Origin of the sequence: Curtobacterium sp. VKM Ac-1395, from assembly GCF_015350975.1 — a bacterium.
In the GTDB taxonomy this organism is placed as follows: domain Bacteria; phylum Actinomycetota; class Actinomycetes; order Actinomycetales; family Microbacteriaceae; genus Curtobacterium.
Window position 1 is genome coordinate 332263 of record NZ_JADKRX010000001.1, and the last position, 54345, is coordinate 386607.

Below are 54345 nucleotides of genomic sequence, written 5' to 3' on the forward strand. Positions count from 1 at the left end.
TCGTCGAACCCGAGGTCGGCGAACTCGTCACGAGCTTCGACATGGCCGGGGTCTCCCTCACGCTCTTCTGGCCGGACGCGGAACTCGAAGCCCTGTGGGCCGCACCGACGGACACCCCCGCCTACCGCAAGGGCGGCGCGGTCCCGCAGGAGCGCCTGCCCGAGGACGTCCTCACCGCAAACGTCGCCCCGCCGATCGGACCCGCCTCCGACGCCTCCCGCACCGCCGCCCAGCGCCTGGTCGAGGTCGTCGCCGCCGTGCGTCGGGTGGTCGACGAGCACGCCGACGAGCTCGGCCGCATCGACGCGGTCGCCGGTGACGGGGACCACGGCATCGGCATGCAGCGTGGCTCCACGGCCGCGGACGCGGCCGCCCGGGACGCCGCAACGCGTGGTGCCGGGGCCGGCAGCGTCCTCGCGATCGCGGGGGACGCCTGGTCGGACAAGGCCGGTGGCACCTCCGGCGCGATCTGGGGCGCCGCCCTGGAGGCCCTGGGTCGCGTCCTCGGCGACACCGACCGGCCCGACCCGGCCACCGTCCAGACCGCGGTGCACGCCGCCACCGACGCCGTCCTCGCCTTCGGCGCGGTCGTCGGCGACAAGACCATGGTCGACGCCCTCGTCCCCTTCGACGCGGTGCTCTCCGAGCGCATCGACGCCGGGGTCCCGCTCCGCGAGGCCTGGCGGGCCGCCGCGGACGCCGCGCAGGAGGCTGCCGACGGCACCGCCGCGCTGCTGCCGCGGATGGGACGGGCCCGGACGCACGCCGAGCACGCCGTGGGCACACCGGACCCCGGTGCCGTGTCGTTCGCGCTCATCGTCGACGCGGTCGCTGCGTGCTGACGATCGGCGTCTCGCTGAAGATGTACCTCGGCCACGCCCGCACGGTCGCGTGGGCCGAGGCGGTCGCCGACGTCGCCCGGACGCACCCGGCGCTGACCGATGGCGTTGCCGAGCTCTTCGTCGCGCCGACCTTCCCGGCACTCGTGCCCGTCCGGCAGGCGCTCGCGGGGTCGGGCGTCCTGCTCGCGGCACAGGACCTCGCGACCGCCGACGAGGGTGCCTTCACCGGCGAGGTCTCGGGGCGCGAGCTCGCGGAGATCGGCGTCGACCTCGTCGAGATCGGCCACGCGGAACGGCGCGCGCTGTTCCACGAGGACGACGCGACGGTCGCGGCGAAGGTGCGCGCCGCGTTCCGCAACCACCTGCGACCGCTGGTGTGCGTCGGGGAGCCGAGCCGAGCCTCCGTCCCGGAGACCATCGCCATGGTGACCGACCAGCTCGACCGTGCCCTCGCGCCCGCCGTGGCGGAGGGTGCCGTGGCTCCGGTCGTCGTCGCCTACGAACCGGTCTGGGCCATCGGGGCTGCGCAGCCGGCACCGGTCGACCACGTCGTCGAGGTGCTCGGCGGCGTCGAGGCAGCACTGGCAGCCCGTCCGGCGCTCGCGGGGAGCGTCGTGGTCTACGGCGGCAGTGCCGGACCAGGGCTGCTGACCCGTGGGCGTGGGAGGATCGGCGGACTGTTCCTCGGCCGGTCCGCCCACGACCCGGAGGCGGTGCGGAGCGTCCTCGACGAGGCGCTGGCCCTGCGCCGCTGAGGTCGTCGACGGGCCTAGCTGGCGGGTGAGTCCTCGGAGTCGTCCGTGCGGCTCGTCTCGGCGTCGGCCTTGTCGTCCGCGTTGCTCGAACCGATGCCCTTGAGGTCCGAGCGGGTGTTGGCGTGGATCGGCTCGCTGTGCCCGAAGGTGCGTGCGGCCGCACGGAGGCGTTCGACGAAGTCGCCGTCCTCGTCCTCGAGCTGGTCGTCGTCGGCGTCCTCGACCACGACCTCGCTGGTCGGGCCGATCAGGATCTTCGTGGTGGTGCGCGTGCCGTCCGGTGCGATGGCCGGCACCGCGACGGTGTCGGCACGGTCGCCGCCGGCGAGGGCGGCCGCGTACTCGATCACCGCGTCGGCGATGTCGTCGCCGGTCAGGATCGTGGTGTTGTCGTAGTGGATGTGCTTCATCGTTCCCTCCCTGTGTCCATCTTGGCGCGCGATCAGGGCGCCGTCATCCAGTGACCGCGCGATCCGCACAGGACTTCTCGCGGCGGCGTCACTCCCGGGCGCCGGCGAGCCCGTGGTCGTTCGCGTAGACGACGAGCTGCACCCGGTCGCGCAGCCCGAGCTTGCCGAGCACGCTGCTGAGCTGCGTCTTCACGGTGGACTCGGTGACGAACTCGCGCGCCGAGATCTCGCTGTTCGACAGGCCCCGCGCGGCCCACCCGAAGACGATCCGCTCCCGCTCGGTCAGGGTGCCGAACTCGGCGGGCTGCGGGGTCGGAGCCCGTTCGACGTCCTGCCCGAACAGCTGCGCGAGGTCGTTCGGTGCGATCACCGAGCTGCCCTCGTGCACGGCCCGGACCGCGGCGAACAGGAACGACGGCGTCGCGTCCTTGAGCAGGAACCCGCTCGCGCCCAGCCGGATGGCGGTGGCGGCGGCGGGGTCGAGGCCGAACGTGGTGAGGACGATGACCCGGGGCAGGGGTTCCGGGAAGGCGCCGTCGAAGAGTCGGCGGACGGTCTCGAGGCCGTCGGTCCGGGGCATCCGCATGTCGAGCAGCACGATGTCCGGGTGCAGCTCGGTGACGAGCGTCAGGGCCTCGGCGCCGTCGGAGGCCTCGCCGACCACCTCCATGTCCTCCTGCGCGTCGAGGACCACGCGCAGGCCGGCACGGAACAGCGCCTGGTCGTCCGTCAACAGGATCCGGATGGGCGTGGTCACGGGGTGACTCCTTCGTCGAGGTCGAGCGGGATGCGGGCACGGGCGGCGAAGACGTCCTCGACGACGGCCGCGTCGAAGGAGCCGTCGAGGGCGGCGAGGCGGGACCGCATGCCGGCGATGCCCCGGCCCGAACCGCCGGTCGCGCCGGTGCCGACGACGTTCTCGACCTCGAGCACGACGTCGCCCGAGCGCCAGGTCTCGCGGACTGCGACCGGGCGGCCCGGGGCCCCGTGGCGGAGGGCGTTCGTGAGCATCTCCTGCAGCACCCGGCGGATCGCGGTGCCGGTGTCCGAGCGCATGGGCCGCGGGGTGCCGCGGACGGTGCGGTCGACCTCGACGCCGGCGTCCCGGATGCCCTGCACGATCTCCTCGAGCGAGCCCGGGTCCACGCGGTCGCCGGTGCCGTCGATGTGGCCGAGGACCTGGCGGACCTCGAGCAGGGAGCTGCGGGCGGTGCTGGCGATGGTGGCGCTGACCTCGCGGATGCGGGCCTCGTCGTGCAGGAACGGCACCGAGTCGGCCTGCGCGATGATGACGGCGAGGGAGTGACCGACGACGTCGTGGACGTCCCGGGCGATGGCACCGCGGATGCGTTCCGACTCGGCCTCGTCGACGGCGCGCGTCGCGACCTCCTCGGCCTGCACACGGAGTTCGGACTCGCGGACCCGGAGCGCGGACTCGCGGTTCCGTGACGTCAGCGACCGGACGGCCAGACCCGTCGCCCACACGACGAGCAGGGACGCGACCGGGGCAGCGAGGGCGATCAGTGCCTGGTCGAGGGGCCCGCTGATGAGCAGCGCGAACCGGTAGCCGGTGGTCGCGAGGTACACGGTCGCACCGACACCCGCGACGACGGCGATGACGCCCGACAGCACGACCTCGACCTTGTTGCCGACGATGACCGTCGTGCCGATGACGACGTAGAGCGCGATGTCGACCAGCGACGGCCGCTCGGACCCGATGACCTGCACGGCGCCGAGCACGACGACGGCGAACATCGAGCCGGAGGGGGAGATCCGACGAACGGCGATGGCGACGACGGCGAGCACGACCGCCCAGGTGCTCGCCTGTTCCAGCTCGACGTCCACCGGGGCGATGAACACCAGGCCGGCGACGAGCCCGAGTGCCAGGTCGATGACGACGGAACCGGGCGCGAGTGCCCTGATGAACCCCCGCCGATCGGTCACCACGCGATCATCGCACGGGCGCGTCCGCTCGTAGCGAGCAGGGCAGCCGTGGCACTGCTCGCCAGCCCTGCCGCGGACATCAGCCGACCGGGCCGGCCGGGGTGCCGACGGTGACGGTGACGACCCCGCGGGGGAGCGCAGAGCCGGACGACGACGACAGCGACGACGACGGTGACGACGACAGCGACGACGACGTGGCGGCCGTCGGGTGGCTGCCGTCGATCGCCCAGCACGCCGTCCCGATGACGACGACGATGGCGACGAGGGTGGCGGCGGTGCTCCTGGTGGTCCTGCTGGTCATGGGACAAGCGTCCGGCAGGGCACCCCACCCGGTCATCGTCCTGGCGGCCGAAGCCCCTCAGCCGCGCGGGTGAGATCGACTCAGGAGCCGGCCCCTGACGACCTCGACTCAGATGACGACCGACCCCAGCACGCGGTGCGCGATCGAGATCGACTCGCCCGACACCGCCGACAGCGGCGAGGACAGGAACGCGACCAGGTCGGCGATCTGCGTCGGGCTCGACTCCCCGCCGGCACCGCGCTGCACCTCGGCGCTGGGCTCGTCGGTGACCGTCCCCGGGTTGACGACGTTCACCGTCACGCCCGACCCGGCGACCTCGTCGGCCAGGTTCTTCGCGATGACGGTGACGGCCGTGTTCCGGAGCGAGGCCGTGATGTTGCCGGACAGGTAAGCGTTCTGGCCGCTCACCACGACCACCCGGCCGAAGCCCGCGTCCCGCTGGGCCGGCAGCACGGCGTTCGCGACCCGCAGGAACCCGAGGGCCTTGCCGTCGACCGCCTGCGCGACCTGCTCCGGGTCGGACCGCTTCGCCGGGTCCAGCGTGCGGGCGCTCGGGGCTGCCGTCACGACCAGCACGTCGATGCGTCCGTGCTCGGCGAGCACCCGCGCGACCCCGGCGTCGACCGAGGCCTGGTCCGCGGTGTCCATCGCCACCGCGGAGGTCGCCGCCCCGGACGTGGCTGCCCCGGACGGCCCGGCACCCTCGTCGTCCGATGCGCTCCGCGATGCCACGACGACGGTCGCCCCCTCGGCCCGCAGGCGGTCCACCACGGCGGCACCGATGTAGCCCTTCCCACCGACGACGAGGGCGACACGGTCACTGAGCTGCAGGTCCATGCCTGCGACGCTAGCCCCCGGTGTCTCGACCGTCCGAGCGGTACAGTGCGTGAAACGTACAGATGCCGAACCGTTCGTTGCGTGAACCGTTCACTTCCTGAAACACTTCCTTCGTCCAACACGGACGGCAGGACGACGAGGAAGGCGGAACCAGGCATGCGCAGCACGTACCACGGGGCTCAGCGGAGCACCTCGCTCTCCGGCACCCACACCCGGGTCGGCCTCACCGCCCCCGCCGTGATCGCGGCCTACGTGAACGCCCGCATCGAGGACCCCTCGCTGCTCTCGGCACGACGCGAGCTGTCGTACGCCGACTTCTTCGCCGCCCACCAGGGCTGAGCGCCCACCAGGCCTGAACACCCGGAGTCCATGACCCCATGCCGTTGACCGTCGTCCGCCGCGAGCACCACCACCTCTACACCCGCGAGCCCCGATCCACCGCCGCCCGCAGCGCCGTCGAGGCCATCCTCCGGCTGCAGCACGCCGAGGAGCAGCAGATCGAGCACGCCCGCACCGAGAGCGGTCTGTCGAAGAACGAGTTCCTCGCCGTCCGGTACCTGCTCCAGGCGCACCGCGACCACCGGTCCATGGGACCGAAGGACCTCGCCGTGATGCTCGCCGTGTCGAACGCGTCGGTCACGAAGCTCGTCGACACGCTCGTCGAGAAGGGCGACCTCGTCCGCAGCGCCCACCCCACGGACCGCCGAGCACAGGTGCTCGAGCCGACCGAGCAGGCGGCCGCCAAGATCGACGCCTCGTACGCACGCTTCCACGAGGTGGTCGTCGAGGTCCTCGACCGGCTGCCCGCCGCTGAGAACGAGGTCGTCACGCGGGCGCTCGGCCAGGTGGTCGAGGCGCTCGCCGAGACGGTGCCGGAACCCGAGGACGAGTACACGGTCGCGGACAGCGCTCGCTGACGCGACCACGATCCGAGCCTGGAGGCTCCCCACGGGCCCGGTGGGAGCCTCCCGTCTTCTTCCCCACCGGAAACCTTCCAGCGGTAAGTTGTCTGCATGACCGCCGCCGAGGACGCCGACGCCGCCCCGCGACGCGGGTACCGCAAGGGTGCCGAGCGGCGGGTGCAGATCCTCGACGAGATGATCCGGATGGTCGCCGAGCAGGGCGTCGATGCCTCGTCGCTGCGGTCCGTGGCCGAGGCCCTCGGCATCACCCACGCCGCACTGCGGCACTACTTCCCCTCGCGCGACGACCTGCTGCTCGCGGTCTACCGGGAGCACGAGGTGCGCGAGCAGAACTCGCCGGACCGGTTGGCGTCGGCGATCGGCGACATGCGGGACAGCGCCAGGCGCAACCGCGAGGTGCCCGGGCTCGTGCAGCTCTACACGACGCTCGCCGCGGACGCCGTCGGCGAAGGACACCCGGCGACGAGTGACTTCATGCGCGAGCGCTTCGCGCGGCTGCGGTCGGAGCTCGCCGTGCTGATCCAGCGGGACCAGGACCTCGGGCGCATCCGGGGCGACCTCGAGGCGACGGACCTGGCGTCCCTGAGCATCGCGGCGTCCGACGGGCTGCAGGTGCAGTGGCTGCTCGACCCGGACGCGGTCGACGGGGAGCGCGTGCTGCGGCTGCTCGAGCAGCTCGTGCCGCCGCCCGCGTCCTGACGCCCGCGTGCTCTGACGTCCCCGCACGTGCGTCGAGGGAGCAGGCGACGTCGGGTGCCCTGGGGCGACTCGACGTCGTCTGCTCCCTCGATGGGGGCGTGCCTGCGTCCTAGGCGGTCAGCACCGCGGCCGCGGGGTCGAAGTCCTCGGGCAGGGGCGGGATCGACGCCACGGTCGAGGTGATGTCGACGGCCGTGTGCGACTCGGCGGCGTCGCGGATGCCGAGCAGCACGTCGAGGACGTGCAGCGCGGTGGCACCCGAGGCGCGCTCGGGGCGGTCCTCGGCGATCGCGCGGGCGAGGTCGACGACCCCGGTGCCGCGGCCCCAGGTCGACCCGACGGCGGTGATCGTCTCGGGCTCGTCCTGGCCGTACCGCCACAGGGTGGAGTCACCCTCGAACGTGTTCGGGTCCGGGAGCGAGATCGTGCCGAGCGTGCCGTTGATCTCCACGAAGCCCTGGCGCGGCATCGCGTGCTGGAACGAGAACGTCGACTGTGCCGACTGCCCACCGGCGAACTCGATGAGGGCCGCGTGGTGCGTGGGGACCTCGACCGGGAACGTCTCGCCCGCCCGGTCGCCGGACGCGATGGTCCGACGCTCGAGCGACTTCGACGACACGGCCTGCACGCGGGTGGCGGCACCGAGGGCGTGGACGAGCGTCGTCACGTAGTACGGACCCATGTCGAACAGCGGACCGGCACCCGTGGCGAACAGGAAGTCCGGGTTCGGGTGCCATGCCTCGGGACCGGGCACGTGGAACATCGTCGTCGCGGAGAGCGGCTCGCCGATGTCACCGCGGGCGATGGCCCGGAGCGCGGTCTGGATGCCGGCGCCGAGCACGGTGTCCGGCGCCGTCGCGACCCGGAGGCCCTTGGCCTTCGCGGACTCGAGCACCGCTGCTGCGGAGTCGTGGTCCGTGGCGATCGGCTTCTCGCTCCAGACGTGCTTGCCGGCGTCGATGATCTGCTGGTCGACCTCCGCGTGTGCGGCCGGGATCGTCAGGTTGATGACGATCTGGACGTCGTCGCGGGCCAGGAGCTCCTCGACCGACCCGGACGCCCCGACGCCGTACTCCGCTGCCTGGGCGGCGGCACGGTCGAGCAGGACGTCGGCGACGAAGCGGACCTCGACGTCGGCGAACTGCGTCAGGTTCGTCAGGTACTGCGTGGAGATGTTGCCGGCACCGATGATGCCGATCCCGACGCGGCTCACTTGTCGTTGTCCCCGAGCCAGGTGAGGGACTCGGCGATGCCCTCGAAGACGTCGCCCTTGTACGCGTCGAACTCGACGACGCGGATGGCCTGGGGCGCTGCGGCGAGGATCGACACCACGTCGACGTCGCCCTGGCCGGCGGGGGTCTGGTTCTCGAAGGCGCGCTGCAGGGCCTCGGGGACGATGAGGGCGCTCTCGGACGAGGGCAGGGCGTCGCGGATGTCGCCGTCGACCTGGCCGTCCTTCACGTGGATCGCGACGACGCGGTCGCCGAGGGAGCGGAGCACGGCGGGGGCGTCCGCGCCACCGACGGTCGCCCAGAAGGTGTCGACCTCGAGGACGGTCTCCGGGGCGAGCTGCTCGACGAAGAGCTCGTAGACCGTGCGGCCCTCGACCTTGTTCGTGAACTCCCACTGGTGGTTGTGGTACCCGAACTGCAGGCCACGGGCTGCGGCCTCGGCGGTGAGCTCGTTGACGCGGTCGGCGATCGCCTTGACGTCGTCGGCAGTCTGCCAGCGGTCGGTCGGGATGAAGGGGTCGATGACGGTGCGGATGCCGAGGCGCTCGGCGGCGTCCCAGATCGGGGCGGTGTCAGCGGCGTCGATCACGGCGACGTGGCCGGACGGGGCCTTCAGGCCGGTGGCGGCGAAGGCACGCTCGAGGTCGGCGGCACGTTCGACGAACGCGTAGGGCTCGACGTTCTCGTACCCGATCTCGCGCACGCGGGCGATGGCCGCATCGAGGTCGTCGGCGATGGCGTCTCGCAGCGAGTACAGCTGCACGGAGGTGATGGGCATTGCGCGGGGCTCCTTCGGTCCTGACTGGGCTGTGCTGACCCGTCGAGGACGCGATGCTCCGCGGCGAGATCGAGGACGACGCTACACCGAAAACCACCCGGTGTGTAGTTTTGTGTCACTCGTGTCCGCGACGCGGGGCACCGGCGTCCGCACCCCGCGACGATGGGCCGGCGTACCGGGCGCGCGCCGAGCCTCCCGGGCTAGCGTGGACCGGTGCTCCACGACGCGACCCTGACCTTCGACAGCCCCGCCGGACGCATCCGCGGCCAGCGCGACGACGGGGTGGTGCGGGTCCTCGGGATCCCGTACGCGCAGGCCGACCGCTTCCAGCCGCCGCAGCCCGTGCCGCCGTTCCCCGGCGTGTTCGACGCGGACACCCCGGCGCCCCTCGCGCCGCAGTCGGCCTCCCCGGTCGTCGACCAGCTCCTGCACGTGGTCGAGGCCGAGGTCGACGAACACTGCCAGCGGCTCTCGATCACCCTGCCGGCCGACGTCGGCGACGACGAACGACTGCCGGTGATGGTCTGGGTGCACGGCGGCTCGTACGTCATCGGCGGCGGCGACCTGCCCATGAACGACCCGGTCGACCTGGTCACCGAGCAGCGGGTGGTCGTCGTGACCGTCACCTTCCGGCTCGGGGTGCTCGGCTTCCTCGGCGACGGCGAGCGGGTGCCGGCGAACCTCGGCCTGCTCGACCTCGTCGCGTCGCTCGGGTGGGTGCACGAGAACATCGCCGCGTTCGGCGGTGACCCCGAGAACGTCACCGTGTTCGGGCAGTCCGCCGGCGGTGACGCCGTCGCGCACCTGATGATCAGCGACGGCACCGAGGGGCTGTTCCACCGGGCGATCGTGCAGAGCGCGCCGCTCGGGCTGTCGCGAGGACGCTCCCGGATGAACCGCGCGATGGTGCGGACCATCGGCGCGGTCGGCCCGGACACGGCGCTCGAGGACCTGCTCGACCGACAGACCCGTGCGGAGCGGATCGCGATGCCGTTCGGCCTGCGCGGCGGGATGCCCTACGGAACGCAGTACGGCTTCGCGCCGCTGCCCGCGGAGCGCGACCTGGCGGATGCCTGGCGCCGGGTCGCTCCGCGCATCGACCTGATGATCGGTTCGGCCGCGGACGAGACCGCGATGTACGTCCCCGTGCTGCCGGTCGTGCGCCGGGTCGCCCGCAACCGGGTGGGTCGTGCGCTCGTGCGGTGGTGGCTCGTCCGCCCGCTGACCGAGGTGATCTACGGCCGTGATGCCCGTCGGTTCGCCGACCGGCACCGCGCCGGCGGCGGGACGGCGGTCCGCTACCGGTTGCTCCGCGGTGCGACGCGGCGGCCGACCGGCGCGGCGCACATGGGTGAGCTGCCGATGCTGCTCGGCCGGCGTGAGGCCTGGGCCGGCAGCACGTTCGTGTCCGAGCGCGACTGGCCCGAGGCCGAACGCCGCGGCCCAGGCATCCGAGCGATCTGGGCCGAGTTCGCGCGGACCGGGCGGGTCACGGCGCCGAGCGACGAGACGCTGACGTTCGACCGCGGGTGACGCTGCCGGGCAGCCGGAGTCGGCGCTGGTCGGCAGGTCCTCGCGGCACCCCCTGAACTGGCGGTATCCACGGTCGTTCCACCCCCGGAGAATCAGGGCATGCCCGTGTCCGCCGATCCCGACCTCCGTGCCCGCATCGTGGCCGCGGGGATCTTCGCGTACCGCGCCGCCGACTTCCACCAGGTCGGACCCGACGAGGTCGCCATCCACGCCGACATCTCCATCGAGGAGTTCCGCCGCGTCTACCCGGTGTGGGAGCTCTTCATCGTGGCCGTCATCGACCGCTGGAACACCGCCACGCAGCAGGCCCTGCGCTCGATCGGCGAGCGTGAGGGCGCTGTCGCCTACATCCGGGCCCGCCTGGAGACCGGCGAGGGCGACCCCGCGCTGGTCCGCCTGCACCTGGCGCTGTTGAGTGCCGCGTCGACGCCGGGTCACGCCGCTGCCGGGTGGTTCCGCAAGCAGTACACGCTGGCGTTCGAGGACCTCACCGTCATGCTCGCCCGCGACGTCGTGATGGGGCGCGAGGCCCGTGGCACCGCCCCGAGGCACAGCGCCGAGCAGCTGCTCGCGTTGTACGAGGGGCTGCAGCTGCAGTCGTTGCTCCGTGACCAGGCAGACCTGCTCGCCGGGTACGACCGCGCCGTCGCGCGGATGCGGGTCGGGTGGGCGAACGGCCCGGTCGCGCAGCCGGCTCGCTAGCTGTCCTCGCGCTGGCTGCCGTCGCGCTGGTCGTCGTCGCGCTGGAATGCCAACCGCATCACCGACCGCCGGGTGGTCGGGTGCGTCACCTCGTGGAACCCCGCCGCGTCGAAGGCCGACCGCGGGCCGACGAACAGCTCACCCCAGATGTCCTCGACCCCGGGCGCCAGCTCCATCGGGTAGCCCTCGACCGCCCGGGCCCCGTGCCGCCGGGCGTGCTCGACCGCACCCACGACCAGCGCATGGCTGACGCCCTGACGCCGGAAGCCCTTCCGCACCACGAAGCACGCGATCGCCCAGACACCCTCGTCCGCGCGGTCCTCCTGCCGCCCCGCCCACTGCACCCGCGTCTTCCGGAAGCGGACGAACGCCGGCCGCGGTTCGACCGCCGCCCAGCCGACCGGTTCACCGTCGCGGTAGGCCACGATCCCGGTCGTCTCCCGCGCCTCCGGGTCGTCGCACCCCGTCTCTGCCCGGAACCGCCGCGTCCGCTCCTCCACCGGCATGTCCGTGAAGGTCCGGTCGGAGGTCTTCAGCCACTGGCAGTGGCACCGCGCCGGGTCGCCGCGCTCGCCGAACACGCGGTCGAGGTCCTCCCACGGCACCTCGTTCGCCGGTCGGAACGTCGTCGCACCGCCGCTGGTCGTCTCGCTCGTCGCCATCGGTGGGCCCTCCCGTCGCCCGATGGCGCTCAGGGTAGTCCCGCACCAGCGGTGGACGACAGCGCCGGACAGGAGGCTCGGCGCGGCACGCGTGCGCTCGTGCGGCTTCCTGGGATGGTCGGGTCATGGAGTACACGGACTACGACACCCGGCTGGCGGCGTACGGCGTGGTCACGCACGAGGGCCGGGTGCTGCTGGCGATGCAGCGCTTCCCCGAGGCCGGGACCTGGGCGCTGCCCGGCGGCGGCGTCGAGTACGACGAAGGGGTCGAGCAGGCCGTCGTCCGCGAGTTCATGGAGGAGACCGGGTACGAGGTCGCCGTCGGGGGACTGCTCGGCGTGCGGCACCACCTGGTGCCCGCGGAGCGACGGATGCACGAGAACGGCCGACCGATGAAGGCCGTGCAGGTCGTGTTCCGCGTCCGGATCACCGGCGGCGCCCTGCGGGACGAGGCCGACGGCTCCACCGAGCGGGCGGACTGGATCCCGATCGCGGAGCTCCCGCACCACCGCCACGGTCTGGTCGTGCCGATCGCGCTCGGGTGGGCGGGCGCGCTCAGCTGAGTCACTCCGCGATGACGCTGAAGACGTTGCCGGAGGGGTCGGTGAACCACGCGATGAGCGGGCCGCCCTTGCGGTTGACGCCCTTGGCGTCGGTCATGCCCTCGTACTGCAGGAACGTCACGCCCTTCGCGGTGAGCTCGTCGACCGCGGCGTCGACGTCGGGCACCGGGAAGTTGAGCACCGTGAAGGCCGCGGGCTCGTGCGCCGGACCCTTCGGGTAGGCCAACACCCACCTCCCGCCGCCGAGCTGGAGCGCGAGCATGCCGTGGTCCTCGGTGACCTCGAGCCCGAGGACGTCCTCGTAGAACGCCCTCGCCTCGGCCGGGTCCCGCACGGAGAACCCGCTGAACGCCTTCGTCGCGTCGATCGTCATGCCGACAGTGAACTCCTCTGGGAGGATGAGGGCGTGCGTACGGAGGGAACGGTCGACGACGCCGTCCGCCGCGCGGTCGAGCTTGCCGCGTCCGGGGAGCGCGTCGTGCTCGGGATCGCCGGAGCCCCCGGCGCGGGCAAGTCGACCCTCGCCCGCCGCGTGGTCGTCGCCGTCGACGAGCACCTCGGCAGCGGCACCGCCGTGCAGGTGCCCATGGACGGCTTCCACCTGTCGAACGCCGCACTCGACCGCCTCGGCCGGCACGACCGCAAGGGCGCGATCGACACCTTCGACGCCGACGGGTACGTCGCCCTCGTCCGCCGACTGGTGCGTGCGGACGAACCCGTCGTGTGGGCCCCGGACTTCGACCGACGCGTCGACGAGCCCGTCGCTGGCAGCATCGCCGTCCCGCAGGCAGCCCGGCTCGTGGTCTCCGAGGGCAACTACCTGCTCGACGACTCCGCACCCTGGGACGCCCTGGAAGACCTGTTCACCGAGACCTGGTTCTGCGCGGTCGACGACGGGGTCCGCGTCGACCGCCTCGTCGGTCGGCACATGCGGCACGGGCGCGACCACGAGGCCGCGCGCACCTGGGCGGTGGAGGTCGACGGCGTGAACGCCGCACGGGTCGCTGCCACGGTGAGCCGAGCCTCCCGGACCGTCCGGACCTGACCACCTGCGGGCCGCGACCCGCGCCACCTCGAGGAGCCACCATGACCATCGCCATCACCGGAGCGACCGGCAACATCGGCGGCGCCGTCGCCCGCGCGCTCGCCGCGGACGGCGTGCCGTTCCGGATGGTCGTGCGCGACCCCGCCCGTGCTCCGGAGCTGCCCGGGACCGAGGTGCGGACGGCGACGTTCGCGGATGCCGCAGCGTCGCGGGCGGCGCTCGAGGGCGTCGACCTGCTGCTCATGGTCTCGGGCGCGGAGGCCCAGGACCGGCTGGAGCAGCACCGGACCTTCGTGACGGCGGCTGCGGACGCGGGTGTCCGGCACGTCGTCTACACGTCGTTCATGGGCGCGGCGGAGGACGCCACCTTCACACTCGGACGCGACCACTGGGCGACCGAGCAGGCGATCCGCGCGACCGACATGGCGCACACGTTCCTGCGGGACAGCTTCTACCTGGACTTCGTCGAGGACCTGGTCGGGGAGGACGGCGTGATCCGGGGTCCGGCGGGTGACGGCGCGATGGCGGCGGTCGCGCGCGCGGACGTCGCGCGGGTGGCGACGTCCGTCCTCCGGGACCCGGCGGCGCACCTCGACCGGACGTACGACCTGACCGGGCCGGCGGCGATCACGCTCGCCGAGGCGGCGTCGATCGTGAGTGCCGAGCGCGGTCGTGCCGTGCGGTACCAGCCGGAGACGATGGAGGAGGCCTACGCCTCGCGGGCGCGGTGGAACCCGGAGCGGTGGCAGGCGGACGCGTGGGTCAGCACGTACACGGCGATCGCGGAGGGGGCGCTCGCGCGGGTCACGGGAGACGTCGAGCGGGTGACGGGTCGGGCGCCGATGTCGTTGCGGGACGTCTTGCGCGCGGGGTGACGCTGCGCGCGGCTCAGGGCACCCGGCGCGCCGCCAGGGTGCCCACGACGCCGAGCACGAGCACCGCGACGAGCACGACGAGCAGCGGCGCCGTCCAGTCCCCGGTCGCACCGTGGAGCGCGCCGGCGACGATCGGGCCCGCGGACCCGAGCAGGTACCCGCCGCCCTGCACGAACGCCGACATCCGGCGGGCGTCGTCGTCGTTCGAGACGAGCCGGACGATGATGATGAAGATCACCGTGATGCCGCCGCCCTGGGCCGCACCGCCGAGGATCGACCACAGCAGCCACAGCTGCGGTGCGAACAGCAGCCCGAGGGGCATCGCGAGCCACAGGGTCCCGACGAGGGACAGGATCGCCCGGGGGCGCCAGCGCGCGGCGAGCACCGGCACACCGAGCGCTCCGACGACCGCGAGGATCTGGAACACCGAGGAGCTCGCACCGGAGGACGCCTTCGAGAAGCCGATCTCGTCGTGCAGCAGCGTCGGGATCCAGGCGGTCAGGGCGTAGTACGAGAAGGCCTGTCCACCGAAGGCGAACGTCAGACCGATCGTCACCCAGCGGGTCGGGCGGACGACGGAGACCCGGGTCGGCGCGGTCGTGGTGCGGACGGCACCGGTGTCGAGCACCTGGTCGATGGGCCCGGTGACCGGCAGCGGCTCGGCAGGTGCACCCGAGCGCGGGCCGAGCCAGGCGGCACGTGCACCCACCGTGTACGTCCACGCGAGGCCGGCGATCAGCGCGAACACACCCCACAGGGCGATGGCGACCGGCCAGCCCCACAGGTCGGCGATCGGGGCGGTGCCGAGCGAGGTCGTCATCGACCCCACGTTGAGCGCGGACGTGTAGACGCCGGTGACGATCCCGACGCGTTCCGGCGAGGTGTCGCGGCGGATGACCACCGGGACGACGACGTTGCCGATCGTGATGCCGATGCCGATCACCGCGGTGCCGATGAGCAGCGCGGCGGCACTCGGCAGCGACCGGATCACCGTGCCGACGAGCACGACGACGAGCGACAGCGACACCGCCCGCTCCGGGGTGGCCTTCGCGATCACCCAGCTCGCGAGCGGCGTCGCGAGGGCGAAGCAGAGCACGGGGATCGTCGTGAGCAACCCCGCGACGGTCGTGGTGAGCCCGAGGTCCATCCGGGCGTCCCCGATGACGGGTGCCGGCGCGACGATCGGCCCGCGGAAGTTCAGCGCGACCAGGACGATCGCGACCGGCAGGACCCAGCCCGCGCGGCGGACCAGCTCCCCCCTGGTGCTCACGCCCGGCCGGCGAGGTCGGCGGCGGACGTCCCGGCAGCGCCCGAGCCGGCAGCGCCCGAGCCGGCGGCGTCCGACTCCGGCAGCAGGATCGGCAGCAGGTCGAGCGGGGTGGCGGCGGTCGCGATGGTGCCGACGGCCTCGGCGGGGGAGCCGTAGCCCCACTCGGCGAAGACGACGGGCACCCCGTGCACCGCTGCGCCCTCGACGTCGTGCAGCCGGTCGCCGACGAGCACCGGTCGGCTGATGTCGAACCCGCGGGCGTCGAGGCGCTTGAGCGCTTCCTCGACCACGTCGGCCTTCGACGACCGGACCTCGTCGTCGCTCGCACCGGTGATCACGTCGATGTCCCCGACGAGTCCGTAGTGGTCGAGGATGTACGTCGCCGGGGTCTCGGGCTTGCTCGTCGCGGTCGAGATCGGCAGGCCGGCCTGGTGCAGGGTGCGGAGCACGACGTCGATGCCGTCGAACATGCGGGAGTCGAGCGCCCCGTGCGAGAAGTAGTGCTCGCGGTACACGGCCAGGGTGCGGTCGGCGAGCTCGTCGTCCATGCCCATCGCGATGTGGAAGGTGTCGAGGATCGGCGGGCCGACGAACGACATCATCGTCGCGTGGTCGGGGACGGGCACCCCGACCTGGCGGAACGTGTACGTCAGGCTCTCGAGGATGCCCGGCGCCGAGTCGCTGATGGTGCCGTCGAGGTCGAAGAGGATGGCGCTGAACGGGCTGGTCATGTCAGGACCAGCCTAACCGGGGCAGTGGAGGCGACCGTCAGCGGGGCGGGACGTGCGCTGTGGAGCCGGGCCGAGCCTCCTGGCCGGAGGCTGTTCCTTCCCGTCACGGCCGCGCTGGCAGGCGGGATCGCGCGTTGCGGGTCCGAAGGAACGACTCGCCACGCGCGGTTCCACTCGCCACGCGCGGAAGGACCCGCGGCGCGCAAGACGACCCGCCACGCGCGCCGGGAACCCTCAGAACAAGCGGGTGTGCCCGCCCTCGATGCCGCGCATCGCGTCGTAGTCGAGCACCAGCACGCGGATGCCGCGGTCCTCGGCGAGGGTGCGGGCCTGCGGTGCCACGGTCTGCGCCGCGAGGACACCCTGCACCGGACGCAGCATCGGGTCGCGGTTCATCAGCTCGAGGTAGCGCGTGAGCTGCTCGACCGCGTCGATGTTGGCGTTCCGCTTCATCTCCACGGCGACGCTCGCACCGGCGTCGTCCCGCGCCAGGATGTCGACCGGCCCGATGGCGGTCATGTACTCGCGACGGACGAGCGTGTGCCCGTCGCCGAGGAGCTCGATCTGCTCGGACAGGAGCTGTTGCAGGTGGGCCTCGACCCCGTCCTTGACCAGCCCCGGGTCGACGCCGAGGTCGTGGGTCTGGTCGGCGATGACCTCGTGGATGCTGACCACGAGCTTGTCCTGGGTCTTCTTCTGCGTGACCGTCCAGACCTGCTCGATGCCGGCGGAGGCCTGGTCCTCGGAGGGCTCACCGATCTCGATCGAGCACGGCGGGCTCATCCAGTTCAGCGGCTTGTAGCTGCCGCCGTCCGAGTGGACGAGCAGCGAGCCGTCCGCCTTGAGCATGAGGAGCCGGGTCGCGAGGGGCAGGTGAGCCGCGAGGCGACCGGCGTAGTCGACGGAGCAACGGGCGATGACGAGACGCACCCGGGAAGCCTAACGGGCGTCGCGTCGCGCTCCGGTCGCGCTGGTCGCGTCGGCCTGGCTCGTCGCGTCCGTCTCGTGGGTCGCGTCCGTCTCGTCGTTCCGGGCCGGGAGGCTCGGGCCGGCCCCGGTAGTCCCGGTCGCCTCCGGCGTCCGCTCGCGGGCCGCACCGGATGCCAGACCCGCCGCGATGATGAACACGAACACGATGAGCAGGCCGTGGAGCAGGCCGAAGTGCTCGCCGACGAGACCGATGATCGGCGGGCCGGCGAGGAACGCGACGTAGCCGATGGTGGCCACGGCGCTGACGCGGGCGGCCGCGGTGCGGGGGTCGTCCGCGGCGGCGGACATGCCCATCGGGAAGCCGAGCGACGCCCCGAGGCCCCACAGCACCACGCCGACGATCGCCAGCGGCACGCTCGGCACGAAGATCAGCATGCCGAGGCCCACGACGGCCACGGCGGCGCTCGCGCGGAGGACGGGGACGCGGCCGAACCGGTCGATGAGCGGGCTGCCGGCGACGCGACCAGCGGTCATCGCGGCGAGGAACACGGTGAGCACGGCCGAGCCGCCGTCGTTCTCCAGCCCGTGGCCGTCGATCATGGCGAGGGGCAGCCAGTCGTTCGCGGAGCCCTCGGCCAGGGCCATGCCGAGCACGATCACGCCGATGAGCAGCGTCGACGGCTGGCGCCAGACGGCCCAGCGCGAGACGGGGAGCGGCACGGGGCTGGTGTCGGTGGCCTCGGCCTCGATGACCCGCTCGTCGCCGAACCAGCGCACGACGGTCACCATCGCCAGGCTCGTGAGGATGCCGAGGACGATGAAGTGCAGGGCGACCGGGACCTCGAGCCGCTCGGCCAGGGCACCGAGCCCGGCGCCGGCGAGCGTGCCGAGGCTGAACGCGGCGTGGAACAGCGGCATGATCGTGCGTCCGCCGAGCCGTTCGGCCGTGGCGCCCGTCACGTTCATCGACACGTCGCACAGCCCGTTGCCGAACCCGAACGCGATGAGGCTGATCCAGATCGCCGCGAAGCCCCAGCCCAGGCTGACCGAGATGCCGGCCATCACGAGCCCGAGCGCCAGGCAGACGGCGGCGATCTGCACGCCGCGCTTGGCTCCGAGCTTCCCGACGATGTGCCCCGCGAAGGTCAGGCCGGCGATGGACCCGACGCTCATCCCGACGACGAGCAGCCCCATCGTCAGGGTGCTGGCGCTGAGCTCGTCGCGCACGCTGGGGATGCGTCCGAGCCAGGTGGCGATGTCGAGCCCCGAGAGCGTGAACACGACGAACACGGCGTTGCGCCACGCTCGGGTGCTCCGTGCGGTCGTGGTGGCGGACGCCGTCGTCATGGTGCTTCCGATCGAATCGATTCGAGTGTGGTTCTCCGATACGCTAACCGGCGATGGACGACACGGCAACACACGGCGGCGCGTCGGGGACTCCCCGCGTGGCCGGCACCGTCCCCGCCACCGCGCGGACCGCTCGGCCGACGCTCGTCGCCGTCGCCCGTGCCGCCGGGGTGGCACCGTCCACCGCGTCCCTGGCGTTCAGCGGCACCGGTCCGGTGTCCGAGGAGACCCGCGCCCGGGTCCTCGCCGCCGCGGCGGAGCTCGGCTACGACGGACCCGACCCGCGCGCCCGGTCGCTGCGCCGCGGCCGGTCCGGCGTCATCGGCGTCGTGATGGACGAACGTCTCAGCGATGCCTTCCGCGACCCGGTCAACGTCCTGACGCTCGACGGCATCGCCGAGGTCGCGGGGGAGGCCGGCGCCTCCCTGTTGCTCGTCCGCAGCCCGCTCGACGACGAGCGCGGTGCCGGACCCCTGGTCGACGCCCCGATGGACGCCGTCGTGCTCGTCGGCTGCAACGTGCGGGTCGACCCCGCGGTCGCCGTGCTCCGGCGCCGCGGGATCCCCGTCGTCGCGATCGAGGCCGACGACATCGAGGGCGCTGTCCCGATCAAGCTCGACAACCGCGAGGGCTCGGGTCGTGCGGCCGAGTACCTCCGCGACCTCGGCCACACCGCCGTGACGGTCGTCGCGCTGCCCCTCGACGCCTCGCACCACCGCGGGCCGATCAGCGCCGAGCGCTTCGCCGCCGGCGCTGCCTTCACCACCACGGAACGGCTCCGCGGGGTGTGGGACGTGTTCCCGGACGCCGTCGCGATCGAGGCCGGCGGCAGCTCGGTGGAGGAGGGCCGCATCGCCGGCGCCGCGCTCTTCGCGGTCGACGGCAGCCGTCCGACCGCGGTGGTGGCGCAGAGCGACCTGCTCGCCGTCGGGGTGATCTCGGCGGCGCTCGAGGCCGGGCTCCGCGTGCCGGAGGACGTCAGCGTCGTCGGCTTCGACGGCATCCAGGTCGACGACAGCCTGTTCCACCGCTCCCCGATCCGGCAGCTGACCACGCTCGTGCAGCCCTTCGTGCAGAAGGGCCAGGCGGCGGCCCGGGCTGCCCTGGCGATGCTCGAGGGCGAGTCACCCGAGGGTGCCGCGTTCCGCTCCGAGCTCCGCGTCGGCGACACGACGGCGCCCCCGCGGGGCTGAGCCGCCCCTACCGCGCCATCGCGACGGCGATCCACCCCGGCCGGTGCGCCCGCACGCCGAGCGTCACCGCGCGCACCCCGATGTACCCGAACGAGAACACCGCCCACAGCGACGCGAGCCCGTCCCCGACCACCCACAGCAGCGGCAGGTACACGACGAGGTTCACCGCCCCCGCGATCGCCAGGTAGCGGGCGTCCCCGGCGCCGATGAGCACCCCGTCGAGCACGAACACGTACCCGGCGACCGGCATCCCCGCCGCGATGAGCACGAGCACGAGTGGCAGTGATCCCCGAACCGCGGCCGAGTCCGAGAACACCGGGCCGAGCACCCCGCTGACGGCGAGCGTGAGGAGTCCGAGCAGCACCCCGCCGCCGATCCCGAGCACGACGAGCCGGGTCGTGACGAGCCGGACCCGGTCTGCGTCCCGCGCACCGAGCGCGTGCCCGACCAGCGCCTGCCCCGCGATGGCCAGCGCGTCGAGTGCGAACGCCAGGGTGCTGAACACCGTCAGGCCGACCTGCATCGTCGCGAGCCCGACCGTGCCGAGGCCCGCGGCCACCCCGACGGTCGCGAGCATCGCCACGCGCAGCGACGCCGTGCGGAGGAACAGCCAGGCGCCCGACCGCAGCGCCCGCACCACGCCGGACGCCCCGGGACGCAGGGGAGCGCCCACGCGACGGGCTGCCCGCACGGCGATCACCACGTACACCGCGGCCATCGCCCACTGCACGAGCACGGTGCCGGCCGCCGAGCCCTCCACGCCCCAGCCGAACCCGTAGATGAGCAGTGCGTTGAGCAGCCCGTTCGCGACGAACCCGACCGTCGCGACGACGAGCGGCGTCCTGGTGTCCTGCAGTCCGCGGAGCAGGCCGGTCGAGGCCGTCACGACGAGGATCCCGGGCAGCCCGATGAGCGACACGAGGAGGTACGCGGTGGCCGCGGCGGACACCTCGGCCGATGCCCCGAACACCGACACGAGCGGTCCGGCGAGCGGCCAGCCGACCAGGGCGAGCACGACGCCGAGCACGAGCGCGAGCCACATCCCGTCGATGCCCGCGTGCACCGCGCCCCGACGGTCGCCACCACCGAGCGCCCGGGCCACCGCCGGTGTCGTCGAGTAGGCCAGGAACACCAGCAGCCCCGTCACGGTCTGCAGCACGGCACTCGCGAGCCCGACGGCCGCGAGCGGGGTCGCCCCGAGGTGCCCGACGAGCGCGGTGTCCGTCAGCAGGAACAGCGGTTCGACGACCAGCGCACCGAGCGCGGGCAGCGCCAGCCGGACGATGTCGCGGTCGACGGCACGGCGGGACGAGGGCATCAGGACATCATGCCGCCGACTACCCTCGCCCGTGTGGACGTGGTCGCGCTCGTGCCGGGTGCCGTCGGTCTGGCCCTCAGTCCGCTCACCGTCGCCTCGGTGGTCTTCCTGCTCGGACACCGCCGCGGGTACGGCTCCGCGGTGGCCTGCGCGACGGGCTGGATCACCACGATCGCCGTCGCGCTCGTGGTCGCGGTGCTCGTCGGCGAACGGCTGCCGGCCCGGACCGGTGCGGGTGGGACGCCCGTCGAGGCCCTCGTCGCCCTCGGCGCGGGCGTCGTGCTGCTCGCGCTCGCCGTCTGGCAGTGGTCGGTCCGACGGCTCCCCGACGGGTCGCCCGCCAGCTCCCGGTGGTCCGCGGCGATGGAGTCGATCGGTCCGCGCCGCGCGTTCGGCGTCGGCGTGCTGTGGTTCGTGTCGAGCCCGAAGGCGCTCGTCCTGGCGCTCGGCGCCGGCCTGGCCTTCGGTGACGCCGACCCGGCTGCCGCCGAGACGGTCGTCGCCGGTGCGCTCTTCGTGCTCGTCGGGGGATCGACGGCGTTCCTGCCGATCGTCCTCGCCGTCACCCTCGGTGCCCGGGCCAGGCGCGCGCTCGCCGCGATGCGCGGGTGGATCGCCCGCTGGGGCTCGGTGTTCCTGGTGGTCGTGCTGGTGCTGCTCGCGGTCGTCCAGCTCGTGACGGGTGTGGTCGGTCTGCTCGCCTGAGCGGGTGGTCGCGTCGGTCCGGACGGGAGGCCGTGGTGCCGCCGTGCGCGCAGCCCGCGCCGGCGGGGCGGTCGCGACCAGGCCCTCCCGTCCGTCAGCGACTCAGCGTCGGTCGACCCGCGGCTCCGCCGTGACCGCTCCGGTGGCGGCGTGCGCCGACTCCGTGGCAACGGGCTCCGCCGGGTCGGTGCCCCGCGCGCGACCGATGAGGTCCATCAGGTGGTAGACCACGATCGCCGCGACGGTGCCGACGATGATGCCGCCGAAGCTGGCCTGCCCGAACGAGAACGTGAAGTCCGCGATGCCGATGATGAGCGCGATGCCTGCGGTGAGCTGGTTCTTCGGCTTGGCGAAGTCGACGCGGTTCTCCACCCAGATGCGGATGCCGATGACCCCGATCAGGCCGTAGAGCGCGGTCGTCGCCCCACCGAGCACGCCGGCGGGGACCGAGGAGATGACCGCGCCGATCTTCGGGGACAGCCCGAGCAGGACGGCGGCGATCGCGGCGACCCAGTAGGCGGCCGTGGAGAAGACGCGGGTGGCGGCCATCACCCCGATGTTCTCGCCGTAGGTCGTCGTCGCGGAGCCGCCGCCGATGCCGGCCAGGACCGTCGAGACGCCGTCGGCGAAGAGTGCCCGTCCGGTCAGCGGGGTGAGGTCACGGCCGGTGAGCTGGCCGACGCCCTTGACGTGCCCGACGTTCTCGGCGACCAGCGCCAGGACCACCGGCACGAAGGCCAGGTAGATCGGCAGCTGCGCGGGGTCGAACGCAGGGGCCGTGAAGGTCGGCAGGCCGACCCAGGGGACGTCGGCGACGGCGGAGAAGTCGACCTGCCCGCCGATCAGGGCGGCCACGTAGCCGACCACGACGCCGATGACGATGGACAGGCGCCCGATGAGCCCCTTGAACAGGACGGTCACCAGGATGATCGCGAGCAGGGTGATGACCGCGATGACGGGCGACTTCGTGAAGTTGTCGCGGGCGGCGGGCGCCAGGTTGAAGCCGATGAGCGCGACGATCGCGCCGGAGACGATCGGCGGCATCAGGCGGTCGATCCACCCGGCGCCGGCCAGGTGCACGACGAGGCCGACGACCGCGAGCAGGGCGCCGACGACGATGATGCCGGACAGCGCGAGCGGGATGCCACCGATCTTCGTCGCGGCGCCGATCGGGGCGATGAACGCGAACGAGGACCCGAGGTAGCTCGGCAGGCGGTTGCCGGTGACGAGCAGGAACAGGATCGTGCCGATGCCGCTGAAGAGCAGTGTCGTGGACGGCGGGAACCCCGTCAGCAGGGGCACCAGGAAGGTCGCGCCGAACATCGCCACGACGTGCTGCACGCCCAGGCCGATCGTCCGCGGCCAGGTGAGGCGCTCGTCCGGCGCCACGATCGTCGTCGCGGAGACGGTCGCACCGTCACCGTGCAGCTTCCACGGAAGTCCCATGCGATGACCGTACCGGCCAGCGACCAGCCGATGGACGTCCTGTGGAGGACTCGCCGGGGGGACCTGCGGGGGCCCGGTGACTATCGTGGAGCGCATGACCGACGTCGCAGGCACCACCGGAATCCGAACCGACGAACTCGACCCTGACGTGTCCCCGAAGGACGACCTCTACCGGCACGTCAACGGGAAGTGGATCGCGGCGACGCCGATCCCCGACGACAAGGCGCGCTACGGCTCGTTCACGGTGCTGGCCGAAGCGGCAGAGGCCGCCGTCCGCACCATCGTCGAGCGCTCGCAGCTGGCTCCGGAGGGCACCGAGGAGCGCAAGGTCGGCGACCTCTACACGGCGTTCACCGACGAGGTCGCGCTCGAGGCCCTGGGCACGGGCCCGATCGAACCGCTCCTCGCTGAGATCGCCGCGATCGAGACCACCGCCGACGTCGTGCGGATGGTCGGTCGCTTCGAGCGCCTCGGCCTGCCGAGCTTCATCCAGCTCTTCGTCGACAACGACCCGGGTGACCCCGACTCGTACGTCGTGTTCCTCGAGCAGTCCGGACTCGGCCTGCCCGACGAGTCGTACTACCGCGAGGAGCGCTTCGCCGACATCCGCGAGAAGTACCGCGAGTTCGTCGCCGCGATCTTCCCGCTCGCCGGGTTCGAGGCCGGCGCCGAGCGCACCGAGCACGTGGTGGCGCTCGAGACGGCGCTCGCCGCGGAGCACTGGGACAACGTCGCCACCCGCGACAGCCAGAAGACCTACAACAAGCTGCCGTGGGCCGAGGTCGCCGCACTGGCACCCGGCGTCGACCTGCAGCTCTGGTGGCAGGCCATCGGCGCCCCCGTCGGCGCCTTCGACACCGTGGTCGTCCGGGAGCCGTCGTTCCTCACCGGCCTGTCCGAGCTGCTCCGCGACCAGCCGCTCACCGTCTGGAAGGACTGGCTCGCCTGGCAGGTGATCCGGGGATCGGCGCCGTACCTGACGAGCGCGTTCTCGGCGACGAGCTTCTCGTTCTACGGCACCGCGCTCACCGGTGCGCCCAAGCAGCGCGAGCGCTGGAAGCGCGGCGTCTCGCTCGTCGAGGGCGCGATGGGCGAGGCCGTCGGTCGGATCTACGTCGCCGAGCACTTCGACGAGACCTCGAAGGTCACGATGGACGACCTCGTGGCGAACCTGGTCGAGGCCTACCGCCAGAGCATCACCGCGCTCGACTGGATGACCGACGAGACCCGGACACGTGCGCTCGAGAAGCTCGACAAGTTCACGCCGAAGATCGGCTACCCGGTGAAGTGGCGCGACTACTCCGCGCTGCCCGTCGCCGCGGACGACCTGCTCGGCAACGTCCGCGCCGTGGCCTCGTTCCAGGTCGACCGCGAGCTCGGCAAGATCGGCACCCCGATCGACCGCGACGAGTGGTTCATGACGCCGCAGACGATCAACGCGTACTACAACCCGGGCTTCAACGAGATCGTGTTCCCGGCCGCGATCCTGCAGTTCCCGTTCTTCGACGCCTCGCGTGACGCCGCCGCCAACTACGGCGCGATCGGTGCCGTCATCGGGCACGAGATCGGCCACGGCTTCGACGACCAGGGCTCGCAGTACGACGGTGACGGACGCCTGCAGAACTGGTGGACCGAGGCCGACCGCCAGGCCTTCGAGGAGCGCACCAAGGCCCTCATCGCCCAGTACGACGCCCTCGTCCCGACCGAGGTGCCGGACGGACACGTCAACGGCGCGCTCACGATCGGCGAGAACATCGGTGACCTCGGCGGCCTCTCCATCGCGTGGAAGGCGTACCTGATCTCCCTCGACGGCCAGGAGCCCCCCGTGGTCGACGGCCTGACCGGTGCCGAGCGGTTCTTCCTCAGCTGGGCCCAGGCCTGGCAGATGGCGATCCGCCCGGAGGAGGCCGCACGGCTCCTGACGATCGACCCGCACTCGCCGACCGAGTTCCGCTGCAACCAGGTGGTCAAGAACATCGACGTGTTCTACGACACCTTCGGCGTCACGGAGCAGGACGCGATGTACCTCGACCCCGCCGAGCGCGTCGCCATCTGGTGATGGTCGAGCCCGACGCGGCTCCGTCCTCGCGGCGGCGTCGCCAGGACGGTCGCTCCGGCGCGGGCACCCGTGCTCGGGGACGGCACCGCGGCGGGGCGGAGGAGCGCTTCGTCGCGACCGTGGACGCGCTCGGGTCGCTGGCGCACGACGGCGCCGCGGTCAGTGCGTCGGTCATCGACACGTCGACCGGTCGGGCGTTGCTGGCCGTGGACGACCGACTCGTGCAGCCCGTCGGCAGCCTCGGTCGGGTGTTGCTCCTGACCGAGGTCGCGGCACGGCTCGAGGACGGCCGCCTGCACGGTGACCGGCTGCAGCGGATGGCCCGGGACACCGCGGCCGGGCCGGGCCTCTGGCAGTTCCTGCAGGAGCCGACCATGCAGGTCCCCGACCTCGCGACCCTGGTGGCGGCGACCGCCGACGCGTGGGCGACGAACGCACTGCTCTCGCTGGTCGGGATCGACGCCGTCCGCGAGCGTGCCGAGGCGCTCGGGGTCGAGCGCTCGGCGTTCATCGACCGGGTGCGGGACCGCCGTGGTCCCGACGACGCCCCGGACATCGCCGTCGCCGCCTCGGGTGAGCTCAGCTGGCTGATGCGCGGGCTCGCGCTCGGCGAGGTCGTCGACGAGGGCGTCTCGAACCGGGTCCTCGGGTGGCTGTCCCTCGCGGCCGACCTGTCGCTCGTCGCCGGGGCCTTCGGTCTCGACCCGCTGGCGCACCGCGCACTGGACCACGGCCTCCAGGCGGTGTCCGTCACCGGTGTCGGACGGGGGGTCCGCGCCGAGGCCGGGGTCCTGCGGGGCCCGGGTTCGTCGGTGAGCTACGCGGTGACGGTGACCTTCTCCGATGACACCCTCGACCAGCGGCTCGCGGTGGTCGAGGCCCTGCGCACGATGGGCACCGAGGTGCTCGAAGCCGTGCACACGACCGCCACTCGCTGACAGCACGACGGCCCCGACACGTCACGTGTCGGGGCCGTCGTCGGGACCGGGCTCAGCCGTGCTTCTTCGCGGCCTTGGCGATCTTCTTCGCGAGCTTCTTGCGTCCCTTGCGGGCGCGGGGGTCGTTCCACATCTTCCGGGCGGTCTCGCCCTTGGACTGCTTGATCACGGGGCGGTTCGACCGCGATCCGATCGCGAACGCGATGAGCACGACGGCTCCGATGACGATGACGCGGTTGCGCATGAGGTGTCCCTTCGGTGGTGGGGGCCGGCCGGTCAGCCGGTGACCCGTCGTACGAGGTCGGTGATGATCGGCCAGACGTCGCCGGCCCGGTCGGCGGACCCGACGGCGACGGCGACGAGCGGGTAGACGGTCACAGCGACGGTGACCAGCACCGCGAGGACCACGGGGACCCACGCGGCCACGGTCCGGCGTCGGGTGACGGCGAGGACCAGCAGGCCGAGGACCACCAGCCCGCCGAGGACCGTCACGAGCGTGACGCGGACGAACGGGAACGGCACCAGGCCGGCCGTCGTCGCGGTCACCCCGCCGAGGAACCCGACGAGCGGCAGGAAGCCGGCGGTGAAGACGAGCAGGACGACCAGCACGCCGACGACCGTGGCGATCCAGACGCCGCGGGCACGGGGTGGACGCTCACGTCCGAACCGTCGGCCGCTGCGTCCGGACCAGGCGGTCATGCGCGGGGGTCCCGGGCGTCGTCGGCGGCGGCTCGGGCCTCGTCAGCGGCGTCGGTGGCGTGCTCGACGTCCGCGTCGACGGACTCCTCCGCGCGCTCGGCCTCGGCGGCCTCGGCCTCGACGACCTCGTGCACCTGGTCGGCGGCGCTCACGGCCGCGTCACGAGCGGCGTCGGCGGCCTCGGCGGCCCGCTCGGCCACGTCGGCAGCGGCACGCTGGGTCCCGTCGGCGGTGTGCGCACCTGCGGTCGTGGTGGCGTCGGACGCGCGGGTGGCAGCGGTCGCGGTGGCGTCGACGGTGGCGTCACGGGCATGCCGTGCCGTCGCCTGGGCCGAGTCAGCGGCAGCGGCGGCGGTCTCCGACGCGCGCTGCAGGGCCTCGGTCCCGGCCGTGCGGGCACGGCCGGCGGTCTCGCGGACCTGGTCGGACACGTCCGACGCAGTGGAGCGCACCCGGTCGGCGGCGTCGGACGACGCGGAGCGCACCCGGTCGGCGGCGTCGGACGACGCGGAGCGCACCCGGTCGGCGGCGTCGGACGACGCGGCCCGCACCTGGTCGCTGGCGTCAGCGGCCGTGGCGCGCACCGTCGAAGCGGCGTCAGCGGCCGTGGCGCGCACCTGGTCCGTGGCGTCCTTGACCGCGTCCGAGGCCCTGTCGATCACGGACGGCTCGTCGTCGAACGGTCCGTGCACGTCGGTCACGTGGACCTCGACGTTCGCAGGGCGCTGGGCGGTCTCCTCGACGGCCCGCGCGACCTGCGAGCGGACCTCCTCGGCGACGGCGGTGACGGGCTGGGGGTACTCGACCACGAGCGACACCCGGACGTCGAGCGCGGTGTCGGCGTCGTCGACGGTCACGCCGAGGGCGCTGCCGGCCCGGCCGAGGCGGGAGCGCACCTGGTCGGCGGCTCGCTCCACCAGGCTGCCGAGGTGGTGCACCCCGTCGACGCCGAGCGCGGTGACGGCCGCGGTCCTGGCGGCGATCGTCAGGGTGCTCGCGTCGTCGGGCAGTGGCTCGGTGAGCGACGCGGGCAGCTCCACGTCGATGACGTGCGTGCGGGCGTGGGTGGCGTTCTGCATGGTCTCTCCTCCTCGGTCAGGGTGCGTCCGGTGCCGGACAGGCGACGACGGGGCACCCGTGGCGGGTACCCCGTCGTCGTCGGTGTGGGTGTCCTAGTTCTTGAAGACGTCCTTGACGTCCTCGCCGGTCTGCTTGACGCTGGCCGAGGCCTGGTCCTTCTTGCCTTCGGCGACCTTGGAGTCGTCGTCGGTCGCGTTGCCGAAGGCCTCCTTCGCCTTGCCGGCGATGTCCTGAGCGGCGTTCTTGATCTTGTCGTCGAGTCCCATGAGGGGTCCTTTCTCGAGGTGGGCGTGAGCCCGGTGGGGTGGTGGGTGAGCCGGGAGGCTCGGGGTGCGTCCGCGGGTCGGTGTCAGCCGACTCGGGGACGGGTCAGCCGACGCGGGACGGCTTGGCGAGGACCGAGCGGGTCCCGCCGGTGAGGTGGACGAGCACGGGGACCGGCCGTCCGAGGGTGCGGTCCAGGACCGCGAGGGCGTGGTCGACGGCGTCGAGCACGGCGACGGCGTCGCCGCCGCGGCGCACGGCAACCTTGATCCGGGCGGCGCGCTGCCGGCGGACCAGGAAGACGTCGACCTTCGCGTTCACGACGTCCCGGACCTCGCGCAGCTCGTGCTCCACGACGTCACGGACGAGCGCGACGTTGATCGTCACGGCGTCGTCGCCGGAGCGTTCCCGGACGGCGATGGACGTTCCGCCACCGCCGCGCGTGAACACCCAGATCAGGGCGAGCACGATCACGACCGCACACGCCACGGCCACGATCCACAGCGACGCGGCGGGGACGTCGACGCTGCGGGGCAGCTCGAGGTACGGACGCACCGCGTCGCGGACCGCGGGCAGGACGCCGGCGCCGATGGTCAGACCGACCAGGACGGCGACGATCCCGAGGACGAACAGGATGATGCGGTTGAGGGTGCGGTTGCTCTTGGTCATGACAGCGTCCCCTGTTCTGCGATGCGGACCTTGACCCGACGACCGAAGCGCTCGTCGAGCTGGCCGAGGCGGTCCTTGACGGCGTCGCGGACGATCCCCTCGTCCACGGCGATGCCGGAGACCGGGACCACTCGGACCTCGGTGCTGGTGCCACGCGAGGTGGCGGTGGCGTTGCCGTCCGGGACGCCCGCTGCGGTTCCGGCGGCGTTCGCTGCCGTCGCCGCGATGATGCGGGTGTCGATGATGACCGCGCCGCGCTCGTGCGGGACGGGGGAGCGGTGCTGACGACCGGGCTTCAGGGCCAGGACGACGAGGACGATCCCCAGCACGACGAGCACGCCGGCGATGACCTCGGCGATCGTGACGAACGCGGCGTCCGGGCGGAGCGCGGTGTCGACGGCCGTCTGCGGGTCGGCGAGCAGGGGTGCTGCGCCGACCGCGCGGAGGACGGACTCGGTGCCGATCCAGGCGGCCACCAGGGCGAGCACCACGAGCGCGACGGACACGGCGGTGGAACGGGAGCGGTGCACGCTCCGGCGCCGGATGCGTCGCTCGACGCCGCTGGCGCCGTTGGGACTGCTGCTCATGATGGTCTCCTAGCGGACCCGGGTCTCGTGCTCGCGCACGATCCCGGTCAGTTCGATGTGGGCACTGCCGACTCGACGGCCGGTGAGCTCGCCGACGCGGTCACGGACCGCGGTGGCCGAGGTCGTGGCGCGGCCGACGAGGTCGTCGGCCGCGGCCATCGGGCCGGTGATGTCGAGTGCCAGGGACCCCTGGTGGTCACCGAGGGCCACCCGGACACGACGGGCCGGAGCACCGAGGTGTTCGGCGGCCACGGCGCGGGCGCACGAGGTCAGGGCGCGCGCCGTGATCTCGACGCGGCCCGGGACCTCCGGGCCGCCGGTCACTTGGAGCTCCGGCGTCCGGTCAGCACGTCGGTCAGGGCACCGCGGTCGATGCGTCCGGACACGAGGGCGGCCACGAGGGCGCCGATCGCGGCGAACACGACGACGAGGACGAAGCCCCAGAAGCCGAACTGCAGTGCGACGACTGCGAGGATGGCGCCGATCAGGGCGCCTGCGAGTGTGGTGCTCATGCGACGCGCGCTTCCTTCTTGTCGTCGTCCTCGTCGTCGTCACCCGGGATGAAGACGTCCTGGACGGTCACGTTGACCTCGGCGACCTCCATGCCGACGATCTGCTCGAGGGCACGGGCGACCGAGGAGCGGACGCCCTCGGCGACCTGCTGCAGCGGCACCGGGTACTCGGCGACGATGGTGATGTCCGCGGCGACCTGCTTCTCGCCGACCTCGACCTTGACGCCCTGCGAGAGGTCGCGCTGGCCGATGGCGTCGCGGAGGGCGCCGATGGCACGGGCTGCGCCGCCGCCGAGGCCGTGCACGCCGTTGACCTCGCGGGCGGCGATGCCGGCGACCTTCGAGACGACGGTGTCGTCGATGACGGTCTTGCCGGTGGTGGAGCCGGTGGAGCGAGCGGCCGAGCCGGTCGCGGTCGTCGCGGCCAGGGTGCCGGGGGTGGGGGTGGTCGTGGTGTTCGCCATGATGTCTCCTTCCGAGAGCCCGCCGGGTGTTCCCAGCGGTTGCTGTTCACGGATGAGACGGGCTGGGGTCGAGAGAAGTCACACGCCGATCGCGGTTCCCAGACTTCTGCCAGACAGCGGCCCGTTCTGGCCTGACTTGTCCCCCGTTCGGCGGACGAGTCAGCGTTCGACGCCGATTTCGTCCGCCGCGTTGCGTTCTGCACGGGCGACGGCCGCGGCCCGGACGGCGCGCAGATGTGCCATCGGCGTGGTGCCGCACTCGTCCTGGAACAGCTGCTGCAGGCGACGAGGACGTACCCCGGTCGCGTCGGCGATCGCCTGGACGGTGAGGTGCTCCCCGGCGTGCTCGGCGATGAACGCCATGGCCTGCCGGACTCGGGCGGAGGGCTCCCCGGTCGTGCCGTGCGGCCCGCGTGCTGCGGCGCGCGTCTCACCGGGGCTCTCCCCGAAGCGCTCCCGGTACGTCGCGGCGAACCGGCCGGCGTTGGTGAAGCCCCAGCAGCGCGCGACGTCGATGACCCCGTCCGTGGTGTCACCGTGCAGGAGCTGCCGTCGGACCTCGTCCAGACGGTGGTCACGGAGGAACCGGCTCGGGGTGACGCCGAGCGTGCGGACGAAGACGTCCTGCAGGCTCCGTTCGCCGAGGCCCGCGGCGGCCGCGATCGCCCCGACCGACGGCCGTTCGCGCGCGTGGTCCTCGATGTGGCGGATGGCGTCGCGCAGGCGGTTCGCGAGCGGGACGTCGTCGTCGACGTCCCGCAGCGGGAACGTGTCGAGGACGACGACGGCCAGGCGCCGGTTCAACGCCGTGCGCATCGCCCCCTGCACGCGGTCGTCGAGGAGCGCCGGGGTGAGTTCGCGCAGCAGCCGACGGAGGGGCTCGCGCCGGGCGACGACCTCGTCCTGTTGCGCGAACAGCAGCGGGCCGTCGGGCTGCCGGTAGCCGAGCTCACGTGCGACCGTGCGGAGGAACCGGTCCGCGACGTGCACGCCGTTGTAGACCGTCTCCTCGGACTCGAACCGGTAGGCCTCGGACGCCGAGGCGATGTACGGAGCACCCGGTCGGACGACGCGGACCCGGTCGGCGAAGTGCATCTCGAGCGTGCCCTGGGACAGCCAGAAGACGACGTGGTCCTCACGCGGGCCGATGACGCCCGTGCGCCGACCGCCCGTCGCGCGCATGGTCCGGAGGGACAGGTCGTCGTCACCGACCACCGTGTACTCGTACCGGGTACCGGGAGCGACCCGCGTCTCGGTGAAGAACTCCGACCCGCGGTACTCCGAGCTGAAGATCGCGTCGTAGTCGGTGCCGTCCTCGTCGGAGAACCGCAGTCGACGGAATCCGTTGGACGACGTGCTCACGCGCCCATCCTCACACCCGTACCGGGTCCGGGTCGATCACCGTGGTCGGGGGCCAGCGTCCGACGGGTCGCCCGGTCCGGAGGACACTCAGGGTGCACGAGCACACTCGCCAGCACACGGCAGCGATGCCGCCCACCCACCCTGGAGGACGACCATGGCAGGCAAGCACGAGCAGATCCGCGGCGAGTCGGACCGCGCCGACGGGGTCGAACCGGCCGCGGGCGCCTTCGTCGACAGCGACATCCCGGGCGAGGAGTCGCCGCGTTCGGAGGAGCCCGTCGGCGAGTTCGTCGAGAGCGACATCCCGGGCGAGGCCACGCCGACCAGCACGGGCACCGACGGCGAGTACGTCGACTCCGAGATCCCTGGCGACGCGGACGAGGGCACGGCACGCGCGTCGGCCGAGGTCGGCCACTACGTCGACACCGGCACGGGCACCGACGACACCGAGAACGGCTGAGTCCGCCCCGTCAGTCGACGAGCTGCGCCTGCGTGAGCAGGCGCAGCGTCTCGACGCCCGCCGGCGGGCACCGGTCCGCGTCCGCCGAGCTGACCCACTCGACCTCGTCCACCTCTGCGGAGGCGACGGGCGAGGCGGTGTCCAGCGGGCCTCCCGATCGGGCCAGGAAGAGCGTCATCGCGACCACCGTGCCGGGCGCCTGTCCGTGCGCCGGTTCCGTCACGACCGCGAACTCGTCGACGTCGGCGGTGGTGAACCGCAGACCGGTCTCCTCGAGCGCTTCACGGACCACGGCCTGAACGGCCGTCTCGCCGGGCTCGACCTTGCCGCCGGGCAGGTAGAGGACGTCACGCCCACGCGCCCGCACCATCAGGACCCGACGGTGGCGCACCAGCAGGAGCGCGCTCACCTGCAGGACGGGTGGGAGGCTCAGCTGGCGTCCGCAGCGTCGTCGCCGTGTGCCGGGGCGGTCCGGTCCGCCAGCGGCACGACGGGCGTCGGCACGTCCAGTTCCGCTTCGGGTTCCGGTCGGACCCCGTAGAGGGCGTCGAGCGCCTGGACGAACTCGTCGCCACGTCCCGCGCGCCCGAGCTCCCTGGCGCGGACCGACGGCCGGTGCAGCAGCACCCCGACCAGGTGCCGCAGCGCCCGCTCGGTCTGCTCCGCGGACTCCGGCGTGACGTCCCCACGTCGGGTCGAGCGCTCGATCTCGGCGTCGAGGATGTCGAACACGTGCTTCCGGAACGCCACGAGCGCCGGCGTCGTCGACTGCTCCATCGACTGCGCGCGGAAGCGGGACACGGCGTCCTCGACCATGGCGCGGGCCTCGGACTCGGCGTTCAGCTCGGACACCGGCGCGTGGATGCTGATGGTCTCGAGGTCGAGGAGCTCCGTGCCCTGCACCTGCGCGGCCGCGGGGTCGACGTTGCGGGGGAGTCCGAGGTCGATGACGATGCGTCGGACCCCGTCGTCGAGGTCGGCGGCGCTGATGACCGGCACCTCACTCGACGTGCACGTGATGACGACGTCGCTCGACGTGATCGCCTGGTGCAGGTCGTGCGCGGCGACGAGGTCGTGCTTGGCGGCGAACCAGGGGGCGCGGCCGGACGGCGAGTAGACCTGGATCCGCTCGGCGCCGCGGTCACGCAGGGCGGCGATCGTGGTGGCGGCGTAGCTGCCGGTGCCGACGAGCAGCACGTTGGCCCGGGCCCAGTCGGTCACGCGGGACGACGCGAGCTCCAGCCCGAGGCGGACGAGCGAGCGTCCGGCGGCGCCGATGCGCGTGCGGGTCTTGACGCCGCGGGAGGTGTGGGCGGCTTCCTGGAACAGGCGCTCGAGGTCGGAGGTGGTGGTGCCGTTGGCGCGGGCGTCCTCGAGCGAGCGGCGGACCTGCCCGGAGATCTCGGTCTCGCCGATGACGACGGACTCGAGGCCGCTCGACACGGCGAAGAGGTGCTGGACGACGTCCTTGCCGCCGAGCACGGACACGGACTCGAGGACCTCGGTGCCGACGAGCCCGCTGGCCTGGGCCACGGCGTCGACGGTGGCGGACACCGCGGAGTCGCGGTCGTCGCCGGCGAAGTCGAGGTAGGCCTCGAAGCGGTTGCAGGTCGCGAGGACCACGGCGCCGTCGAGGACGTCGGAGTCGGTGACCAGTCTGCTGGCCGCCGCGGGGGCGCCGATGCTCAGTCGCTCCAGGAGGTCGAAGCTGGCGTTGCGATGCGACGCCGTGAGACAGATGAGCACGTACTCGATGGTACCGCGCTCGGTGGGAGAATCGTGCGGTGACCGACGCATCCACAGCCGCACTGCCAGCCACGCACCCGCTCGCCGACGGACGGACCGCCGGATCGGCGCTGGTCCGGGCCCTGCGGGGTGACCGTCCGGAGACGCTGCCGGTCTGGTTCATGCGCCAGGCGGGCCGGTCGCTGCCCGAGTACCGCGACCTGCGCGTGGGCACCGCGATGCTCGACGCCTGCCTCGACCCGGCGATGGCGTCGGAGATCACGCTGCAGCCGGTCCGTCGGCACGGGGTGGACGCCGGCATCTTCTTCAGCGACATCGTCGTGCCGATCAAGCTCGCCGGCGTCGACGTCGAGATCGTCCCCGGCCGCGGGCCCCTCCTCGGTTCGCCGATCCGCACGGTGGCGGACGTCGACGCGCTCGAGGCCCTCGACCCGGCCGCGCTGGCCCCCATCGCCGAGGCCGTCGCCCGCACCGTGGCCGAGCTCGGCAGCACGCCGCTCATCGGGTTCGCCGGGGCGCCGTTCACCCTCGCGGCCTACCTGGTCGAGGGCGGACCCTCGAAGGACCACATCCGCGCCCGCACGCTCATGCACGCCGACCCGGTGACCTGGTCGCGCCTGCTGGCCTGGGCAGCGGGGGTGTCGGGGACGTTCCTCCGGGCGCAGGTGCTCGCCGGCGCCTCGGCGGTCCAGCTCTTCGACTCGTGGGTCGGCTCGCTGTCGCGGGAGGACTACCTGACGCACGTCGCACCGCACTCGGCCGAGGCCCTGTCACACGTGGCCGACCTCGGCGTCCCGCGCATCCACTTCGGCGTCGGCAGCGGTGAGGTCCTGCGGGACATGACGACCCTCGGTGGCGTCACGGTCGCGGTCGACGCCGTCGGCGTGGACTGGCGCCTGCCGCTCGACCAGGCCGTCGAGCGCGTCGGCACCGGTGTCACCGTGCAGGGCAACATCGACCCGGCGATGCTCTCCGCTCCGTGGGACGTCCTCGAGGCCCACGTGCGCCAGGTCGTGCGCCGCGGTGGGGCCGCCCGTGCCCACGTCGTGAACCTCGGTCACGGTGTCCCGCCGGAGACCGACCCCACCGTGCTGACCCGCGTCGTCGAGCTCGTGCACGCCCTGGGGAGCGGCGCCGAGGCCTCCGCGTGACCGAGGCGATCGTCGTCGGTGGCGGGGTCGCCGGGCTGCTCGCGGCTCGGGACCTCGCCAAGGCCGGGGTGCACGTGGTGCTCGTCGAGGCCTCCGGCGTGCTCGGCGGCATGATCCGTCGGCACACCGTCGCGGGGATCGACCTCGACATGGCCGCCGACTCGTTCGCCACCAGGACGGACGCCGTCTCCTCGCTCGCGATCGAGCTGGGGCTCGGCAACGAGATCGTCTCCCCGGACCCGCGCGGTGCCTGGCTGATGACGCGCGACGGCCGGACCGCCCCGATGCCGGCGACCGGGCTCCTCGGCATCCCCGGCGTCCCGATGGCGGCCGACGTGCTCGCCGTCGTCGGGCAGGGCGGCGGGCTCCGCGCCCAGATGGACTCGCTGCTGCCGGCGCCCGTCGGTGCCCGGGCGACCTCGCTCGGCGCGATGGTCCGGAAGCGGATGGGCGCCAAGGTCCTCGACGACCTCGTGGTGCCCGTCGTCGCGGGTGTCCACTCCACGCACCCGGACGACCTCGATCCCGACCGGGTCGCTCCCGGGCTCCGCGACGCGCTCCTCCGCGAGGGCTCCCTCGCCCGGGCCGTGCTCGCGCTCCGGCAACGGGCGACCGCGGGGTCCGCCGTGCAGGGCATCCGCGGCGGCATCGTGCGCATCGTGGACGAACTCGTCGCCGACCTCGAGACCTGGCACGTCGACGTCCGGCTGCACACCCGGGTGACCCGGGTCGACCGGGCCGCGGTCGAGGTGACCGGCGCCGACGGCACCACCGAGCGCCTGGTGGCCGACCACGTGCTCTCGGCGGTGTCCGACCCGACGCGGACGACGGCGGCGACGCGGACGGGCATCGAGCTGGTCACGCTCGTCGTCGACCAGCCGGAACTCGACGCGGCGCCCCGGGGCACGGGCATGCTCGTGCACCCGGCCGCCACCGGTGTCCGGGCGAAGGCCCTCACGCACGCGACGGTGAAGTGGCCGTGGCTGGCCGACGCTGCCGGCGGACGCCACGTCCTGCGGCTCAGCTACGCGACCCCGGCGGCCGACGCGGCGGACGTGGCCACGAGCCTCCCGGTCGACCCCACGAGCGAGACGGGCGTCCGGGCCACGACGGACGCGAGCGCCCTGCTCGGCCTGCCGGTGGACGCGGCACGCGTCCTCGGTGCCGCCTCGGTGCGGTGGCACGGCCCGGACACGCAGGCCGCCGGCCTGGCGGAGGGGGTCGTCGGCATCGGCGAGGCGTCGAGCGGGCGCGGGCTCTCCGGCATCGTCACCACGACCAGGGCAGCGGTCCGCGCGCTCCTCGGTTCCTGAGCGGACCGCTGACCCGCTGAGGGCTACTGTTGGTGGAACGCCGGGGGACATCCCTCTCGGCGCGCATTCCACGCACACTGACTTTCGGAGGAACCATGCGAGGCAGGCTCCTGTTCGTCGCCGGCGCAGCACTCGGGTACGTCCTGGGATCGCGAGCCGGACGGGCGCGCTACGAACAGATCAAGACCGTCAGCGGCAAGATCTGGAACAACGACAACGTCCAGAAGAGCGTGCACGGCGTCGAGGAGTTCGTCGCCGACAAGACCCCGGACGTCGCCGACTTCATCGGTGAGCAGACCAAGAAGGTCGTTCGCAAGGTCGGTCAGAAGAAGGACGACACGACCTCATGACCGACACGCGTGACCGGAAGTCGCGATCGCTCTTCGGTCTCGTCGGGGACGTCCCCCAGCTCGTCAAGAACCTCGTCAAGGGCGAGATCGCGCTGCTGAAGGCCGAGCTGATGGGGAAGGCGAAGGTCTTCGCCCTCGCCGCCGGACTCCTCGTCGCCGCGCTCGTGATCGTGCTGTACGCGATCGGCGTGCTGCTCACGGCGGCCGTCATGGGCCTCGCGACGATCATGCCCGCGTGGCTCGCCGCGCTCGTGCTCGCGTTCGTGATGCTCGTCGTCGCCGCGATCCTCGGGTTCGTCGGCTGGAAGCGGTTCAAGAAGGGGCTGCCGATCACGCCGAAGCGCACGATCGACAGCGTCAAGAACGACATCAACGCGGTCAAGGGCCTCGGCAAGAAGCCCACGCCCGAGATCCAGCACGCGTCCCGCAAGCCGGACGTCAGCGGCCGGTTCTGACGCCTGACGTGTCGACCGTCCCCGCACCACACCGAGGAGTCCCAGTGACCGACCAGCACGACGACATCGCCGACCGCGTCGCGAAGACCCGCGCCCAGCTCTTCGACACCCTCGACGCGATCGAGGACAAGCTCAACCTGCCGAAGCAGCTCGGCATCGCGGCGTCGAAGGTCAAGCGCGGCGTCGTCGAGAAGCGCCCCGAGTACCTGGCCGGGGTCGCAGCGGGCGTGACGGTGGTCGGGGGTATCGTCGTGCTGGTACTCCGACGGCGGTAGATCCGACAGGGGTCGCCCGCGGTCACGGGGTGCTCGCCGGTGTGGGGACCGGCGACGACAAGTTCCTTGCAACCGATAGGACAATGGACCGCATGAGTTCCACCGTGCCCGCGCACGACAGCACCAGCACCCCGCACGACCCCTCTCCCCACGGCACCTCGCCGCACGAGACCGCACCGGACTCGGGCGTCGACCCGAACCTGCTGACGGCCTACGCGCTGTGGGCGGTGTTCCGCCGCCCCGTCGGTGCGGTCACCCGCGTCGGTGACGACGGCGTGGCTGAACTCGACGCCGTCGTCGCCCGCGGCGCCGAGCACGGCGTCACGATCCGCGGCTTCTACGACGTCTCCGGCTTCCGCGCCGATGCCGACGTCATGATCTGGCTGCACGGCGACGACGCCCAGGCGATCCAGGCGGTGCTGCGCGACGTCCGCCGGACCGCGCTCTTCCAGGACGCCGAACCGGTGTGGCACGCGATGGCCATGCACCGCGAAGCCGAGTTCAACAAGCGGCACACGCCCGCGTTCCTCCGCGGCAAGGACCCCGAGGCCTGGATCACGGTGTACCCGTTCGTCCGGTCCTACGAGTGGTACCTCCTGCCGGAGGAGGAGCGCTCGAAGATGCTCCGCGACCACGGCATCCAGGGCGCCAAGTACCGCCGCGTCCTGACGAACACCATCGCGTCCTTCGCGCTCGGCGACTACGAGTGGATCCTGCCGCTCGAGAGCCCCGACCTCGTCGACCTCGTCGACCTGATGCGCGACCTCCGTTACACCGAAGCCCGCATGCACGTGCGGGAAGAGGTCCCCTTCTACACGGGTCGTCGCGTGACGACCGCCGAACTCCCGGAGGTGCTGTCATGACCGACACCAGCCAGATCACGAACGGCCGCCCCGTCCTCGCCGCCACCGCCGCCGCGGCGTCCGGTCCCGAGCACGTCGAGGTCCCGACGGCGTACGACGCCATCCTGCTCGCCGGCTTCGGCGGTCCCGAGGGCCAGGACGACGTCATCCCGTTCCTGCGCAACGTCACCCGTGGCCGCGGGATCCCGGACGAGCGACTCGAAGAGGTCGCCCACCACTACCGGCACTTCGGCGGCGTCAGCCCGATCAACGCGCAGAACCGTGCGCTCAAGGCAGCGCTCGAAGCCGAGCTCGAGCGCCGCGGCATCGACATGCCCGTGCTCTGGGGCAACCGCAACTGGGACCCCTACCTGGCGGACGCCTTCACCGAGGCCGCCGACAAGGGCTACGGCAAGCTCATCGCGATCGCCACGAGCGCCTACTCGTCGTTCTCCAGCTGCCGTCAGTACCGCGAGGACTACGCCCGCGTGCTCGACGAGACCGGCCTGATCGACACGATCCAGATCGACAAGGTCCGGCAGTTCTTCGACCACCCCGGCTTCGTGCAGCCGTTCGTCGACGGCGTCCGTGACGGCCTCGCCCGCGCGATCGCCGAGAACGACGGCCTCGACGTCGCCACCGAGCTGCGCATCCTGTTCTCCACCCACTCGATCCCGTCCACCGACGCAGCCAAGTCGGGTCCGGACTTCCGGGGCTTCGGCGACGGTGGTGCGTACGCCGCCCAGCACGAGGCCGTCGCGCAGGTCGTCCTCGACCGGGCCTGGGCCGAGCTCGTCGAGCAGCCGGAGCACGCGCACCTGCAGGGCACCACGAAGCCCGCGTGGAAGCTCGTCTACCAGTCGCGTTCGGGCCCCCCGACGCAGCCGTGGCTCGAGCCCGACATCAACGACTACATGAACGAGGAGCTCAAGGGCGGTCCCACCCGCGCCGTGCTCATCGTCCCGCTCGGCTTCGTCAGCGACCACATGGAGGTCATGTGGGACCTCGACGAGGAAGCCACCGAGACCGCCGGTGAACTCGGCTACTGGTCGCTCCGCACGCAGACGCCCGGCATCGACCCGGCCTACGTCGCGGGCCTGGTCGACCTGGTCCTCGAGCGCGTCAACGGCGTGCCGACGTCCGAGCGCCCCCACGTCACGGACATCGGCCCCTGGTACGACGTCTGCCGTCCCGGCTGCTGCGAGAACGAGCGGGCCGGGTTCAAGCCGGCTGCCGCGGGTCTGGCGCCGTGACCGAGGGCACCCCGACGCCGATCCGTCTCGGCACCCGCGCCAGCCGCCTGGCGGTCGCCCAGTCCCAGGACGTGGCCGACCGCCTGGCGGCGGTGTCCGGGCGCCCGGTCGAGCTCGTCACCGTCACGAGCGAGGGCGACACGAACCGTGCCTCCCTCGCCAGCCTCGGCGGCACGGGCGTCTTCGCCAGCGCCCTCCGCGAAGCCCTGGTCGCCGGTGAGGTGGACGTCCTCGTGCACTCGCTGAAGGACCTCCCCACCGCGCCGTACCCGGGGCTGACGATCGCCGCCGTGCCGAAGCGCGCTGACGCCCGCGACGTCCTGGTCGCCAGGAACGCCGCCACGATCGACACCCTGCCCGAGCACGCCAAGGTCGGCACCGGGTCGCCCCGTCGCGCCGCGCAGCTCCGCGCGAAGCGTCCGGACATCGACGTCGTCGACATCCGCGGCAACATCGACACCCGGCTCGGCCGGGTGCAGGACGACCTCGACGCCGTGGTGCTCGCCGCTGCCGGGCTCGGCCGCATCGACCGCCTGGGTGAGGCCACCGAGCTGCTCGACCTCGGCTTCTGGCCGAGCGCGCCGGGTCAGGGGGCGCTGGCCATCGAGACCCGCGCGGACGAGACCGACCGCAACCTGCTCGCTGCGCTGCGCAAGATCGACCACGCCCCGACCCGCCTCACGGTGGCCGCGGAGCGCGAGGTCCTCGCCAAGCTCGAGGCCGGCTGCTCGGCCCCGATCGGTGCCACGGCCATCGTCGACGCCGAGATGCTGCTCGTCTCCGCCACGGTCTACCGTCCCGACGGCACCGAGTACCGCACCGCGTCCCACGCCGCGGTCCTCGACGGCTCCCCGCAGGACCGTCTGGACGAGGCCCTCGAGGTCGGTGGCCGCGTCGCGACCGAGCTGCTCGAGAACGGCGCTGGTGCGCTCGCCGACCTGGCCGACACCGTCGCCGAGGACACCACCGACGGCCCGTACACCGCTGGCCCGGGTCTCGCGACCCCGGCAGAGTAGGACGCCCACCACGAACTCCGCCGTCCCCGCCACGGACCAGGTCCCGCCACCGGTGGTCCTCGTCCCGCGCGGTGGCGCGTGGGGTGACCGGGTCGCAGCAGCCGCACGCCAGCGCGGGCTCGACCCCGTGGTGGTGCCGCTCATCGCGACGGAGCCGCCGACTGACGCAGCGGCCCTCGACCGTGCTGTCCGTCGTCTGGTCGCCGCCGTCCCGGACAGGAGGGCCTCCTCGCCGTCCGCAGGCGCCGACCGGCCCGACGTGGCCGGGTACGCGTGGCTCGTGGTGACCAGTGCGACGGCCGTCACCGTGCTCGCCGGACGGGTGCCGAGCCTCCCGTCCGGTCTGCTGGTGGCAGCGGTCGGTGAGCCGACCGCGCGTGCCGCCCGTGCTGCGGGGTGGTCCGTCGACCTCGTGCCGCAGGACGCCTCGGCCGCCGCCCTCGTCGCTGCCCTGCCGGCGACCGACGGCGCGGTCCTCTTCCCCCGCTCGGAGATCGCTGCGCCCACCCTCGTGGACGGGCTGCGCGCCCGCGGGATCGCGGTCGACGACGTGGAGGCGTACCGTACCGTGGGGACCGGCGACGAGCCGGTCGCCCTCGACCCGGCGCCCGACGCGGTGCTCGTGACGAGCGGCAGTGTCGCCCGCGAGATCGCCCGCCGGATGACCCCGCTCGACCCCCGCACGCTCGTGGCCTGCATCGGTCCCGGCACCGCCACCGACGCCCGGACCGCCGGTCTGCCCGTCCACGTGGTGGCACCGAGCAGGTCCGCCGAAGCCCTCCTCGACGCCGTCGTCGAGGCACTGCACCAACCCGCCCCCGATCAGGAAGGTCACCCGTGACTGGACGCTTCCCGCAGGTCCGCCCCCGACGCCTGCGTGCCACCCCCGCCATGCGACGACTCGTCGCCGAGACCCGGCTGCACCCGGCCGAGCTCGTGCTGCCGATGTTCATCCGCGAAGGCGCCACCGACGCCGTCGACATCTCGAGCATGCCGGGCGTGCAGCAGCACTCGCTCGACTCGTTCCGTCGGGCGCTCGTGGGCGCGGCGGAGCAGGGCGTCGGCGGGGTCAACCTGTTCGGCGTGCCCGTCACGAAGGACGCGGACGGCTCCGGCGCGACCGACCCGGACGGCATCCTCAACGTCGCGATCCGCGTCGCTCGGCAGGAAGTGGGCGACGCCCTCGTCGTGCAGTCCGACCTGTGCCTCGACGAGTTCACCGACCACGGGCACTGCGGTGTGCTGGCAGCCGACGGCTCCGTCGACAACGACGCCACGCTGCTGCGCTACCGCGACATGGCGGTCGCCCAGGCCGAGGCGGGCGCCGAGCTCGTCTGCATGAGCGGCATGATGGACGGCCAGATCGCCGCCGCACGGGACGCCCTCGACGCCGCCGGGCACTCCGGCACCGCGCTGCTCGCCTACGCCGCCAAGTACGCGTCGGCGTTCTACGGGCCGTTCCGCGAGGCCGTGTCGTCCTCGCTCGTGGGGGACCGCCGGACGTACCAGATCGACGCCGCCAACGGTCGACAGGGGCTGCGCGAGGTCGCACTCGACGTCGACGAGGGTGCGGACATCGTGATGGTGAAGCCCGCGATGAGCTACCTCGACGTCCTCGCCGAGACCGCGGCCACCTCGCCCGTGCCGGTCTGGGCGTACCAGATCTCCGGCGAGTACGCGATGATCACCGCGGCCGCCCAGAACGGCTGGATCGACCGCGACGCCGCCGCCATGGAGTCGCTCGTCGGCATCAAGCGCGCCGGTGCGGACGCGATCCTGACCTACTTCGCCGTGGACATCGCGCGGAAGCTCAACGAGGAAGCGGGCCTCCGCACCTCGGGCAGCACCGCGGACGTCGCCGGCATCGCCTCGACCGGGAAGGCCCCCGAATGACCACGGCACCGACCACGAACGGCCAGCTCTTCAGCCGGGCCAAGAACAGCATCCCGGGTGGCGTGAACTCGCCGGTCCGTGCGTACGGCTCGGTCGGCGGCACGCCCCGCTTCCTCGTCTCCGCGAAGGGCGCGTACGTCACCGACGCCGAGGGCCGCGAGTACGTGGACCTCGTCGCCTCGTGGGGCCCGGCGATCCTCGGGCACGCGCACCCGGGCACCGTCGAGGCCGTGCAGCAGGCCGCCGCGCGCGGGCTGTCCTTCGGGGCGTCCACGCCGGGGGAGACCGAGCTCGCCGAGCTCGTGAAGCAGCGGGTGTCGGTCGACGGCGACGGTCCGATCGAGAAGCTCCGCATGGTGTCCACCGGCACCGAGGCCACGATGACGGCGATCCGTCTGGCCCGCGGCTACACCGGTCGTGACCTCCTGGTGAAGTTCGCCGGGCACTACCACGGCCACTCCGACTCGCTGCTGGCCGAGGCCGGCTCGGGCGTCGCGACGCTCTCGATGCCGGGCAGCGCGGGCATCACCGCCGAGACGGCCGCGCAGACGCTCGTGCTGCCGTACAACGACCTCGACGCCGTCCGTGCCGCGTTCGACACCCACTCCGAGCGCATCGCCGCCGTCATCGTCGAGAGCGCCGCCGCCAACATGGGCGTCCTGGCACCCGATCGCGGCTTCAACCGTGAGCTCGCCCGGATCACGCAGGCGCAGGGCGCGCTGCTCATCGTCGACGAGGTGCTGACCGGCTTCCGTGTCGGTGCGGCCGGCTGGTGGGGCCTCGAGGCCTCGAAGGTCGTCCCCGACGGCGCCGGGTGGAAGCCCGACCTGATCACGTTCGGCAAGGTCATCGGCGGCGGCATGCCCCTCGCCGCCCTCGGCGGGCGTCGCGAGGTCATGGACTTCCTCGCTCCGCTCGGCCCCGTCTACCAGGCGGGCACCCTGTCCGGGAACCCGATCGCGGTCGCCGCGGGCATCGCCACGCTCCGGGCCGCGACGCCAGAGGTGTACGCGCACCTCGACCGCACCGCGGCGACCATCGCGGCCGCGACGAGCGAGGCACTCTCCGCCGAGGGCGTCGCCCACAGCGTGCAGCGTGCCGGCAACCTGTTCTCGTTCGCGTTCTCCGAGCAGGCGCCGCGCAACTACGACGACGTCCGCGCGCAGGACGTCTGGCGGTACGCGCCGTTCTTCCACGCGATGCTCGACGCCGGGGTGACCCTGCCGCCGAGCGTGTTCGAGGCGTGGTTCGTCACCGCGGCCCACGACGAGCGTGCCGTCGGCCGAGTGCTCGACGCGCTGCCGGGTGCGGCGAAGGCTGCGGCGGCCGCGACGGCCTGACGCGGGACGCCGTGCGGGCGTCTCGCCGGGTCTCCGGTGTCTCGCCCGTGCGTGTTGGCAAAACGCCGGTGTCTTGCCAAGACGCCGCAGGTGTTCGCGGCGTATCGCCCAGACACCGGTGTCTTGCGGACTCTCACGTCCCGCCGCACGTCGCGACCTGGGCGCGTCACGCCCCGTGTGACGGCCGGGAGGCTCCACTCGGCTCCGCAGCGCGGCGTGCGTGCCAGCGGCCCCCGTCCCGCACGATCGCGAGGGGGAAGTCGAACGCGTGGGACACCGCCGCCGACGTGATGACCTCGTCCGCGGGACCCTGCGCCACCGCGGCACCGTCCCGCAGCAGGAGCGCGTGCGAGGTCGAGGTCGGCAGGTCCTCGAGGTGGTGGGTGACCATCACGCTCCCGAGCTCGGGATGCCGCTGACGGAGGGCGTCGACGGTGTCGAGCAGGTGCTCGCGGGCGGCGACGTCGAGCCCCGTCGCGGGTTCGTCGAGGAGCAGCAGCTCGGGCTGTGCCATGAGCGCGCGGGCGATCAGCGCACGACCCCGTTCCCCCTGCGACAGCACGGGCCAGCGGGCGTCGCTCCGGGCAGAGAGCCCGACGTCGGCGATGTGCTGCTCGGCGCGCTCGACCTGGTCCTCCGTGGGGGTCCACCGTGTCATCAGGTCCGTCGTGCCCGTCAGCCCGGTGAGCACGGTCTCGCGCACGGTCAGCGGCGAGAGCATCCGGTGACGCGGGTCGACGTGGCCGATGCGCTCACGGAGGGCCCGGACGTCGACGCGACCCAGGCGGTTCCCGAGGATCTCGACGGTGCCGGCCGAGGGGTGCCCGGTGGCGCCGAGCACGGCGAGCAGGGTCGACTTGCCGGCACCGTTCGGCCCGAGGAGCGCCCAGTGCTCCCCGCGCCGGACGGTCAGGTCGATGTCGTGCAGCAGGTCACGGCCCGAGCGCGTCACGCGGACACCCTCGGTGTGCAGGAGGACGGAGTTCACCACCCCATCGTCGCCCATCCGGAGACCCATCCGGAGACCGGTCCGGTCCCCGTCGCGGGTGTCAGTCCCGCGCGGCGCGGAGCGTCTGCAGGTGGTCGTCGAGCGTCCGGGCGAGGGCGCGGATCACGGCGGCGGCTGCTTCCCCGTCGCGCCCGGTCACGGCGGCCCGGAGCGGGTCGAGGGCCTGCTTGACGTCCCAGAAGATGAACTCCTCGGCAGTCAGTGCGAGGAACTGCACGCGCGGGACGAGCGAACCCGTGAAGGTCTCGAGCAGCGCGTTGTCGGTCGCGCGCACGAGCAGGACCAGCAGGGCGGTGAGGTCGCGGTTGACCGCGCGGTCCTCGGCCTCGGCGTGGGAACGCAGGTCCTCGATGATGCCCAGCGCGGCCTTCTCGCCGGCGGCGTCGAGCTTCGGGACACCCCAGCGGGCACCGAGCTCGGCGAACCCGAGCATCACCTGGAGTGCGTCGTCGAACTGCTTCGCCGAGGGGGTGGCGATGCGGGTGTAGCGGTTCGCCTCCATGTCGACGAGGCCGTAGTCGACGAGCTTCGCGATCGCCTCGCGGATCGGCGTGCGACTGACGCCGAGCCACCGGACGAGCTCGTCGTCGTTGAGCCGCTCACCCGCCTGGAGCGTGCCGTCCTGGATCGCGGCGAGCATCTTCTCGAGCACGACGTCGCGCAGCAGCTTGCGCGGGGAGTTCTCGACGGTCGACTTGGGTACCGGCATTCCGGACTCCTCACGTGACGGACGGTCTTGTATCCCACATCCTAACGAGGCATTCGGCAAACGCTTGCGAAAACACGGCCGAGCGGCTCAGCGACGCACGTCGACGATCGTCCGACCGCGCACGGCACCGGCGAGGACGTCCGGCCCGATGGCGATCGCGTCCTCGAGTCCGACCGTGCGGGTGACCCGGGCGAGCAGCCGTGGGTCGAGCTCGTCGGCGAGCAGGTCCCAGGCCTGCCGACGGAGCGCGGCGGGGGCGTCGACCGAGTTGATCCCGAGCAGGGAGACCCCGCGCAGGATGAACGGCAGCACGGTGGTCGGCAGCTGCACGTCCTGCGCCAGCCCGCACGCCGTCACCGCTCCGCCCCACCGGGTCGACGCGAGCAGGTTGGCGAGGGTCGCCCCGCCGACGCTGTCCACGGCACCGGCCCACGCGGCCTTCTGCATCGGTTTGCCCGGTTCACTGATCGAGGCACGGTCGATGACGTCCGTCGCGCCGAGCTCCTGCAGGGACGCCCGGTTCGTCACCCGCCCGGTCGAGGCGGTCACCGTGTACCCACGGGCTGCGAGCAGCGGGATCGCGACCGAACCCACGCCGCCCGAGGCGCCGGTCACGACGACGGGGCCGTCGGTCGGGGCCACGAAGCGTGCGAGCGCCAGCACGCTCAGCGCAGCCGTGAAGCCGGCCGTGCCGATCGCGGCGGCGAAGTCGTCGGACACGGCGTCGGGGAGCACCACGAGCGACGCCGCGGGGACGACCGCCTGCGAGGTCCAGCCGCCGTGCCGGGTCTCGCCGGCGCCGGCACCGTTGAGCGTGACCCGGTCGCCGATCGCGACGTCGTGCACGCCCGGCCCGACGGCGGCGACGGTGCCGACCACGTCCACGCCGGGCACCAGCGGGTCGATCCGGGCGACGCCGGGGTCGCCCGCGAGGGCGAGACCGTCCTTGTAGTTCACGCTCGAGTACGTGACGTCGACCAGCGCCTCGCCCTCGCCGGGGTCGGGGACGTCGACCTCGGTGACGGTCGGGGCGGCGGAACGGGAGACGAGGACGGCGCGGCTCATGCGCCGGACGCTACCCCGAGCCTCCCGACCGGGCGCGACGGCGACCGCCGCCGCGACGGCGCGCCCCGAGTCAGCCGAACAGGATCGCGGCCTCGTCGAACCGCGACTGCGGCACCGTCTTCAGCTCGCCGAGCGCGTCCTCGAACGACACGTGCACGATCTCGGTCCCGCGCAGCGCGACCATGCGGCCCCAGCGCTGCTCGACCACGGAGTCGACGGCGGCGAGCCCGAGCCGCGTCGACAGCACCCGGTCGTAGGCGGTGGGCGTGCCACCGCGCTGGATGTGGCCCAGCGTGGTCGCCCGGGTCTCGATGCCGGTCATCTCCTCGATGAGCGGCGCGAGGCGCTCCCCGATCCCGCCGAGGCGCGGCCGACCGAAGGCGTCGAGGCCGCGCTCCGAGTGGGCGTTGTCCTCGTGGTCGGGGACGAAGCCCTCGGCGACGACGACGAGCGGGGCGCGTCCGCGGTCGTAGGCGGAACGGACCCACGAGGCGATCTGGTCGAGCGACGTCTTCTGCTCGGGGATCAGGATCGCGTGCGCGCCGGCGGCCATGCCCGACTGCAGCGCGATCCAGCCGACGTGCCGGCCCATCACCTCGGCGACCATGCAGCGTGAGTGCGACTCGCCGGTGGTGCGGAGGCGGTCCATGGCCTCGGTCGCGATCTCCACCGCGGTGTCGAAGCCGAACGTGTAGTCCGTGGCGCCGAGGTCGTTGTCGACGGTCTTCGGCACGCCGACGATCTTCAGCCCCGCGTCCGTCAGGCGCTTCGCCGCGGCCAGGGTGCCCTCGCCGCCGATCGCGATGATGGCGTCGATGCCGTGCCGGGTGAGCACGCGCTCGATGTTCTCGACGCCGCCGTTCGGGCCCTCGAAGGGGTTCGTGCGGCTGGTGCCGAGGATCGTCCCGCCCTGCTTGGCGATGCCCTGGATGTCCTTGCGCCCGAGCGGGACGATGTCGCCCTCGACGACGCCGCGCCAGCCGTCCCGGAAGCCCACGAACTCGTACCCGTGGATCGCGATGCCCTTCAGGACCGCAGCCCGGATGACGGCGTTGAGGCCGGGGCAGTCGCCGCCGGAGGTGAGGATGCCGATGCGCATGATGGGGACTTCCGGTGTCGGGTGGGTGGGACGGGTCCCATCTTGGCTGACGGTGGTTTCGCTTACCATCCCTGTCATGCAGCAGGTCCGTCTCGAGTCGCGTCCCACGGGCGGCGCGCGTCTCGACACGGTCTACCGTCCAGGAGGCCCACTGGACCTGGCAGCGACCCTCCGGCCCCTGCAGCGCGGCTCCGGCGACCCGGCCTTCCGGGTGGTCGGGTCCGACGTGTGGCTCGCGCTCCGCACGCCGGTGGGCCCCGCCTCCGTGCTGCTCCGGCGGACCGGGGACGCGGTGGCGATCTCGACGTGGGGCGACGGCGCCGCGTGGGCGCTCGAGCACGCCCCGGACCTGCTCGGCCGCGGGGACGACTGGTCCGACCTCGACGTCACGGCGCACCGGTTCCTCGCCGACGCCCACCACCGGCAGCCCGGGCTCCGGCTGTGCCGCACGAACACCGTCGTCGCGATGCTCGTGCCGGCGATCATGGAGCAGAAGGTCACCTCGCGACAGGCCTGGGGCGCGTGGCGGTACCTGCTGCGGCGCCACGGCACGCCGGCTCCCGGGCCGGCACCCGACGGCATGGTCGTCCCACCGTCCGCCGAGGAATGGGCCCGCATCCCGAGCTGGGAGTGGCACCGTGCGGGCATCGAACCCGGTCGCAGCGCCACGGTCATGCGGGCGGTCAAGGTCGCGGCGTCGCTCGAGCGCACCCTGTCCCTCGGTCGCGGTGGGGCCGTCGTCGCCGCGCGGCTGCAGTCGATCCCGGGCATCGGGGTGTGGACGGCCGCGGAGACCACGCAGCGCTCCCACGGCGACCCGGACTCCCCGAGCGTCGGGGACTTCCACGTGCCGGCGCTCGTCGGGTGGGCGCTGACGGGCGGTCCGGTCGACGACGACGGCATGCTCGAGCTGCTCGAGCCGTGGCGTGGGCACCGGCACCGCGTCGTCCGGCTGATCGGCGGCAGCGGCTTCCGGAAGCCGGCGTTCGGGCCGCGCATGACGATCCAGGACCACCGCCACCACTGACGGCGGTGCTCGGGCCGGGTGGCCTGCTGCTCAGTCGACCAGGTCGGCCGGGCCCAGCGCGCTCTCGAGCCGGGCGCTGACGGACCGCAGCGTGTCCGCGTCACCGGCCACGGGCCTCCAGAACAGCTGCTCGAGTGCCGCGGTGTGTGCGCGGATGCCGGCGAGCACGGCGCGACGCCCGTCGGGGGTCATCACGACCCAGCTGCCACGGCCGTCGGTCGGGCAGTCCGTCCGCTCGACGAGCCCGCGGGAGACCATGCGGGTGACCTGGTGGCTGACGCGTGACTTCTCCCAGCCGATGCCCGCCGCGACGTCGCGCACACGCAGACGGTGGTCGACCTGGCGGTGCAGCCCGATGAGGATCTCGAACTCGGGCGTGGAGATCCCGGCGCCCTGCTGCACGGCGTGGTCGAGCGCCCGGTCCAGTCGTCGCCAGACGTCGTGGTACGCGTCCCATGTGGCCCAGTCGCGGTCCACGTCGCCCTGCTTCGACATGTCGTCAGCGTATCCATGCGGACGGGTCCTCGCGGGCAGGATCATCCACCAGGATGACGCTCAGCTGACTCTTCGCCGTCGTCCGGCGTGCTCCGAGGTCATGCCGGTGCGTCGCCATACGATCGATCCATGGCGACCGCTCGACTCCAGGACTGCACCGACGACGTCGTCGCCCTCGTGCGGCGGTGGATCGGCGCGTCCGCCGACGTCAAGCCCGACCCGGGGGCGGCGCGGCTGGCGGCGGTCCTGCGCGACGAGCAGGGCCTCGACTTCACGCTCGGGTTCGTCGACCGGGTCGTCCGGCCCGAGGACCCGCGGGTCGCGGCGCGCCAGCTCGAGGAGATCAGCCAGGACGTCCCCGACGAGCTGGCCTGGTACCTCCGCGGTGCCGTCACGCTCGGCGGCGGGTTCGCGACGATGGCGCCGTGGGCCGTGGTCCCCACCGCCCGTCGGATCCTGCGCCGGGTGGCCGGGCACCTCGTCGTCGACGCGGCACCGTCCAGGCTCGGACCGGCCCTCGCGAAGGTCGCGGACGGCGGGTCCGTGCTCGACGTGCACCACCTCGGTGAGACCGTGCTCGGCGTCGCCGGGAGCGACCGACAGCTGCAGCGCACCATGGACCTCGTCCGACGCGACGACGTCGACCGCGTGACCGTCTCCGTCGGCACCGTCGTGCCGCAGATGTCCCTCTGGGCGTTCGACCAGACCGTGGAGCGCATCGCCGACCGGCTCGAACCGCTGTTCCGGCTCGCGGCGTCGACCCCGGGCACCGAGGGCCGCCCGACCACGTTCGTCACCCTCGACACCGAGGACCACCACGACCTCGACGTGACCGTCGCCGCGTTCCGGCTGCTGCTCGACCGCGACGAGTTCCTCGGGCTGCCCGCCGGCGTCATGCTGCAGGCAGCGCTCCCCGACACCGCCGGGGTGCTCGAGTCCCTGACCGAGTGGGCCGTCGCCCGTCGGGCCCGAGGCGGGGCACCGATCACCGTCCGGCTGACCGAGGGCGCCTCGCTGGCGACCGAGCGCGTCGACGCGCTGCTGCACGACCGGCCGCTCGCCACCTGGGGAAGCGCGACCGAGACCACCACCGCGGCCCTGCGGCTGCTCGACACCGCACTCACGCCGGAGCGCACGGACGCCGTGCACGTCGGGGTCGCCACGCAGGACCTCTTCACCCTCGCCACCGCGTGGGTGCTCGCCGAGCATCGCGGGGTGACCGACGCGCTCGAGGTCGAGATGCAGCTCGGCATGACCGCGACGCACGCCGAAGCCGTGCGTGCCGACGTCGGTCGGATCGTGCTGTCCACCCCGGTCGTCCACCCCGACGAGTTCCGCTCGGCGATCGGTTACCTGGCCCGGCGGCTGCAGCAGAACGCCGACCCGCAGGGCTCCGCCGCCGGTGCGTTCGAGATCGACCGCGACCAGGCCGCCTTCGAGCGGGAACACCAGCGTTGGCTCGGCGCCGTCGCCGCGCTCGACGAGCCCGTGGCGGCGACGCACCGCACGCAGGACCGCCGCCGAGCCCTCGGCGAACCCGTGCCGGCAGCGCCCACGGCGGCCACGCCGGACACCGACCCGACCGTCCCCGCGAACCGGGCCTGGGCCGCCGACGTGCTGCGTCGCGTGCCGGCGTCGAAGGCCGGCGCGCAGACCATCCGCGGCGCCCGGGTGCTCGACCGCACCAAGCTCGAGCGCATCATCCGCAGCACTGCCCAGGCCGGTGTCAACTGGGGCCGCCAGGACCCGGTCGACCGTGCCGAACTCCTCGAGCTGATCGCGCACGAGCTCGAGACCCGGCGTGCCGACCTGGTCGAGGCCGCGGTCGCCGAGACCGGGGCCACCCTGGCCGAGGCCGACGCCGAGGTCAGCCAGGCCGTCGACCACGCGTTCATCGCCGCCGAGCAGGCCCGTGGGCTGTCGGACGTCACGGACGCGACCTTCGTGCCTCCGCGCCTGACCGTGGTCGCACCCTCGTGGGACTCCCCGATCGCGGCCACCGCCGGCGGAGTGCTCGCCGCGCTCGCCGCCGGCAGTGGCGTGCTGCTGAAGCCCGCCCCCGAGGCCAAGCGGACCGGGGCCGTCCTGTCCGACGTGCTCTGGGACGCCGGGGTGCCGCACTCCCTCCTGCAGCTCATCGACCTCGACGAGGACGTCCTCGGCCGCCAGCTCATCGCGCACCGGGCCGTCGACCGCATCCTGCTCACGGGCTCCACCGAGACGGCGAGGTCCTTCACGTGGTGGCGCGCCGGACTCCCGCTCACCGCGGACACCGCCGGCAAGAACGCGATCGTGGTCACCCCCTCGGCGGACTTCGACCTGGCGGTGCGTGACGTGGTCCGCTCGGCGTTCGGTCGAGCGGGACAGCAGCGCACGGCGGCGTCCCTCGTGGTGCTGGTCGGTTCGGTCGGCGAGAGCGAGCGCTTCCGCCGGCAGCTCGTCGACGCCACGCGCTCCCTCCGGGTGGCCTGGCCGGACGACCCCGCTGCGCAGATGGGGCCGCTCGTCCACGAACCGGCCGGTGCCGCACTGCGCGGGCTCACCGAGCTCGGCCCGGGGGAGACGTGGCTCGTCCAGCCCGAGGCGCTCGACGACTCCGGGCGGCTCTGGTCCCCGGGCATCCGGGACGGCGTCCGACCGGGCAGCGACTTCCACCAGACCGAGTACGGCGTGCCGGTGCTCGGGATCATGCGCGCCGAGACGCTGCGGGACGCCATCGCGATCCAGAACGACACCGACTTCGGCCTCACCGCCGGGCTCCACTCGCTCGACGTCGACGAGGTCGCCGACTGGATGCACCGCGTCCGTGCCGGCAACCTCGTCGTCAACCGGCCCACCACGGGATCGGTGGTCCGACGGCAGCCCCCTGGTGGCTGGAAGCGGTCCGCCGTCGGCCCCGGCACGAAGCCCGGTGGGCCCTCGTACGTCGCGTCGCTCGGACGGTGGGAGCCGGTCCCACGGACGGTGCACCAGAGCATCCAGCTGCACGGGCTGCCGGCGCGGGTCGCCGCCGTCATCGAGGCCGCCCGCAGCGGACTGCGGTTCGAGGAGTTCGACCAGGTCCGGGCGGGCGCGCTCAGCGACGTCCGGGCGCGGAAGACCCGGTTCGGCAGCGCGCGGGACACCGCGGGGCTCGGCGTCGAGCGGAACGTCCTGCGCTACCGACCCCAGTCCGTGATCCTGCGGCAGTCCGACGGGGCCTCCAGCGGGGAATTCGTCCGGGCGCTCGTCGCCGCGACGGCCGCTCGTGCCCATGTCCTGCTCAGCACGGCCCGCCCGCTGCCGGGTCCCCTGACGCAGCTGTTCGCCGCGAGCCGGCCGCCGCTCGACGTCGTCGACCACCTGGTCGAGTCGGACGAGGAGTTCCTCGCCCGTGCGGAGTCGGGCGCGGTGTTCCGCGACAACTGGTCGAACCCGACCGACGAGCCGCAGGACGCGCTCGACATCGTGCTCTCGCAGGCGCGCGAACAGCCGAAGCACACCGCGTTCGGCGGCCCCGGTGCGCGCATCCGGCTGGTCGGCGGGGACGCACTGGCGCTCGAGGAGGCGCTGGGCGCGAGCATCGACGTGGCGATCTTCGACGCGCCGGTCGTCGAGGCCGGCCTGATCGAGATGCTGCCGTACCTCCGCGAGCAGTCGGTGTCGGTCACCACGCACCGCTTCGGGTCGATCGACCCGCGGTTCGCGGCCCTGCGCATCTGACCGTCAGGCGGGGCGTTGCGGCGGTGACCAGCGCCTCCTGGCCGGTGCCGGTGCCGGTGCCCGTGCCGGGGCGGGCGCGGCTCATTGCTTCTGCTCAGCAGACATGACGGATCCGGTCGGCGGAACGCGCGTTCCACCGACCGGATCCGTCAGCCGTACGAACGAGGACGGGTCAGTCCTCGGTGTCGCCCTCGTCCTCGGGCTCGACGCCGGTCTCGTCCATCCGGTCGCGCAGGTGGTCGGCCATCGACGCGGCACCCTCGGTTCCGTGGTCGTGGTTCACCTGCTCGATCAGACCCGACAGCTTCTCGTGGTTGGTCGCGTCCGTGGCGCCGTCCATGACGGGTTCGGTCTGCTCGTTGTCACTCATGATCGGGACGCTACGCGCGGTTGCCGTGCGTGTGCGTCGAGCCTGTCCACGCTGTCCCTCGAACTGGGGGAGACAGGTGCTCTGTCCCCCTTTCGGCGGACCGGCTAGTGTCGTCTCCAGCGAGCCACACCCGATCGGCGGTTCCCCTGACTGCCGCAGGTTCGCACGAAGCATCGACGCTCCGGCCCCTCTGGAGCGTCCCTGCGCCCGGGCCGGAGCGCCCTTGCTCGAATGCCTCGCCGGTCAGCGCTTCCGGCCGGTCCCCACGAGCGCGATCTCGGCCACGGCCAGCCCCGTCGCGAGCCAGAACTGCCGCGTGCCGATCCGGCCCCACCGGCCGCCGAGCAGCATCAGCGGGAGCATCGTGACCGCGTGCCCGGCATCGATCGCGGCGCCGAGGGTGTGGGCGTTGCCGGTCCCGGCCCGCAGCAGCAGCGCTGCCTGCACCAGGTGGCGCACGCCGAGGACCCGGTGGAACGCGGCCGTGCCGCTCGTGGCGTCGACCGCACGCCGGGCGTTGGCGAGGTGTGCGACACCGAGCCCGGCGCGGACGCCCTCGACGGCGGTCTGACGCTGCACGACGGCGGCGCGGACCGCGCGCTGGCGGCTCATCGTCGACGTCCCGCTGCGACGGCGACGGCACCGACGATGCCGAGCGCGGCACCGATGATCCCGTTGCCGAGACGACGGTTCTCCACCCACCAGGTCTGCGGCGACCACGCGTGCGCGTTGTCGTCGAACACGCCGTGCGCGCCGTGGTCGCCCTCGACGGGTTCGTAGAGGTTCGACGGCAGCGACTGGCCGTCCTTGGACGCGATCTGCTGACCGGAGACCAGGGTCTTCGCGGCGTACCAGTCGGCGAAGCGCCCGCTGATCCGGTTGCCGAGGATCGTGTAGACCGTGGACTCACCGACCCAGGTGCGACGGCGGGGACGCTCGGCGGTGGCGGCGATGGCGCGGGCGCCGACCTCGGGCTGGTAGATCGGCGCGACGGGCTGCGGGTGGTGCGGCAGCTGCGACTTGACCCAGTTGAACTGGATCGTGTTGAGCGCCGGCATGTCGACGCGGGACACCTGCACCTTGCTGCCCTGCTCGATGAG

Annotated in this window: 63 protein-coding genes (2 of these 63 cut by a window edge); 28 read left to right on the forward strand and 35 right to left on the reverse strand. The window is 73.0% G+C overall.

Translation table 11 applies throughout. From position 1 onward, the window contains the following. Together ITJ68_RS01690 and ITJ68_RS01695 are read left to right on the forward strand one after the other, a co-directional pair. Positions 1-842, forward strand: the 3' portion of a protein-coding gene (locus ITJ68_RS01690) for a dihydroxyacetone kinase family protein (RefSeq protein WP_194659616.1). It extends 865 nt beyond the left edge of the window; 842 of the gene's 1707 nt are visible here — the last part of the coding sequence; its start codon lies beyond the left edge, outside the window; its stop codon occupies positions 840-842. Further along, on the forward strand, positions 836-1597 hold the full coding sequence (locus ITJ68_RS01695; RefSeq protein ID WP_194659617.1) for a triose-phosphate isomerase family protein: 762 nt from the start codon (positions 836-838) through the stop codon (positions 1595-1597). The genes ITJ68_RS01690 and ITJ68_RS01695 overlap by 7 nt, the downstream gene beginning before the upstream one ends. Positions 1598-1611: 14 nt before the next feature. Here the strand turns inward: ITJ68_RS01695 and ITJ68_RS01700 are convergent, their stop codons facing one another. From ITJ68_RS01700 to ITJ68_RS01720, 5 genes are all read right to left on the reverse strand, one after another. After that, complete coding sequence (locus ITJ68_RS01700; protein ID WP_228504437.1) at positions 1612-2007, reverse strand: hypothetical protein; 396 nt, start codon at positions 2005-2007, stop codon at positions 1612-1614. An 88-nt stretch (positions 2008-2095) separates the two neighbouring features. Continuing rightward, on the reverse strand, positions 2096-2764 hold the full coding sequence (locus ITJ68_RS01705; protein WP_194659618.1) for a response regulator: 669 nt from the start codon (positions 2762-2764) through the stop codon (positions 2096-2098). After that, on the reverse strand, positions 2761-3951 hold the full coding sequence (locus ITJ68_RS01710) for a sensor histidine kinase (protein WP_268095872.1): 1191 nt from the start codon (positions 3949-3951) through the stop codon (positions 2761-2763). The genes ITJ68_RS01705 and ITJ68_RS01710 overlap by 4 nt, the downstream gene beginning before the upstream one ends. 79 nt (positions 3952-4030) lie before the next feature. After that, complete coding sequence (locus ITJ68_RS01715) at positions 4031-4252, reverse strand: hypothetical protein (protein WP_194659619.1); 222 nt, start codon at positions 4250-4252, stop codon at positions 4031-4033. Positions 4253-4360: 108 nt separating this feature from the next. Continuing rightward, on the reverse strand, positions 4361-5089 hold the full coding sequence (locus ITJ68_RS01720) for an SDR family NAD(P)-dependent oxidoreductase (protein WP_194659620.1): 729 nt from the start codon (positions 5087-5089) through the stop codon (positions 4361-4363). Positions 5090-5245: 156 nt separating this feature from the next. Here ITJ68_RS01720 and ITJ68_RS01725 point away from each other — a divergent pair, with 156 nt between their 5' ends. The 3 genes from ITJ68_RS01725 to ITJ68_RS01735 all read left to right on the forward strand — a co-directional run bounded on the left by ITJ68_RS01725 (position 5246) and on the right by ITJ68_RS01735 (position 6711). Continuing rightward, positions 5246-5428: a hypothetical protein gene (locus tag ITJ68_RS01725; RefSeq protein WP_194659621.1), complete on the forward strand. Its 183-nt coding sequence runs from the start codon at positions 5246-5248 to the stop codon at positions 5426-5428. Between the two features lie 38 nt (positions 5429-5466). Beyond that, positions 5467-6006, forward strand: a complete 540-nt coding sequence (locus ITJ68_RS01730) for a MarR family winged helix-turn-helix transcriptional regulator (RefSeq protein ID WP_194659622.1) — start codon at positions 5467-5469, stop codon at positions 6004-6006. Between the two features lie 96 nt (positions 6007-6102). Further along, positions 6103-6711, forward strand: a complete 609-nt coding sequence (locus tag ITJ68_RS01735; protein WP_194659623.1) for a TetR/AcrR family transcriptional regulator — start codon at positions 6103-6105, stop codon at positions 6709-6711. Positions 6712-6820: 109 nt separating this feature from the next. Here the strand turns inward: ITJ68_RS01735 and ITJ68_RS01740 are convergent, their stop codons facing one another. Both ITJ68_RS01740 and ITJ68_RS01745 read right to left on the reverse strand, forming a co-directional pair. Next, on the reverse strand, positions 6821-7924 hold the full coding sequence (locus ITJ68_RS01740; protein ID WP_194659624.1) for a Gfo/Idh/MocA family protein: 1104 nt from the start codon (positions 7922-7924) through the stop codon (positions 6821-6823). Further along, positions 7921-8721, reverse strand: coding sequence for a sugar phosphate isomerase/epimerase family protein (locus ITJ68_RS01745; protein ID WP_194659625.1), 801 nt, complete (start codon positions 8719-8721; stop codon positions 7921-7923). The genes ITJ68_RS01740 and ITJ68_RS01745 overlap by 4 nt, the downstream gene beginning before the upstream one ends. A 213-nt stretch (positions 8722-8934) precedes the next feature. Between ITJ68_RS01745 and ITJ68_RS01750 the strand changes: the two genes are divergently transcribed. After that, positions 8935-10254, forward strand: a complete 1320-nt coding sequence (locus tag ITJ68_RS01750) for a carboxylesterase family protein (RefSeq protein WP_194659626.1) — start codon at positions 8935-8937, stop codon at positions 10252-10254. A 99-nt stretch (positions 10255-10353) separates the two neighbouring features. Next, the gene (locus ITJ68_RS01755; protein ID WP_194659627.1) at positions 10354-10956 is read left to right on the forward strand and encodes a hypothetical protein; all 603 of its coding nucleotides are present in this window, start codon (positions 10354-10356) and stop codon (positions 10954-10956) included. On the opposite strand, the gene ITJ68_RS01760 is transcribed toward ITJ68_RS01755, so the two are convergent. Beyond that, the gene (locus ITJ68_RS01760; RefSeq protein WP_194659628.1) at positions 10953-11618 is read right to left on the reverse strand and encodes a GNAT family N-acetyltransferase; all 666 of its coding nucleotides are present in this window, start codon (positions 11616-11618) and stop codon (positions 10953-10955) included. The genes ITJ68_RS01755 and ITJ68_RS01760 overlap by 4 nt on opposite strands. A 125-nt stretch (positions 11619-11743) precedes the next feature. Between ITJ68_RS01760 and ITJ68_RS01765 the strand changes: the two genes are divergently transcribed. Beyond that, the gene (locus tag ITJ68_RS01765; RefSeq protein ID WP_071278688.1) at positions 11744-12181 is read left to right on the forward strand and encodes an NUDIX hydrolase; all 438 of its coding nucleotides are present in this window, start codon (positions 11744-11746) and stop codon (positions 12179-12181) included. 1 nt (position 12182) lies between these two features. On the opposite strand, the gene ITJ68_RS01770 is transcribed toward ITJ68_RS01765, so the two are convergent. After that, positions 12183-12554, reverse strand: a complete 372-nt coding sequence (locus tag ITJ68_RS01770) for a VOC family protein (protein ID WP_194659629.1) — start codon at positions 12552-12554, stop codon at positions 12183-12185. A gap of 33 nt (positions 12555-12587) precedes the next feature. On the opposite strand from ITJ68_RS01770, the gene ITJ68_RS01775 reads away from it, so the two are divergent. Further along, complete coding sequence (locus ITJ68_RS01775; RefSeq protein WP_194659630.1) at positions 12588-13226, forward strand: nucleoside/nucleotide kinase family protein; 639 nt, start codon at positions 12588-12590, stop codon at positions 13224-13226. A 41-nt stretch (positions 13227-13267) separates the two neighbouring features. Then, positions 13268-14101, forward strand: coding sequence for an SDR family oxidoreductase (locus ITJ68_RS01780; protein WP_194659631.1), 834 nt, complete (start codon positions 13268-13270; stop codon positions 14099-14101). 13 nt (positions 14102-14114) lie between these two features. Here ITJ68_RS01780 and ITJ68_RS01785 read toward each other — a convergent pair whose 3' ends face one another. The 4 genes from ITJ68_RS01785 to ITJ68_RS01800 all read right to left on the reverse strand — a co-directional run bounded on the left by ITJ68_RS01785 (position 14115) and on the right by ITJ68_RS01800 (position 18379). Next, positions 14115-15371, reverse strand: a complete 1257-nt coding sequence (locus tag ITJ68_RS01785; RefSeq protein WP_194659632.1) for a CynX/NimT family MFS transporter — start codon at positions 15369-15371, stop codon at positions 14115-14117. Continuing rightward, positions 15368-16102 carry an HAD hydrolase-like protein gene (locus ITJ68_RS01790; protein WP_194659633.1) on the reverse strand — a complete coding sequence of 245 codons (735 nt, stop codon included), beginning with the start codon at positions 16100-16102 and terminating at the stop codon, positions 15368-15370. The genes ITJ68_RS01785 and ITJ68_RS01790 overlap by 4 nt, the downstream gene beginning before the upstream one ends. 234 nt (positions 16103-16336) lie before the next feature. Next, entirely contained in the window at positions 16337-17032 is a 696-nt protein-coding gene (nucS, locus tag ITJ68_RS01795) for an endonuclease NucS (RefSeq protein ID WP_071278704.1), read from the reverse strand. 9 nt (positions 17033-17041) lie between these two features. Beyond that, positions 17042-18379, reverse strand: a complete 1338-nt coding sequence (locus ITJ68_RS01800) for an MFS transporter (protein ID WP_194659634.1) — start codon at positions 18377-18379, stop codon at positions 17042-17044. Between the two features lie 53 nt (positions 18380-18432). Between ITJ68_RS01800 and ITJ68_RS01805 the strand changes: the two genes are divergently transcribed. Next, a complete protein-coding gene (locus tag ITJ68_RS01805; protein WP_194659635.1) occupies positions 18433-19572 on the forward strand; it encodes a LacI family DNA-binding transcriptional regulator in 1140 nt (379 codons plus the stop codon). A gap of 7 nt (positions 19573-19579) precedes the next feature. Here the strand turns inward: ITJ68_RS01805 and ITJ68_RS01810 are convergent, their stop codons facing one another. Beyond that, positions 19580-20890: an MATE family efflux transporter gene (locus tag ITJ68_RS01810; RefSeq protein WP_194659636.1), complete on the reverse strand. Its 1311-nt coding sequence runs from the start codon at positions 20888-20890 to the stop codon at positions 19580-19582. Between the two features lie 9 nt (positions 20891-20899). Between ITJ68_RS01810 and ITJ68_RS01815 the strand changes: the two genes are divergently transcribed. Continuing rightward, positions 20900-21595, forward strand: coding sequence for a GAP family protein (locus tag ITJ68_RS01815; protein ID WP_194659637.1), 696 nt, complete (start codon positions 20900-20902; stop codon positions 21593-21595). 102 nt (positions 21596-21697) lie between these two features. Here the strand turns inward: ITJ68_RS01815 and ITJ68_RS01820 are convergent, their stop codons facing one another. Beyond that, positions 21698-23041, reverse strand: a complete 1344-nt coding sequence (locus tag ITJ68_RS01820) for a uracil-xanthine permease family protein (RefSeq protein ID WP_194659638.1) — start codon at positions 23039-23041, stop codon at positions 21698-21700. Positions 23042-23135: 94 nt separating this feature from the next. On the opposite strand from ITJ68_RS01820, the gene ITJ68_RS01825 reads away from it, so the two are divergent. Both ITJ68_RS01825 and ITJ68_RS01830 read left to right on the forward strand, forming a co-directional pair. Continuing rightward, positions 23136-25100 (forward strand): M13 family metallopeptidase, encoded by a 1965-nt coding sequence (locus ITJ68_RS01825; protein ID WP_194659639.1) that lies wholly within the window; start codon positions 23136-23138, stop codon positions 25098-25100. Beyond that, complete coding sequence (locus ITJ68_RS01830) at positions 25100-26038, forward strand: serine hydrolase (protein WP_194659640.1); 939 nt, start codon at positions 25100-25102, stop codon at positions 26036-26038. The genes ITJ68_RS01825 and ITJ68_RS01830 overlap by 1 nt, the downstream gene beginning before the upstream one ends. A 52-nt stretch (positions 26039-26090) precedes the next feature. Here the strand turns inward: ITJ68_RS01830 and ITJ68_RS01835 are convergent, their stop codons facing one another. From ITJ68_RS01835 to ITJ68_RS19450, 10 genes are all read right to left on the reverse strand, one after another. Further along, positions 26091-26282 carry a hypothetical protein gene (locus tag ITJ68_RS01835; RefSeq protein ID WP_194659641.1) on the reverse strand — a complete coding sequence of 64 codons (192 nt, stop codon included), beginning with the start codon at positions 26280-26282 and terminating at the stop codon, positions 26091-26093. Positions 26283-26314: 32 nt separating this feature from the next. Beyond that, complete coding sequence (locus ITJ68_RS01840; RefSeq protein WP_194659642.1) at positions 26315-26737, reverse strand: MFS transporter permease; 423 nt, start codon at positions 26735-26737, stop codon at positions 26315-26317. Then, a complete protein-coding gene (locus ITJ68_RS19300; RefSeq protein WP_194659643.1) occupies positions 26734-27816 on the reverse strand; it encodes an Asp23/Gls24 family envelope stress response protein in 1083 nt (360 codons plus the stop codon). The genes ITJ68_RS01840 and ITJ68_RS19300 overlap by 4 nt, the downstream gene beginning before the upstream one ends. A 93-nt stretch (positions 27817-27909) precedes the next feature. Beyond that, the gene (locus ITJ68_RS01850) at positions 27910-28083 is read right to left on the reverse strand and encodes a CsbD family protein (RefSeq protein ID WP_194659644.1); all 174 of its coding nucleotides are present in this window, start codon (positions 28081-28083) and stop codon (positions 27910-27912) included. Between the two features lie 103 nt (positions 28084-28186). Further along, positions 28187-28750, reverse strand: a complete 564-nt coding sequence (locus ITJ68_RS01855; RefSeq protein ID WP_194659645.1) for a hypothetical protein — start codon at positions 28748-28750, stop codon at positions 28187-28189. Next, entirely contained in the window at positions 28747-29337 is a 591-nt protein-coding gene (locus tag ITJ68_RS01860) for a DUF6286 domain-containing protein (protein ID WP_194659646.1), read from the reverse strand. Before ITJ68_RS01860 ends, ITJ68_RS01855 begins: the two co-directional genes overlap by 4 nt. Before the next feature lie 9 nt (positions 29338-29346). Next, the gene (locus tag ITJ68_RS01865; RefSeq protein WP_194659647.1) at positions 29347-29661 is read right to left on the reverse strand and encodes a hypothetical protein; all 315 of its coding nucleotides are present in this window, start codon (positions 29659-29661) and stop codon (positions 29347-29349) included. After that, positions 29658-29849 carry a DUF2273 domain-containing protein gene (locus ITJ68_RS01870; RefSeq protein ID WP_194659648.1) on the reverse strand — a complete coding sequence of 64 codons (192 nt, stop codon included), beginning with the start codon at positions 29847-29849 and terminating at the stop codon, positions 29658-29660. The genes ITJ68_RS01865 and ITJ68_RS01870 overlap by 4 nt, the downstream gene beginning before the upstream one ends. Then, complete coding sequence (locus tag ITJ68_RS01875) at positions 29846-30313, reverse strand: Asp23/Gls24 family envelope stress response protein (protein WP_194659649.1); 468 nt, start codon at positions 30311-30313, stop codon at positions 29846-29848. The genes ITJ68_RS01870 and ITJ68_RS01875 overlap by 4 nt, the downstream gene beginning before the upstream one ends. Positions 30314-30472: 159 nt before the next feature. Further along, complete coding sequence (locus tag ITJ68_RS19450; RefSeq protein ID WP_194659650.1) at positions 30473-31675, reverse strand: helix-turn-helix domain-containing protein; 1203 nt, start codon at positions 31673-31675, stop codon at positions 30473-30475. A gap of 154 nt (positions 31676-31829) precedes the next feature. On the opposite strand from ITJ68_RS19450, the gene ITJ68_RS01885 reads away from it, so the two are divergent. Continuing rightward, entirely contained in the window at positions 31830-32135 is a 306-nt protein-coding gene (locus tag ITJ68_RS01885; RefSeq protein WP_194659651.1) for a hypothetical protein, read from the forward strand. Between the two features lie 10 nt (positions 32136-32145). On the opposite strand, the gene ITJ68_RS01890 is transcribed toward ITJ68_RS01885, so the two are convergent. Further along, the gene (locus tag ITJ68_RS01890) at positions 32146-32544 is read right to left on the reverse strand and encodes an NUDIX domain-containing protein (RefSeq protein WP_323743184.1); all 399 of its coding nucleotides are present in this window, start codon (positions 32542-32544) and stop codon (positions 32146-32148) included. Positions 32545-32564: 20 nt separating this feature from the next. Continuing rightward, on the reverse strand, positions 32565-33881 hold the full coding sequence (locus tag ITJ68_RS01895) for a glutamyl-tRNA reductase (RefSeq protein ID WP_194659652.1): 1317 nt from the start codon (positions 33879-33881) through the stop codon (positions 32565-32567). Positions 33882-33919: 38 nt separating this feature from the next. On the opposite strand from ITJ68_RS01895, the gene hemE reads away from it, so the two are divergent. The 11 genes from hemE to hemL all read left to right on the forward strand — a co-directional run bounded on the left by hemE (position 33920) and on the right by hemL (position 43769). Then, positions 33920-35032, forward strand: coding sequence for a uroporphyrinogen decarboxylase (gene hemE / locus ITJ68_RS01900; RefSeq protein ID WP_323743185.1), 1113 nt, complete (start codon positions 33920-33922; stop codon positions 35030-35032). After that, the gene (locus ITJ68_RS01905; protein ID WP_194659653.1) at positions 35029-36345 is read left to right on the forward strand and encodes a protoporphyrinogen/coproporphyrinogen oxidase; all 1317 of its coding nucleotides are present in this window, start codon (positions 35029-35031) and stop codon (positions 36343-36345) included. Before hemE ends, ITJ68_RS01905 begins: the two co-directional genes overlap by 4 nt. A gap of 95 nt (positions 36346-36440) precedes the next feature. Next, entirely contained in the window at positions 36441-36695 is a 255-nt protein-coding gene (locus ITJ68_RS01910) for a hypothetical protein (protein WP_194659654.1), read from the forward strand. Then, positions 36692-37150, forward strand: coding sequence for a phage holin family protein (locus ITJ68_RS01915; protein WP_194659655.1), 459 nt, complete (start codon positions 36692-36694; stop codon positions 37148-37150). Before ITJ68_RS01910 ends, ITJ68_RS01915 begins: the two co-directional genes overlap by 4 nt. A gap of 44 nt (positions 37151-37194) precedes the next feature. Beyond that, on the forward strand, positions 37195-37425 hold the full coding sequence (locus tag ITJ68_RS01920; protein WP_194659656.1) for a hypothetical protein: 231 nt from the start codon (positions 37195-37197) through the stop codon (positions 37423-37425). 92 nt (positions 37426-37517) lie between these two features. Continuing rightward, on the forward strand, positions 37518-38288 hold the full coding sequence (hemQ, locus tag ITJ68_RS01925) for a hydrogen peroxide-dependent heme synthase (RefSeq protein WP_416354628.1): 771 nt from the start codon (positions 37518-37520) through the stop codon (positions 38286-38288). Beyond that, positions 38285-39520, forward strand: coding sequence for a ferrochelatase (locus tag ITJ68_RS01930; RefSeq protein WP_194659658.1), 1236 nt, complete (start codon positions 38285-38287; stop codon positions 39518-39520). The genes hemQ and ITJ68_RS01930 overlap by 4 nt, the downstream gene beginning before the upstream one ends. After that, entirely contained in the window at positions 39517-40536 is a 1020-nt protein-coding gene (gene hemC / locus ITJ68_RS01935) for a hydroxymethylbilane synthase (protein ID WP_194659659.1), read from the forward strand. The genes ITJ68_RS01930 and hemC overlap by 4 nt, the downstream gene beginning before the upstream one ends. Positions 40537-40588: 52 nt before the next feature. Beyond that, positions 40589-41377 carry a uroporphyrinogen-III synthase gene (locus ITJ68_RS01940; protein WP_194659660.1) on the forward strand — a complete coding sequence of 263 codons (789 nt, stop codon included), beginning with the start codon at positions 40589-40591 and terminating at the stop codon, positions 41375-41377. Then, entirely contained in the window at positions 41374-42429 is a 1056-nt protein-coding gene (gene hemB, locus ITJ68_RS01945) for a porphobilinogen synthase (RefSeq protein WP_323743186.1), read from the forward strand. Before ITJ68_RS01940 ends, hemB begins: the two co-directional genes overlap by 4 nt. After that, complete coding sequence (hemL, locus tag ITJ68_RS01950; protein WP_194659661.1) at positions 42426-43769, forward strand: glutamate-1-semialdehyde 2,1-aminomutase; 1344 nt, start codon at positions 42426-42428, stop codon at positions 43767-43769. Before hemB ends, hemL begins: the two co-directional genes overlap by 4 nt. A 166-nt stretch (positions 43770-43935) precedes the next feature. Here the strand turns inward: hemL and ITJ68_RS01955 are convergent, their stop codons facing one another. The 4 genes from ITJ68_RS01955 to ITJ68_RS01970 all read right to left on the reverse strand — a co-directional run bounded on the left by ITJ68_RS01955 (position 43936) and on the right by ITJ68_RS01970 (position 47651). Further along, a complete protein-coding gene (locus ITJ68_RS01955) occupies positions 43936-44757 on the reverse strand; it encodes an ABC transporter ATP-binding protein (RefSeq protein WP_323743187.1) in 822 nt (273 codons plus the stop codon). 61 nt (positions 44758-44818) lie between these two features. Continuing rightward, the gene (locus ITJ68_RS01960) at positions 44819-45487 is read right to left on the reverse strand and encodes a GntR family transcriptional regulator (protein ID WP_194659663.1); all 669 of its coding nucleotides are present in this window, start codon (positions 45485-45487) and stop codon (positions 44819-44821) included. Between the two features lie 87 nt (positions 45488-45574). After that, positions 45575-46552, reverse strand: a complete 978-nt coding sequence (locus ITJ68_RS01965; protein ID WP_194659664.1) for an MDR family oxidoreductase — start codon at positions 46550-46552, stop codon at positions 45575-45577. A 70-nt stretch (positions 46553-46622) separates the two neighbouring features. Beyond that, positions 46623-47651 (reverse strand): 6-phosphofructokinase, encoded by a 1029-nt coding sequence (locus tag ITJ68_RS01970; protein WP_071278774.1) that lies wholly within the window; start codon positions 47649-47651, stop codon positions 46623-46625. A gap of 76 nt (positions 47652-47727) precedes the next feature. On the opposite strand from ITJ68_RS01970, the gene ITJ68_RS01975 reads away from it, so the two are divergent. Beyond that, positions 47728-48678: a DNA-3-methyladenine glycosylase family protein gene (locus tag ITJ68_RS01975; RefSeq protein WP_194659665.1), complete on the forward strand. Its 951-nt coding sequence runs from the start codon at positions 47728-47730 to the stop codon at positions 48676-48678. 30 nt (positions 48679-48708) lie between these two features. On the opposite strand, the gene ITJ68_RS01980 is transcribed toward ITJ68_RS01975, so the two are convergent. Continuing rightward, positions 48709-49173, reverse strand: coding sequence for a MarR family winged helix-turn-helix transcriptional regulator (locus ITJ68_RS01980; protein ID WP_194659666.1), 465 nt, complete (start codon positions 49171-49173; stop codon positions 48709-48711). A gap of 129 nt (positions 49174-49302) precedes the next feature. Between ITJ68_RS01980 and ITJ68_RS01985 the strand changes: the two genes are divergently transcribed. Further along, a complete protein-coding gene (locus ITJ68_RS01985; protein ID WP_194659667.1) occupies positions 49303-52875 on the forward strand; it encodes a proline dehydrogenase family protein in 3573 nt (1190 codons plus the stop codon). A 172-nt stretch (positions 52876-53047) separates the two neighbouring features. Here the strand turns inward: ITJ68_RS01985 and ITJ68_RS01990 are convergent, their stop codons facing one another. From ITJ68_RS01990 to ITJ68_RS02000, 3 genes are all read right to left on the reverse strand, one after another. Continuing rightward, positions 53048-53245 (reverse strand): hypothetical protein, encoded by a 198-nt coding sequence (locus tag ITJ68_RS01990; RefSeq protein WP_194626941.1) that lies wholly within the window; start codon positions 53243-53245, stop codon positions 53048-53050. 243 nt (positions 53246-53488) lie between these two features. Continuing rightward, positions 53489-53857: a hypothetical protein gene (locus ITJ68_RS01995; RefSeq protein WP_194659668.1), complete on the reverse strand. Its 369-nt coding sequence runs from the start codon at positions 53855-53857 to the stop codon at positions 53489-53491. Continuing rightward, on the reverse strand, positions 53854-54345 hold the 3' portion of the coding sequence (locus ITJ68_RS02000; RefSeq protein WP_194659669.1) for an SDR family oxidoreductase. It continues 504 nt past the right edge of the window; the window shows 492 of its 996 coding nt (coding positions 505-996); its start codon lies beyond the right edge, outside the window; the stop codon is at positions 53854-53856. The genes ITJ68_RS01995 and ITJ68_RS02000 overlap by 4 nt, the downstream gene beginning before the upstream one ends.

Coding starts and splice junctions, on each gene's coding strand:
- ITJ68_RS01910 (WP_194659654.1), top strand. CDS start 36,441: ATGCGAGGCAGGCTCCTGTTCGTCGCCGGCGCAGCACTCGGGTACGTC.
- ITJ68_RS01700 (WP_228504437.1), bottom strand. CDS start 2,007: ATGAAGCACATCCACTACGACAACACCACGATCCTGACCGGCGACGAC.
- ITJ68_RS01735 (WP_194659623.1), top strand. CDS start 6,103: ATGACCGCCGCCGAGGACGCCGACGCCGCCCCGCGACGCGGGTACCGC.
- ITJ68_RS01720 (WP_194659620.1), bottom strand. CDS start 5,089: ATGGACCTGCAGCTCAGTGACCGTGTCGCCCTCGTCGTCGGTGGGAAG.
- ITJ68_RS01995 (WP_194659668.1), bottom strand. CDS start 53,857: ATGAGCCGCCAGCGCGCGGTCCGCGCCGCCGTCGTGCAGCGTCAGACC.
- ITJ68_RS01990 (WP_194626941.1), bottom strand. CDS start 53,245: ATGAGTGACAACGAGCAGACCGAACCCGTCATGGACGGCGCCACGGAC.
- ITJ68_RS01930 (WP_194659658.1), top strand. CDS start 38,285: ATGACCGACACCAGCCAGATCACGAACGGCCGCCCCGTCCTCGCCGCC.
- ITJ68_RS01870 (WP_194659648.1), bottom strand. CDS start 29,849: ATGAGCACCACACTCGCAGGCGCCCTGATCGGCGCCATCCTCGCAGTC.
- ITJ68_RS01830 (WP_194659640.1), top strand. CDS start 25,100: ATGGTCGAGCCCGACGCGGCTCCGTCCTCGCGGCGGCGTCGCCAGGAC.
- ITJ68_RS01820 (WP_194659638.1), bottom strand. CDS start 23,041: ATGGGACTTCCGTGGAAGCTGCACGGTGACGGTGCGACCGTCTCCGCG.
- ITJ68_RS01770 (WP_194659629.1), bottom strand. CDS start 12,554: ATGACGATCGACGCGACGAAGGCGTTCAGCGGGTTCTCCGTGCGGGAC.
- ITJ68_RS01855 (WP_194659645.1), bottom strand. CDS start 28,750: ATGACCAAGAGCAACCGCACCCTCAACCGCATCATCCTGTTCGTCCTC.
- ITJ68_RS19300 (WP_194659643.1), bottom strand. CDS start 27,816: ATGCAGAACGCCACCCACGCCCGCACGCACGTCATCGACGTGGAGCTG.
- ITJ68_RS01815 (WP_194659637.1), top strand. CDS start 20,900: ATGCCGCCGACTACCCTCGCCCGTGTGGACGTGGTCGCGCTCGTGCCG.
- ITJ68_RS01960 (WP_194659663.1), bottom strand. CDS start 45,487: ATGCCGGTACCCAAGTCGACCGTCGAGAACTCCCCGCGCAAGCTGCTG.
- ITJ68_RS01760 (WP_194659628.1), bottom strand. CDS start 11,618: ATGGCGACGAGCGAGACGACCAGCGGCGGTGCGACGACGTTCCGACCG.
- ITJ68_RS01715 (WP_194659619.1), bottom strand. CDS start 4,252: ATGACCAGCAGGACCACCAGGAGCACCGCCGCCACCCTCGTCGCCATC.
- ITJ68_RS01765 (WP_071278688.1), top strand. CDS start 11,744: ATGGAGTACACGGACTACGACACCCGGCTGGCGGCGTACGGCGTGGTC.
- ITJ68_RS01875 (WP_194659649.1), bottom strand. CDS start 30,313: ATGGCGAACACCACGACCACCCCCACCCCCGGCACCCTGGCCGCGACG.
- ITJ68_RS01825 (WP_194659639.1), top strand. CDS start 23,136: ATGACCGACGTCGCAGGCACCACCGGAATCCGAACCGACGAACTCGAC.
- ITJ68_RS01965 (WP_194659664.1), bottom strand. CDS start 46,552: ATGAGCCGCGCCGTCCTCGTCTCCCGTTCCGCCGCCCCGACCGTCACC.
- ITJ68_RS01800 (WP_194659634.1), bottom strand. CDS start 18,379: ATGACGACGGCGTCCGCCACCACGACCGCACGGAGCACCCGAGCGTGG.
- ITJ68_RS01835 (WP_194659641.1), bottom strand. CDS start 26,282: ATGCGCAACCGCGTCATCGTCATCGGAGCCGTCGTGCTCATCGCGTTC.
- ITJ68_RS01840 (WP_194659642.1), bottom strand. CDS start 26,737: ATGACCGCCTGGTCCGGACGCAGCGGCCGACGGTTCGGACGTGAGCGT.
- ITJ68_RS01975 (WP_194659665.1), top strand. CDS start 47,728: ATGCAGCAGGTCCGTCTCGAGTCGCGTCCCACGGGCGGCGCGCGTCTC.
- hemL (WP_194659661.1), top strand. CDS start 42,426: ATGACCACGGCACCGACCACGAACGGCCAGCTCTTCAGCCGGGCCAAG.
- ITJ68_RS01790 (WP_194659633.1), bottom strand. CDS start 16,102: ATGACCAGCCCGTTCAGCGCCATCCTCTTCGACCTCGACGGCACCATC.
- ITJ68_RS01730 (WP_194659622.1), top strand. CDS start 5,467: ATGCCGTTGACCGTCGTCCGCCGCGAGCACCACCACCTCTACACCCGC.
- ITJ68_RS01780 (WP_194659631.1), top strand. CDS start 13,268: ATGACCATCGCCATCACCGGAGCGACCGGCAACATCGGCGGCGCCGTC.
- ITJ68_RS01850 (WP_194659644.1), bottom strand. CDS start 28,083: ATGGGACTCGACGACAAGATCAAGAACGCCGCTCAGGACATCGCCGGC.
- ITJ68_RS01980 (WP_194659666.1), bottom strand. CDS start 49,173: ATGTCGAAGCAGGGCGACGTGGACCGCGACTGGGCCACATGGGACGCG.
- ITJ68_RS01970 (WP_071278774.1), bottom strand. CDS start 47,651: ATGCGCATCGGCATCCTCACCTCCGGCGGCGACTGCCCCGGCCTCAAC.
- ITJ68_RS01860 (WP_194659646.1), bottom strand. CDS start 29,337: ATGAGCAGCAGTCCCAACGGCGCCAGCGGCGTCGAGCGACGCATCCGG.
- ITJ68_RS01755 (WP_194659627.1), top strand. CDS start 10,354: ATGCCCGTGTCCGCCGATCCCGACCTCCGTGCCCGCATCGTGGCCGCG.
- ITJ68_RS01805 (WP_194659635.1), top strand. CDS start 18,433: ATGGACGACACGGCAACACACGGCGGCGCGTCGGGGACTCCCCGCGTG.
- ITJ68_RS01725 (WP_194659621.1), top strand. CDS start 5,246: ATGCGCAGCACGTACCACGGGGCTCAGCGGAGCACCTCGCTCTCCGGC.
- ITJ68_RS01810 (WP_194659636.1), bottom strand. CDS start 20,890: ATGCCCTCGTCCCGCCGTGCCGTCGACCGCGACATCGTCCGGCTGGCG.
- ITJ68_RS01915 (WP_194659655.1), top strand. CDS start 36,692: ATGACCGACACGCGTGACCGGAAGTCGCGATCGCTCTTCGGTCTCGTC.
- hemQ (WP_416354628.1), top strand. CDS start 37,518: ATGAGTTCCACCGTGCCCGCGCACGACAGCACCAGCACCCCGCACGAC.
- ITJ68_RS01745 (WP_194659625.1), bottom strand. CDS start 8,721: ATGCCCATCACCTCCGTGCAGCTGTACTCGCTGCGAGACGCCATCGCC.
- ITJ68_RS01985 (WP_194659667.1), top strand. CDS start 49,303: ATGGCGACCGCTCGACTCCAGGACTGCACCGACGACGTCGTCGCCCTC.
- ITJ68_RS01885 (WP_194659651.1), top strand. CDS start 31,830: ATGGCAGGCAAGCACGAGCAGATCCGCGGCGAGTCGGACCGCGCCGAC.